We start from the raw sequence: 57,671 nt of genomic DNA, 5'->3' as shown, positions 1-57,671 counted from the left end.
GTTAACATTTTATCCCTCATTATTCACGATAAATGACTTCTAAACAAAAGGCACACGGTTCATCATTTGCTCTTCTTGAACCATATAAGTCATAACATACGTGAAAGCCTTCTTCATAGATATTTTCAAGATTTTTACGTGAAGTAGACAAAGCTTGCTTCATTTTTTTACTTGAATTTGGATTGGTTTGATTCATTTCTCGTAAATGCTCACGTAATTTTTGATTTTCCAATTCGAGCTCGGTATTTTTCTCCACTAACTCTTGGATGGATTGTTTCATTGTTTGTAATTTAGATAGCATCTGAGATAAATCAGACTCAAACGCATCCAAGCCATCATATAAATCACGTTTATCTAACTTCATCTTGTTCACCTACTTTACCACTTCTTCAATTTCATCTTGGGTATATTCCAAGGCAATTTCACGATTTGGGAATTTCACTTTGACAATGCGTGACAATAAGTTCAATTCCACCACTTTACCGATGCCTTCTGGTGTTTTGACTTGCGCACCAAAATCAGGCATCTCTTTTTTAGCTAATTCATATTCATAATTTTCATATTTTAAACAGCACATTAAGCGTCCACACAAACCAGAAATCTTGGTTGGATTTAAAGATAAACCTTGATCTTTAGCCATCTTAATCGAAACAGGCATAAAGTCTCCTAAAAAGGTCGAGCAACATAATGGACGACCACATGGACCAATACCGCCTAAAATCTTGGCTTCATCACGGACGCCAATTTGACGCAACTCAATCCGTGTTCTAAAGATACTAGCTAAATCCTTGACCAATTCGCGAAAATCCACGCGACCATCGGCAGTAAAATAAAAAATCATCTTAGAACGATCAAGGGTATATTCTACCTGTACTAACTTCATCACTAGTCCATGCTCATTAATTTTCTCTTTTGCAATGCCATACGCTTCTTTGGCATCTAACTCATTTTGACGTGCTTGATCTAAGTCAGATTCACTTGCCAAAGAAATAACTGGTTTGATTTCTTCGGGCAAGTCTTCTTCGGCCATTTCACGATTTGGCAAAACAACAGTAGCTAAACAAGTCGCTTGCTGAGACTCAACAAGTACTTGGTCTTTAAATTGATATTGTGTATGTCCTGGAGAAAAGTAATAAATATGGCCAGCTTTTTTATAACGAACACCTACTACTTGAACCATAATCCTCTTCCTTTACCTCAAAAATTTTATTGCTGTAGAAAATGCAAAACAAATTGCTCGATGACATTTTGAAAGGCAACGTTACTATTCAGCTTCGTTTTTGCCTGTAATAAATCGGCCAATGCCTGATTATAAACAGTCTGTAAATTTCCTTGATTTTCATCGCGCAACGTACGAAACGCATACATTAATAAATCAAAAAATAATTGTTGCTGCTCTTTTTCTTTCGTTATTGGTATGATTTTCCGCTGCACATATACAAAGGCTGCAAAATCCCGATTTGTCAAATATTGGACAAATTGTTTTAAAACATCCCTAGCATCATTAAACCATTCATCGCGTGAGATTTCAACCGCTTTATCATAACTATTCGTTAAGTATGCTAGAATTTTCGCGGTATTTAAAGATAGGCCAGCTTGCTGTAATTGCTCGATTAAATGCGTAGTCGACAAATGAAAATGAATAATCTGACAACGCGATTGAATCGTTGGTAAAATTTTGCCTATCGCACTTGTTTCTAACAAGAGCAACACTTGTCCAGAAGGCTCCTCCAAAAATTTCAACAAACTATTCGCCGCCTGGATATTCATCGTTTCAGCATCAGAAAGAATAAAGATTTGTCGACCTGCTTCAAAGCCACGTTTCGCAAATTCTGTTTGTAGTTGTCGAATTTGATCCACTTTAATCGTTTGGCCATCTGGTGTAACTTGATGTACATTGGGATGCTCATTATTTTCGATACGTAAACAATTGAGACACGCATTGCAAGGCTCGTTTTCTTTCACGTTAGTACAATATAAACGCTTAGCTAACCAAAGACTTTCTTGGTGTTTTCCTGTGCCTTTTTCCCCTTCAAAAAGATAAGCATGAGCCAAACGCCCATGCTCAATACTTTGTTTCATCAGAGAATGCACAGTAGGATTTAACAATTCACCCATTACGCCATCTCCTTCTTTTTAAAAATGATGGAATCCCTCAACTGGCAAGACAAATACCGTTGCACCGCCGACTTCTACTTCCAGTGGATAAGGCATTGGTGAGTCAATGGATAAATCTAAGGACATAGGAGAAGTGATAAATTGTTTTCTAGATTGACAAGTTTTCTTAATCAAAGCTAGGACTTCCTCTACTCGTTCATCTTCTAAACCAATCATGAAAGTGGTGTTGCCCGCTTTTAAAAATCCACCAGTAGTCGATAATTTTGTGGCGCGCACATCAGCCTCAATAAATTCATTGGCTAGTCGATTACTATCCTTATCTTGAACAATCGCAATTATCATTTTCATCGCTATTCACCTCGTTTAAAAAATGTTGGGTTACTTTCCACAATTGCTGAAAAACTTGATTCAACAACTTCTTGTAAACTCATTTTAGCATCAATTCGATGAATACGCACTGGGTTTTCTTCTGCTAATTTTAGATAAGCATGACGCACCCGTTGATGGAACTCTAATCCCTCCAAGTCTAAGCGGTCGATATCTTTTTTGCGATGATTTTGGATACGTCTTAATCCCGTATCTGAATCAACATCTAAGTATAAGGTAAAATCTGGTTCTAACCCTTCTGTGGCAAATTCATTGATTTGAGCAATTTCTTTCATCCCAATACGTCGACCTGCGCCTTGATACGTTAAGGAACTATCTACAAAACGATCACAGATAACGATTTTTCCCTCGTTTAAAGCAGGCATAATCACTTCTACCAAATGTTGACGACGCGCTGCAGCATAGAGTAAGGCTTCTGTACGTTCATCCATTTGACGGTGATCTGGATTTAAGATAATTTGACGGATTTTTTCCGCAATCAATACGCCGCCTGGTTCACGGGTTTTAATGATTTCTTTTTTCGCAATCATTTGTAAACGTGGAAATAATTCATTTAAGACGGTGGTTTTCCCTGCGCCGTCTGGTCCTTCAATTGTAATAAATAAGCCGTTAGCCATAATTTCCTCCAATATCTTTTATAGCTCGCGACGGCCTTCTACCGCTTTGAGCAAGGTTACTTCATCCGCATACTCAATATCGCTTCCTACAGACAAACCATGAGCAAGACGGGTTACTTTAATGCCTGCTGGTTTAATCAGCCTAGATAGATACATTGCGGTTGCTTCTCCTTCTGTCGTTGCATTGGTCGCAATAATCACTTCTTTGACTCTTTCATCATGAAGTCGTGTTAAGAGCGATGGAATTTGAATATCTTCCGGACCTGTGCCTTCCATCGGTGAAATGACCCCGTGTAAGACATGGTAAAGCCCCCGATATTCTTTCATTTTTTCTAACGCCATGACATCTTTGGGTTCTTCAACGACAAGAATCGTACTTTTATCGCGCGTTTCATCACTACAGATTTCACATGGATCTTCTTCCGTGATATTGCCGCACACACTACAAAAAATTAAATCACGTTTGACACTTAAGAGCGATTTGGCAAATTCATTCACCACTTCTTCTTTCATATCAATCGTATGGAAAGCTAATCTTGTCGCTGTTTTCTGACCAATCCCCGGCAGATTCATATAACTTGCAATTAATCTGGCAATTGGTTCTGGATATTGCATCGTCTCATCCCTTTAATTAAAATCCTGGTAAGCCTTTCGTATATTTACCTAATGTGTCTTCTTGGGCTTTTTTCGCTTTTTGTAAGGCATCATTCACGGCCATAATCACTAAATCCTGTAACATTTCTGGATCTTGATCATCAATAATAGCAGGATTAATTTCCAAATCTTTTAATTGTTGTTCACCTGTAACGGTAGCTTTGACATAATCATTGGTTGAAACACCGATAAAAGTCTGTTGATTTAAAGCTTCTTGAGCCGCCATCATTTCTTTTTGCATTTTCTTTACTTGTTTTAACATTCCTTGCATGTTGCCCATTCCGCGCATCATAATGCTATCACTCCAAATTCTTCATTATTCTTCTATTTTAACTAAATCACCAAACAACTCTTGGGCTGTTTGGACCATTTTTTCCGTTTCTTGTTCTGGTGAGTTTGCTAATTCCTCTGCCATAAATTCATGATTTGGCTGCTGAGGTGTATCACCATTTGTTTGTTCATGACCTGTTTTGTCAGTAGTTGCTGTTTTTTTAGCAAATTCATCTTTATGTAGGGTAATGAATTCACGTCTTAATTGTGGCCAGCTATCTGATGGAATAAAGACTAATTTCGGTGAATAATCTTTAATTAACAGACTGAGATAATTCTGCATATCATTCAGTAGCGTTTGATCATTAGCCGCTTTATTACATAAAATTTCATAACCAAAGGAGATTACTAGTCCATCTGGAGAAGCTGCTTGCACTTTTGAAGCATGTAATAAAGCCCGTTGCGTTACTTGCAAGTGTTGCATCAATTCTTCCCAAACTTGATTCACAGCCTGCAAATCTTCACGAGTGGCTTTCGATAAGACGTCAAACACTTGTACTTTCGGAATCCGATATTGCACCGTACTTTGTGAAGTTGTGCTACGTTTCGGTTTATTTTCCGTCGGTGTGCTTCCTTGATTTTGCTTCAATTGCGAAACTTCTTTTTGTAAAGCTTGAATTTGCTGTTTTAATTGCTGCACCTCTTGTGAATCCATCGCAGGACTTGCATTCGTTGCTTGTGAACCAACAGATAGACGAGGTGTTTGTGTAGGCTCACTTAATTTTACAATTGCCACTTCTAGGTAGATTGTCGGATTCGTGACAAAGCGTAATTCATTTTGTGCCTTGGAAAGTATCTCTATCCATTGAAAAATCGTTTCTGGTGCTAACTCTTTGGCCAACTGATGAAAACTCTCAGTATAATTGGTTGCTTGCTGTGCTAAATAATCTGGTGCTTTTTGCGCAATTAATAAATCCCGACAATAAACCAATAAATTTTCCAATAATCGTTTGGCTTCTTTTCCCGCTTGCAATAACTCTTTGACTGCAGTTAAGGCTTGTGCAGTTGCTTGTTTTTCACAATAGGTCAATAGTTGGGCCATCACTTCATCGGATAAACTACCGGTCACACTCATCGCCGTCTGCAAATCAATGTGTTCAGGATGATAGGCAATAGCTTGATCCAATATACTTAACGCATCCCGCATCCCACCTTCAGCGCATCTAGCAATAAGTTGAAGTGCCTCTTGATCATAGGCAACTTGCTCTTGGTCCAATATATAGGCCAAATGCTCGCTTATTTCTGGAATTCCAATACGCTTAAAATCAAAACGTTGGGTTCGCGAAATAATAGTAGCCGGAATCTTATGCACTTCGGTTGTTGCCAGAATAAAGATGACATTCTTTTTAGGTTCTTCTAACGTTTTTAATAAAGCATTGAAAGCCCCTGTTGAAAGCATGTGCACTTCATCGATGATATAGACTTTATACTTGGCTTGTGTCGGTGCATAATTCGCTCGATCCCGAATCAAGCGGACTTCATCGACTCCGTTATTACTAGCCGCGTCCATTTCAATGACATCATCCAGCGTCCCTTGCGTAATTGAACGACAAATCTCACATTCGTTGCAAGGCTCGCCGTCTTTTTGGTGAGGACAGTTTACCGCTTTTGCAAAAATCTTCGCCGCACTGGTTTTCCCTGTTCCTCGAGGGCCGGTGAATAAATAAGCATGCGAAATCTGATCTTGTTTAATTGCGTTTTTTAAGGTCTGCGTAATCGCCTGTTGTCCGACAATATCTGCAAATCTTTGCGAACGCCATACACGATACAACGCTTGATAACTCATTTTACCAGTCCCTTTCTGTGTCTATTTTTGAAATACGCTAATCTTTATTATACAAATTTTTGATTAAAATATCTAGGAAAAAAATCAGTAGGTGTGTGTCTGAATTTTAGTTATGATGTAGTCTGATGAATAAATTAAAGAGGATAAGAAAGTGCAAAAATTTGGAGATTGCCTCTTGCTTATCCTCAGAATCTTTTTTATAATTAGAATTGAGTTAAGCAAGTGGTATTTGCTTAATTTGTGAGGTAAGGAATGTGGAGTTCCTTGCCTTTTTCTTATGCCTTAATTATAACCTATTTTCTTTTAGAAAGCAATGAAAAACGTTGATTTTATCATGTTTTTTATATTTTAATCCACCCATTATAATCTATTTTATAAGCTGATTCTTTAATATTCTTTTTCCCTCTTGTGTATACATTTGATTTTGCAGCTGAAAATCCTTTGAGTTGCATTTTAATGTAACCGCCTCTCCACTCACCAAAAAACAAATCATCAAGTTTGTTCTGACCAATATCTATAATCATCCTTGCCATGGTTTCCGCACCTTTTATCGACCATTTCATTTTTCTATGTTTCATTCGATTAGAAATTTTACAATGTTGCGACTCCATTATGCCAATTCCTTCATGTGAGAAGCCACGTTTTCTTGCTGGTAAAGTATACTGAAAATTGGTGAGTATCCGTTTTGATATATCCCAAAATCTTTGTAATATTTTTTCGTCCGTTATCATAGATTCAAAAGTATCAAAAACAGTTTTTAAATTCTTGCGACTATGCGTCTTTATTGCTTCAATAGCTTTATTTTTTAAAGCTGGAACATTCTTAAAAATTCTTTTTATTGAGTCATTGACATGATATTCATCGTAAAAATGCTCGTGTTTACATCCAAATGATTTTACTAACTCATTAAATGTATACGCTGTATATCCTTTTCCCATATCCGAATTAGTAATTATCAAGCTATTTTCGTCAAATTCATATGTATTGTATAGATAATCCAAAACCAATTTCCTCGCTGCTTTATTACTGATAGATATAATTTCATGCTTATTTATCAATGTATTTCTATTATATTTCTTTTCAACACCCTCGTGAATAACAAAATGTGCTAGTTCAGTGCGATTTTTTTCATCTTTTAATGGTGTTTTAACTATAACGCCATCTCCTTCGATATACAATTTATCCACTTTTTTTCTTTTGATAATTTCTTCATCTTTCAACAATTCGAATTCATCTTTTGCAGCGTATAGTTCATCCACCATTTTTCTTACTTTTAACACGGTATCTTTTGTTATATGGATACCTTTTGTTTCTTCGATTGTACTAGCTACCGCACGATAAGTCATTTGAGTCGCCAATTTAGCTATCAAGTAGCATATTTCCTTACTATATCTAGCATAGGGAAGTAGTCCTAATACTTGATCCACAGGATAACAATATTCATTGTCCTTTTTATAGCATCGTCTACTAAAGGTCATTTCGCCAAAGGTAAATATTACTGTTCGAGTAGCCGTTTTTACATACTTCCAACCACTTGCTAACAACTCACTTGCTTTTTGATTTTCAATCTGCTGAATCTTCATTAAAAAGTCATTTTCGATTAATTGCTTCGTATTGATTAATGTTTCTTCCATTCAATTCAAACCCCTTATTATCAAATAACAAAGCAATTATATTAATGCCTTCTTCGTTATTCAAAAATCACTTTTCTACAGCAAAAAAATATTGATGTATCAACCATTCTATACTGTTTTATGGTGTAATTTAATCAGCAAGTGGGCGGTAGCAATCCCTTATGAAAGTGGTGGTGCCTATGAATGTTATCATGGAATCTACACGAAAGGAGGTTGCTTCGTGAGTGTAGCTGAAGGGCTCACATTAATGCTTAGTTTCGGCATGTTTATCATTGCCTTACTAACATTTGTTGTGGAGCTTATTAAGCACATGAACAATAAAAAATAGCCGTCCTAAGTAACAGTGGCATGTTGTAGGACGAGCTATTTAGCGAATTTTATAAAGCTACCGTTCGAGCTTGCTTTTTAGGGGAACTGTTTCCAGCAGTTCCTCTTTTCACATCTATTGTACCATACTTAGCTAAAAAATTCATTCTGTTTACACTCAAAAAAAGTAGAAAATTCTACTTTTCTACTTGTAGAATTTTCTACTTTCTTGTTGATTAATGAGTTAATAGTAATTTATCTATTAAAAAAATTATACTAAACGTAAAAACGGAGTAACATTATTATAGATTTTTTCTATTGTAATATTTAAAGACTTCTCAAGTTCATCGTTTGGGAGAGCAAGTTGATTTATTAACTCATTTTTCGTTAATAAATCATTTTCAATAATCATTTGAAACACTTCATGATAAAGTGTAGGTTTTTCTGAAATTATCACATTATCTAATGGTTCTTTACTTTTCCATTTATTTAAAGCAATTCTTTTGAAAAGGTATAACTTCTGATCCTCATTGATTAAACCAATTTGAAAAGTTCTCATTATCATTGCTTGCATAGATACCTTCCAATATTTCTTCAACTCAATATAATATTCTAAATTAATTGAGAGAAGAGAACGAATAAATGCTTCTTCCGGCAATAATAAACATGAAGCAAAATAATCAGCTTGCTTTTCTATAATTTTTAGTTCATTACTAGAATAATCATGTATACTTTCTACATCTCCGTGTAACAATAAGTGCCCCAGTTCATGCGCAATATTAAATCTTCTTCTCACAGCAGATTCTTGATTATCAGTTAACATGATAAAAGGTCTATCACCTATCCATTCAGAAACTGCATCCAATTTATCATGTTGCATATTGGATTCAACAACGATTACTCCGTTTGCTTCTGCATTTCCTATTAAATCGTGTAGCGGAGATTGCATATCTATTTTCCAACATTTTCTTAAGCATATTGCCATATTTTCTATATCTTCTTCAGTAATATCTTCTACATTTTTTAATAAAGGTTCAGGTAAATTAACCTCTGGAAAATTAACATATAACGAAAAAATATTATAGATTTCTTTTTGAAATTTTAATCGGATAGATTGCATATCACGTGCTCTTTTGGTTGCTGCAGCTTGACTTCTAAAAAACGTTGTTCCTCGGTATATATTTTCTGGATTGCTAGAGAAAAAATTCTTAGGAAAATCCAGTTCCTTAATTATAGCAAGTAAATTAGTTGCTCCTGGGGTTGTTTTTCCCAATTCATAATTGCTTATCATTTGCCTAGAAATTCCTGTTTTATCTGCTAATTCTTTTTTAGTCAATCCTCTTGCAATTCTAGCTTCTTTTAAACGAGTTGGATTAAATTTTGTTTTCTCCATTGATTTCCCTCCTCAACAAATCTTCAGAGTACGCAGTCAATGTTAAATCTAGCTTTTTACGAGTTTCTTCTTGCTTACCATCTGCAATTTGTAACCTTGGGACATTTGAAATTTCTAGTCGGTCAATCCATTTTTCGGTAGACACATCAGGCAATCCAAGTTGTACAAATTCTAATTGGTGATTTTTACCGCCATAAGTTAATAAAATGAACGGTGGCGTATCTTTGCTGTATTCTTCGTTTATATCTTCTTGAGAATAAAATAGATCAAATTGTCTATTCAAGACACTTGCCGTACTTCTATGAACTGCTTTACGAGGCATATATTTTCTATTTCTCACTTTAACTGGAGAAATAATTGCACCCTTAACTTCAATCATCGAATAAGTATATCCATTCGTATTATTCTTTGCTGGAATCATTTGCACATCACTTTTAATTGGTGAATCACTTAGAACAACATCTAACGCAACGTCTACTAGCCCTTGTCTAATATGACCTAAAGATTTGTTCATCTCTTTCCGTTTTAAAATAGGATTGGCATTAATTAACTCATGTAAGTACCGATATGCTTCTTGAACACTAAAATTTAGTTCTCCAGCAAGTTGACTTTCGCAGTTTTTTTCCAAATGTTTAGATAATAATCCCATAACAACTCTCCTTTACATACAATATCTATGTTAATAGATTACCTTTTTTTTGCAAAAATGTAAACACTTTATAACTAAATTATTCTACTTTTCTACTTGTAGAAGTTTCTACTTTTCCACTTTTCTACTTTTTGATTTTCTTTCCCTTGTAGTGCTGCATACTTCAATTCATGATACTTTTCTAAATCTTTTACTGTCTCATTAAAAGTATCATACAGAAATTGTCTTTGCTGCTTGGTTGCTTTAATCAGTGAATTAATTTTATCAATCGAAAGTAGCTGCATTCCCCTATCCTCAAGTTGATTTTGCAGTCGCTGCTTCTCTAATTCATTATCTGTCATTTCGATTTGATAAATGATTTTTCCTTGCTCCGTTTGTGTTTCAATCAACTGATCAATTTCTTTTAAGCGTAATTTAGCTTCGTTCAGTGCTTCTTCTAATTTTCTTTCCATGTTCCCAGTTTGAGTCGCCGTAATATCATGCTTGGCTAAAAAATTAATAGCGTCCACTAACTGATGGATGGTTTCAATCACAGGTTCCTTTTGAATTGGCACATTGCCATTATAAAGTGTTAGCTGCTTCATTAAGGTTTCCCCGTTCATATACCGCCTACGTTTTTCTTCATTTTCGCTGATGAAATAAAAAGCATCTTTGCGTTTAAAGTAAAATTGATAATCGCCATTTTCTAATCTGTCTACTTTATATCCGCCTATAAAAATTTGTCCCCTACTAGATAGACCATAGTCCACATTCAAATAAATGCCTTTATCTGTCACATGATGGATTTGCCAGGATTCAATCGTTAGCTGGTAGTCAAAATCATCTTTTGCAGCTACTTCTTTTTCTTCATAAGCCGAAAGGACTTCATCAACCGAAAAAGTAATATCGTTATTTGCTAGTCGCTTGATTATTTCTGTTTCGTTGTATTTTGCTGGATTTCCCTTATCTAAATTTCTCCCCCTTGTCCATTTGATTTGAGGCTCATCTAGCAATTTATATTTTGTCCATTTACCTGACGTATCAACTTCAAGATTAAGTGCTCTTGCCTTTTCCAAAAAATCAAACCAATTATGTGAGTGACCAATTAAAAAGTCTAATCGTGATTGTATTTTGGATTTAAAAATGGATTCTGCTTGCCACATTGTATATTTTTTGTGCGAATTTTTGGGAGACTTCTCGATAATTTTCGCACCATACCTACTCGCAATCTTATCAGAAATCTGCTCAAATAATTCTTTGGTGTAGTCTTTATTCTTTCCGCTTTTCTGTTTCGCAATTTTCCAGGGCATTTGTTTTCCAGTCACCGTGTTAGTCGAATTGACCACAATATGATTATGAATATGTTTCTTATCTACATGAGTTGCAATCACAAATTCATACTCTCCCCCAGTAAATTCTAACATAGTTTTTCGCCCGATTTCATGTATTTGTTCTGGGGTTAAATTATCATCTGGCGAAAAGGATTGGATTAAATGATGAGCTAATACACGTTGCCCACGACCATCTATATTTTCAATACTCTCTTGATTTAATTTCAACAGATTTTGTTTTTCATCAAATATAATGTAAGTGCCTTTTTTCTTATCGTGTAATTCTTTTGTGGCTAGAAATTCATCCATTGCATTGTAGACATCATTGATTAAATAGCCGCTTACCAACTGCTTATTGAGTGTCTTATTATCATTCATCACATATTGAAATAGATTGTCTAGGTCACTTCTTTCTTTGTTAGTGACTACCGTTTTGGCCGCGTCCTCTACATAATCATTCAGTCGATTTAAATGTTTCATCTTGTGTACTTGATAATGTTTTGTGTAGACCATTTTGCCAAATTCTCCTTTCCTCTCTCTTTTCTTCTTTTAATGCAGCTTCCACTAATGCTTTCATGTAATTGACGTTTTGTTTAATTTCTTGAATATCCTCATTTGAGATTTCATCAAAGTAATGTGCGAGTTTTACAATTTGATTGATATTATTTCCGAGTCTGTTAATTTGCCCATTCAGCTTTTTTAACTCAGAATAATCAACAATTTTTGCTTCACCCGTTATCAGCATGATCCGTGCAAAATTTTGAAAGTTGTTGAAGGGGCTTTTCTCTACTTTTTTATTGATAAAATTGTACTCCGCTTCTGTAAAATACACTTCTTTTCTGTACGAACGGTATCTTTTTCCTGTTGGCATAAATTTTACTCCTTTCAAATTTGCGTCGGGGACAAACGGACTTTTTCCCCGAACCCCTTTTGACGAAAATCAGGAAAAACAAATTTTTTCCTCGCTACGCTTCACCTTTTGCGAGCATAGTATTTGCCCGTGCAAATACGATTTTCCACGCTCATCACCAAAATAAAAAATGATGAGCGTAGAAGTTTTGGGGAGTCCCCCAATCCCCCAGTTTAAATTATTCATTTGCCTCTTTTAACATAAAATCCTCTAAAGTTTGAATATCTAATTTTGAATTTCTCGTCCGCATACGACTGACTGTTTTTGTTTTATTTTCGTTTACGGACGTTTGCCTTTTGGGGAGTTTTGCTTATTCATTTGTTGCGTATTCTTGTGTGTTTGCTTATTTTTGTTCGCTTTTGCTTTTGCCACTCTTTCTTCAAATTTCGATTCAAATTTTGTTTCCAAAGTTGGATGAAACATTTGCCTTTCAGCATTTTGAATGAAGGTCTTTCCTTCTTTAGAGATGAATTTCAACACATTATAGATTTCAGTTTCACTCAATTTCTTCTCTTCCAGCGATTCGAATATGACATCCGCTTCAGGTAAATCTAGTCGTCTAGCTAATACATATTCGTGTACATCCGCAAGAAATAATTGATTCTTATCTTTTGCATTTTGATGAGTAATCGCATGAATTAAAGTCAGCATTGTTGCTTCATAACCTAAATGCTCCTGTATCACAATTTGTTTTTTGTTGTCATCTATTTGATATTTTTGATTGATTTTGTCTATCTTAATCTCATAAGAAGTTAGATTTTTTAATTTCTTGAACACTTCAACATAATCATTGTTTGTCCATTCTTTATTTGTTTTTTTGCTTGTTTCTACTTCCACAATATCAATTAATTCAGTCGTTTTATACCTCACAGCTTTTCCTTCATCATCAATGATTGGTTGCCCTTTTTCATCTAACTTTGTCACATATTGCGTATCTAATAATTGATAGGTCTGAGATTGATTCTTTTCATCTGGATTCTCCATTTGCCAATCAGTTAGGCGTTCAAACTTTCGAATATCCGCCTTTTGTGCGACAAGCAGCTGCAAGTTTTCAACTGAGAGATAAGGCATTCTTGCAAAGATTTTCAAGTAATCCTTTAATTTATTTTTATCTTTTCCATAGTCAAGCAAATCTAATTTCAATGCTTTTTTCACTTCAACTGGATTTTGATTTTTTAGTGCTTGTCGCAAATCTATTTCTTTTTCTGAATCAATTTCTTTTACTTCAGTTTGTTTTAATGCTTTGATTTTTTCGATACCTTCTGGGAATAAAGGTACTGTTGAATATTTATAATTTTTTGCTTGATCAGGTTTTTCTGAATTTAATAAATATGTTTCAAATTTACTTTTTATATCTTCTGCATTCGTATCAATGAATGTTGCCTGATCTTTTGGCAAAGTGTTTTGAATTTGAATCACTGACTCATAAGGCACATACAATGCTTTCTCAAAATCTAATCCAGGACGTTTAAAATGTGGATTGTTCGTTTGAAAAGGTGTCTCATAAAAGCATTCTGATGGTTTACGTTTCCCTAAATTAGAGCGTAAGGGGATATACCAGTTTTCTGTTTGGTCATATAAACCAATATAGTTTCTTAAGGCTTTTTCTAATAATTCATCACTGCCTGTTCTAGCTATTGTTTCTGCAACAAATACTGAGTCAATCATTACTAGTATATAATTTGACATGATTTATTCTCTCCTATATAATATTTCTTGAGAGGTACAAGCAGGGCATGCTTCGAATGTCTCACTAGTGGAGGCCTCTCTTTTTTTATGCTCTTTTTTAGCGTACTTTACTTATCTTTTCATCTATATCTTGTATATCTTGAGTTTCTTGTTGCATTTGTGTGGCTTGATTTGCTTTCAACGCTTTATCGCCTTCCCTAGCTTTTTTCAAACGCATTTCCATAGCATTTTCTTTTCTATTAACCGTAACATTAAACGTGCGAATCGCTTCATTTTTTTTTGTATCAATAGCTTGTTCTTGCGTATGTGATACCTCTAATGCAAATTTTGTGTCAAGTTTATTTGCCGTATTTTTCATCAAATCAGATAATTTAAGCACTTGTTCATTCACGCTATTTTTAATAAAGACACGTTTGGCTTCTAAGTTGCTTTCAAGTTTGTCTAACTTGTTTGTTACCATAGTAGTCATTTTTTGTTTTGTACTCTGCAAGAGTGCTTTTAGCTCTTGAAGGAATTGTTGAATGATTTGTTTGGTCGTTACATGATTGGCTTCAGACGCTACATTTACCGTTGCTAATAGCTTTTCTACTTTTTGAAAATGTTCGTCTAAAAGCTGCGTAACTTCCTCTTTTGTTAGATATTCTGAATTCTGTTGTACCTCAGCAATTACATCTTGTTTATGAGCTTCCATCACTGTTTCTAGCGTTTGATTGGTTTCTAAATTCTTTTCTAGCTCATTTAAATAAGTCACATCACGTTCATCCATTGGAATATCTTTTATTCTATTTTCTTCTTCATCAATGTATTCATCTTTAAGATAATAAGAGTATGTATCATCTATATACACTAATTCTTGCGTATTTGCATGAAAGGTCTTTGTGGTAGAGTCAATATTCAATCCAAAATCATTGTCTATTGAATCATACGCAATATGGATATCGGAACTTCCACCTAACGCATGAAATAGCCCCTTTTGATTTTCAGAAGCTAAAATAAATGTACCTCCAGTTCTTTTTTTATTGAAAACAAAGAAGTTAGCATTTGGATCTTCAATTAACAATTCTTTATGACTTTCTGGTAAATTGTAACGAGTATAAATGGTTGGGTGATATCCAGTAGCAGCTTCAATCATATGACTTTTAATAGCCTGCCCCATTGTTACGAATTGCAATTCTCTTTCTGAATCAACTAGAGCAATTGGTGTGTGCATAATGACATCACAGATTTGGTTTGCTTCTGCTTCAGTGAACATTTTTGCTGTTTCCTGAGTTTCTTCCTGACGTGGTTGTGTATCTACATCTTCACTCTTATCTAATCTAGTATCATCTATAATTTCTTCATTCATTTTAGCTAACTCCTCTCTATCTGTTACCTCTGTAAATTCTGCGTCAATTTCTTCTGCTTTTTCTCGACTTTCTAAGAGCATATCATTCCAATCTTTTTTCTCCTCGTTTGCCTCTTTTGATGGTAAATCAAGCACCAGTGGGAAATTTTTAGGGCGAAATCTTTCAACAAATCTTTGTGCACCAGCGTCATTGTCGATAGCTAGCGTTATTTTAAAGCCTTTTTCTAAAGCGATTTGTGCATTCATTTTTGCGTCTAAGTCTTTAAAATATTCTTCTGCCGTACCTGGATAATTAGGATTAAACTGGTCTTTGAGTGTTTGATAAATGACTCCCTCTTTTAAGCCGTTCATCGAAACAAGTTGAACATTTTCATTAAATAATTCAGGGTGTAAATCAAGGTAACTCATTAAATCAATCGGACTTTCCGCAAAGATGAAATGCTTGGGTTGTTCCCCTAGCGTGACTTTAACTCCTTGATAACCATCACTATTCGGCAAAATAAGTTTCATGCGTCCTTTCTTAGGATAGCGTTCTACATTATAGACCACTCCTTGAAACGTAGCGCCAACTAATTTTCCTTCTGGATTATAGGATTTAAAAGATAATACAGGTTCGCTATAGCCATCCTTCGAGTGATTCGTACCTTCTGCAAGGGCTCCTTGAGATTTAAATAATTGAATAGTTGTATCGCTGATTCCACGTTCATCTTTCAAATACGTTGTTCCTTGTCCTGGTCGGTTAGTTTCTTTCAAGTAATATCTAAAAGGTTCCCTTGGTTTTTCTTGGAAGGTTTTAACTTGTGTAAACTCTTGTTCTTGTAGCCATTTGAGTGCTTGCTTAAAGGAAACATTTTGAATGGTTTGAACAAGTTTCACCGCATTCCCTCCAATGCCTTGTGCGTTCCAGTAGAAGTAATTCTTGCGTGTATCTATCACGAAAGAATCATGTGTTGCCCAGGTATAAGACTGTCCTTGTTTTACCAAATCCATTCCTAATCGTGCAGCAACCTCTACGATATCCAATTGATTGATTTGATTTAAGAAATCCTTTCTTTCTTCATGTGTACGAATCGAACCTTGCACTTGATTTTGTGGTTTTGCTATCTTGGTAGAATTTTCTACTTTTCCACTTGTAGAATTTTCCACTTTTCCACTTGTAGAACTTTCTACTTTTTCGTTTGTCTTATCTTCCACTTTTCTAATTGTAAAACTTTCTACATTTTCTCCTTTAGAGTCAGTAATAATGGGGTTTTCTGTTACAATTTGTTTTATCATCTCTTTAGAAACTTCAGCCATAGAAGTACGTTCTAACTTTTGAGACTGATAAGCTTCAATTTGCTTCCGATATTCTGGAAATTGCTGGTCGAAATACGCATACAGAACGGGACGAATCGATTCATCAAACAATTGATATTGTTCCAGTAATTCATAACTTTTAGAATTTCTCAGGAAACTAGATTGTAACCCTAGATGAGCCGTATAGACCTCAAAGGCTCTGGCGAATACCTCCGTAGGGGTACTGTAATAATCTGCTCTTGCTTTAACGAAACTATCCTTATCTAAACGATTGAGATTTTGTTGATAACGCTGCAAGATAGGTTGGAAGGCTTCTTGCATGGATAAGTTGCCGATTTCCACATCAACGGTAAAATCTAAAAAGTGTCCATATTCATGAATAAAAGAAGCAATCCCTGGTTCATTGGGTGCGTATGGATTATTCTTATCCTTGCCTCGATCTTTACCGCTGCGAAAGTCTAAAGCAATCGTTTGAGACATCGAATGATAAAGCCCTAGTGCTTGGTAATTCCCTAACTTTCGTAAACGTAAATCGGCTACTTCATTGGTTTTAGGCAACAAAGGGTAAATCGACTGCATTTCTTTTTCGAAAATCTGATAAAGTTCCAAATCTACATCATTGTCCAGTTCAACATAATGAAAAAAGTCTTTGAGAGAAGTATTTTCCATCAAAGACTTTGTTTCATCATTAATATTCTTTTTTGTTTGCCATGCACTTGCACGAGTCATTTTATCAATTTCTGCTTCATAATTTTGTTGCCGAACGATATTATACGTATGGTTAATATACTTCTGAATCTGTGCACGGATAAAATTAAACCGAAGCGCTTCCTCTGTCAATGGTTGTTCTCCCCCAAAAAGCTTTCTAGGTTTTCTTTCTTCAAAAAATTTGGTGTCCTTTTGCTGAATCCGATTACACATACTATCCACTTTACTTTTATATTCAGTGAAACTTACTTGGTGCGCTTCAAATAACTCTTGATTTTGTTCGTAATATCGCAGCAAATCTTTCTTCAGTTTAGCCATACCGATTAAATATTGCTCATAACCAGTGTAAAATCTCACAACAGGCACAGTATGGCGGATATAATAGCGTACATTATGATTTTTTTGCTTATTGGTTGCCGTATCAATTAAATAGTAAGTAGGACTATCCGTGAATTTCTTCTGAGTTGCCGTATCGGTAATCTCTATATGATAGCCTTTCGTATAACTCCGAAACACAGCTTGTTGGTTTATATCTTCCTCTGACATTGGCGATAGCTTTATCTCTAACGTTTGTTGTTGCGTCACAGAATATTTAGAGAGGACAGCTTGTCTTACCCCCTCTTGAATATCATATTCCGTCCAGTCGCCTGTTTTATAGATATAACTAGCAATCTTGCGTAATTGAATATTGACTGGATCATCCGCATTTAATTTTAAAGGTGCCACTTTAGTGATACCATATTTTTCTTTCATCAATGAAGTTAATTTTTTCATACAAACCACGCTCCTTTAGAAATCATCATCACGCACCCAATCAGGATGTTCTCGTTGCCATTCTAGCTCTTCTTTTTTCTCTTGTTCTAAATCATAAGCTTCCCACAATTCAAAAATCTTGTCTTGAATTTCTGCTAAAACATTCTTTTGGTAAACGTCATCTATCGCTGTTTCACGAAGAGACACCAAGTAACGGTCTAATTCCATACCGTTAATCATTCCATAATAATCGTTGTCCTCATCCGCTTCTGTTGGCAAAGTAGATTGTTCTTCAATAGCTCTTTCTACCAATGTTTCAAAAAAATCATAAACCTTTTGAAAGAGACCTAAACGTTGTTGCATATGCTCATCTTCTGTTAAAAGTATCTCTAATTTTGCTAATTCCATTTGATCCGTTAAATACTGATAGACTTGTTCATCTGGATAGTTAAACTTACTCTGACTCATAGTTATCCCTACTTTCTTTTATATTTATTCTACAAGTAGAAAGGTAGAAGCTTCTACTTTTCCACTTTTCTACTTTGAAGCCCAATCGCTATTTCTGTTTAGCTTTCTGGAAAGATTCACCAACTCCTTCTGCGACCTGAAAGGCTTGACGTGTCGAGGCTTCCTCTAGTCCAAAATGCTTATCTACTCCTGAAAAATCAAATGTTCTGCCTTCAATGCTCATGAAATAAGAGTCATCTTCTAACACTTCCACAATATCTACAGGATTACTACTCATACATAGTATATCTGATGCACATTGTGGGTCGAATAACACCATATTTTGAGGATTTGTTGGGTCTTTAATCCAATCCATTTCTCCTAAATCTTCATCTAGGTAAGGATATCGTTTTAGAAAATCTTCTAAAGAAAGTAAATCTAAATCTACACCCGTTAAGGCTTGCCCTATCGTATTTTCTTCTTTATTGTCGTAAATAGGTAAATTGAGGATTTCCTTAATAATTGAACGTGCATTGACAGTTGAAAGTTGTCTATCGGCTTGCTCAAGAAAGTCATTTACATTCACTTCTTCAAGGACTTCACCACTCATCTGAAGCTGCGTTAACTCATTACTAATCTCAAAGTCATTTGCCCAATTTTCTCCGTAGGCAAGTGTACCTTTATTTTCTCCAGATTGCGTGAGTGTAAGCAGCCAATAATTATAATCACTTTCTGCAAGATTGGCATATTTATTTGTAACCACCATCAACTCTACATAGCTTTCTGACTGCTTATCTAAAGGTACAGATTGATGATAGCTAACATAGCCAGGTGTTGCTTCTAATATCTCTAAACAACTTTCATCTGATAATTTTTCTTGTACATTTTCTACATCAAACAACATATTCTTCCCTTCTTTCTTCGTTAGTAGAAACTTCTACTTTTCTACTTGTGGAATTTTCTACTTTTCTACTTTTAAATTGTTTCTGGAATTTCTCCGTGATCCACCATCACCGCTTTGTCTAAAAATTCCTCTACATCATCTTTATAGCGTTTGTAGCGATACCAGTTCTCATCTGTTGGTTTATTGGCTAAATATTGGGCATTTGGATGGTCGAACACGGGGTATTTTTCATCTTTAAAGACAAATTCTTTGGTAATAAATACCAGACACTCGTCACCATTTAATCTACCAATCTCATCTGGAAAAAGTAGTTTTCGACCAGTATAATCCCTATTTTCTGAACCGCCACCTTGCCTACCTTTATTGTGAGAATATTTTCTAGTCCCAATCGTTTGCGAGCCAATACGTTCTGAAAGATATTTAACAGTTGCTTCCTCATCTCCGCCTAAAAATATGACTGTAGCGCATAAGTTAGCCATACTAGCCCAACCATATTTATACATTGTTTTTAGCTGATCTAACGCCTGAAGAAATATGGCAATTGACATATTCCGACTTCTAAATGAAGCTAATGCTTTATCAATATTAGGAATACGTCCAATGTTGGCAAACTCATCAATCCAAAATCTGAAGTGTAAAAGTTGACGATACGCTATTTCACCTGTCAAAACTTTATCTACTTTATCTCTCAATACTTCCATTGCTGTTGAGATAAAAATAGCTGCTAGGAAATTGTAAGAATCCGTTGTTTCAGGAATCGTAACAAAAATTGCCGTCTTTTCTTCATCCCAACTTTCAATATCCATGGTATCATTTCTGACTAACTCAACCACTTGCGAATGGTCAAAGACAGAATATCGAGCAGCCGCGATTCCTAATACACTAGCTCGTGTTTCTGCTTCATACAAATCATTAAACAGTGTCCATTGACGATAAGCATAATTGTTTGGATGACGCTCATTTTGTTCTTCAAACCATTCTTCTACTGGACTAGGTTTATTCTTTTCTCTGCGTTTAACAAACCGCAACATATCTGCCACCATACCAATATGTGGTAAATAATCGTTATCTTGACCATCTATCCACAAAAACGCTAAAAAACTACGAATGAGCAGTCCTTCTGCTTTAATCCAAAAATCTTCCCCCTGGTTATCCGTTTTCTTTGTACCCTCAGTAATCCATTCCAACACTTTATCAATATCTAATTCTGTTTTGATGTATTTGAATACGTTGAAATGGTCACTATTTAACAGTGTATTCAAATCAAAGACTTTAATCTTATAGCCCATTTTTTCTAAAAAAGCGCCACATTCTCTAATTAATAATCCTTTAGGATCGGTAATGAGAAAACTGGCATTGGTTTGTAAGATATTAGGTTTTAACACATTGAAAGTTTTTCCTGAACCAGGGTCACCAATAATCATAAGATTTTTATTTCGTTGAAAAGCTCTAGTAATACGATCATTAAACAAGCCCATCCTAGCAACCTTAGAAAGAATTGTATTATATTCTGGAATCTCATCTGCATATCTTGCCATCTCTTCTTTTTTCGCAAATCTCGCAGATCCATATTCTTCATTTGGTCGATAATACCTAGAATCATTGTTATACGTATAAAAAAGCAAGCCTATGCCTAAGCCAATAAACGACAAATATAAACCTAATAAACTAGGATAAAAAAGTGTCAGCCAATGATTATTTACTAGCATATAGTCCAACATTGATTCCGCAAAGAAAAAATTTACTTGTTCATAAAAAGAATCTCCTGGTAAATGTGACCAAAAATTTCCTGTAGCTGCAAATAGTAAGGCGATACATATAGATAAGACTAGATAAGGTTTAAATTCTTTTTTATAAATTTGCATAGTCATTTTCCCTTCGTTTTTTGAACGCCTTGAATCACGCCTTGATACGTCTTTTGTTGTGCGTATTTCACACGTTCTTCAAAGCTCATTTGTTCAGGACGCTTCAATATCGTCTTTGAAAATTCTTTTGCATTAGAAATAGCCGCTTGATAGAAACGATTCAATGCATTTTTGGCAAGTGCTTCATTTTGTACTTTAAAGAAAAGATTGACGCCAGTTTCAGTTTTTTGGAAAGAAAAAGGTAAACCCTGCTCTTTTAGATAGGCCTTTAATTTATTTAAATCCACTTCTCTTTTTAAATCTAAAGATACTGAGGTTGTTGCGTCTTTGCTATTTAGTAATTGATACAGTTGCGTTTCACCTGTTAAAGTTTGTCTTTTTGCCATCCAATCAGACATGGTTTCACCTGTCAGAATGGTTGCTGCATAAAGCAAGCGTTCTAGCGTTAGTACACCTGGATTAAAGATTTTGTGTACGATATCCTTTTGTTCCATACAAAGTCACCTACTTTCAAAAAAAGAGACCGAAACAAATCGATCTCTTACGCTTTTTTCCTTACTTTTTCGGGAAAGGAAAGGATATTCTTTTCTTTCTTCTGTGCTTCTACCAACTGAATGACGCTTTCATGCCCTTGATTAAAGGTTTGTAAAATCTTTTCAAAATCGGCTTTCAATCCCTTATTCATTTCTTTTTGTCTTAATTGCAATTCCTCCGCTTTTCCTTGTAAAATACGTTCCAGCTGAATAGTTTGTGTCTCATATTCTTTTTGAATCGTTTGAGTGATTTTATCTCTGTACGCTTCTTCAATTTCCACTTCTTTTGCAGCTTGTGTCTTTTTATGCGTCAATTCAAGTTGTTTCAACGCCTCTTGATGACGTCGATTTTCTTCTTCCATTTGTTTTTCAAAATCAGCAGCTAATTCTTTTTGCATAACTTTCAAGTCAATGTTCTTTTGCTTATTTAACTTTTCGCTTACTTGTGCTTCAATCTTATCACGCTGGTCTAGCTCTTTAATTTCCACTAAAATTTTCTGGCGTTCTTCTTCCAGATAATTTTGCACTTTTTCCTGGTAACTCGATTTCACTAAGTCCAAAACTTCTTCCACATCTGTATCCATCATCATTTCATTGGATAGGTCGATTGCAGTAGAAGGCTCTTTGCTACTTAAACTCACACTATCTTCTTTAGTAGCTTCATCTAATACTTTTTTTTGCGTTGTTTCACTTTCTTCTGCAACTTGCACTTCTACTTTTCTACTTGTAGAATCTTCTACCACCGTTTCAGATTGTTGCTTGAGTAGTAATTGTTTTAATTCCTCAATTTCTGCACGTTGACGCTCAATTTCTTTCTGCATAGCATCATGCGGAGAATAAACATTTTTCTCGATAACTTTTGATAGGTCAATAGAAGTAATTGCTTCTTTGCTGCTTAAACTTACACTATCTTCTTTAGTAGCTTCTAATATTTCTTTTTGTGTTGTTTCACTTTCTTCTGTTACTGGAGGTATAGTCAAAATAGACTCATCAAAGGCAATCGGCTTCATACTGTAGAAATTATTGAGAAATTCATCCATATCTACTTCTGATGCCACAGGTAAATGAATGCGTTGCGCATAAATCATTTTTTTCTTATTCCGTTTTTCAAGATATTTAATCGCAACCATGCTTCCCGTTTGTCCAAGCGATTCTAATCTTGCATTTTCACTATCTATAAAATTGATAAAATCCAATGTGCTACTAATTTCATCTAACATGATTCCCTTGACAAAAAGAAATTCAAATTTTTCTTCTGGCTTTTTAAAAAAGAACATCTAAACTCCCTCCTCTGCTAAAGACTGCTCCTGTACTTCTGAATAACTATTCGTATTTTGTGAAGTTGGTGTCAATAACTCCTTCACTCCATCCATTTGTAACAATTCTTTCAGCTGATCCAGATTTAAATCATTTTCTACCATCAAAGCAGCCGTAATTTCATATTCAGTTACTTCTAGTTTTTCCTTCAAGGCGGATAGCTTCTCACTTTCTTTTTCAATGATAGACTCCGAACGTTCGATATCACTCAGTAACTTTTTTCGTTTATTTTCTAGTTTTTCCATTTTATTCATCTGAACACCTCCTACTTACTGCTATCAATAATTGCTTGCATATCCTTATTCTTTGGTTCTTCTGATTTTTGATTTTCTTCATTAGTCGATTTTTCAGGAGTAGAAGTTTCTGTTTTATCAGATTCTGCTGATTTTGATTCTGTGACTTGATTCGATGATTCCTCTTGCTTTGTATCTGAACTTGAGGTTTCAGCGGCTTCTGACGCACTATTTTCCATTAATTGTGTAGGCAATTGGATTCTATCGCTAGGATAGCTATTTTTATCCAATTCTGTAATGTTCTCATCTATTACAATGGGCTTCATTTGATTCACTTTGTAACGACCATCGATTAATTGATACGTAAGCTTTATATTTTGCTGATTAGATTGATTTTTAATGGCTCTTTCATCAGAACCTTTCTTCACTCGCTGTGTATTTTTAAAACTAACCAAACAAACTGCAGTATGATTTTTCTGGTCAATATAAATGGTTGCTTTCTGAAAAACCTGATTGACCACATAGCCTTTGTACGCCTGTTGAATCGGTAATTGCTCTTCCTCCTTGGTTGATTGATAGAGAGAATCTGTCATAAATGGTTTATAACGATTTTGATTCTCTCCTAAATCTTCTTTTGTATAATAAGCAATTAAAAACTTTTGAACTTCAGATTGTGTCAATAAAACATCTTTTTCCTTTTTATTTGTCGTTTTAGTGTGAGTAGAGGTCATTTTCTTTACACCACGATAATATCCCGTACTACTTCCAATCAGAAAAGTAAAAACGAGACCAAAAAGTATTCCTACAATCAATAATATTTTCTTTATGCATTTAATTTTTCTTTCATCCTTCATTAAGCTTTAGCAAAAAGAAGTATTTTCTTCCTGCGTTTCCTCCTCTCTTATTTCAGACCTAAAACAGTTGCTGGATCAATTAATTCATTTTGTGCTAAACTGGTTGATTTTGAAATTTCTAAGTGTAAATGTGCACCTGTACTATTTCCAGTCGAACCGACTAAGCCTATCTTATCGCCCTGATGTACTTCTTGACCAGCATGAACTAAAATCTGTGATTGGTGAGCATACAAGCTAGAACGTCCATCTGGATGTTTAATTTGTACATAGTTGCCCCAACTATAATGATATTCAGCTTTCAATACTACACCATCAGAAATCGCATAAATTGGTGTCCCCATGCTAGCCGCAAAATCTAATCCTCTATGAAACTCAGAAACACCGCCAAAGTTACGCCAACCAAAAGGACTGCTTAGATTAATTACAGTCAAAGGTAAACGATAACTACTTTGGTTGACTGGATTAGAGAAGTAATTAAACCAATAATTAGCCGCTTGTATTCTGTCCGCTAACTTATTATTAGGATTTCCTTCCCACTTATCTAAAAAGTATTTTGTTAAGGCGACTACATCTTTAGCTACTTCACTTTTTCCCACTCGATTCAAATAAGTACGATAAGCAGGAGCGTCAGCATTTGCAATAAAATCCAATTGTAAGTCCATATCGTACCATTTCTTATTCTTTTCTTTGGCGTACATCCGAATCAATGTATTGCGATTGGAACCATCACTTGTATCTGTAAACTGTCCCAATCCAAGTCCACGGTGGATAATCACTGTATTGTTGCCATAGATATCTATGCCACTCATATTTAGCCAATTATCGTCATCCCATGAAGTGGCGGTGGCACCAACTGGAGGATTGAGAAAAGCCCCTTCTGCACTTTTTGGATTAATGCCTGATTCAATTTGCCAATTACCTAAAATAGCCGCAATTCCTTCTTTGGTAAAGCCTAATTTTGAAAAGTAGTTAAAGATATATTTGGCGCGACTGGCAATATCTGCTCCAGGTGTAGCTAAATCACTGCTTAATATGGTTTGTTGCACATAAGTTACTTTTGGAAAATAGAAAGCTGGATTCACATAAAACCATTCTTTCTTAATATTGTCATATTTTTCATAATATATCTGAATGGTATTCTCCTTTACTCTTCCTATTCTTTCTCCCACTTTTATTTTTGATTTTCTAAACAATTCTGTTAGACCCTTTATTTTCAGTCGATAAGTGTTCGTTTGTGTAATTTGTATGCCATCTTCAAATGTTTTCATCTCCCCATCAATAGGAGCTTCAAGATATTGTTTAGAGGGTGTAGACACTTCAACACCTTCAAATAATTCTTCTTTATTTGATACCTTCTCATACCCAAATCTTCTACTTATTGTTAGCTGATCGGTAGTATAGGGAAATTCTAATAAATCTTCTAAGCCTACATACCTAGATTCTTTAGATAATGCATACAACTCTTTTTCATCTTCAGAAAAAGCATACTCTTTCTTTTTGATTAAATCATCCATCGTATGCAAACGATAATCAGGATCACTGCCATTCAAATCAGACCATAATTTATCTAAATATTGACGATATGTTTGTAACGGTACTCTTGATTCAGATAATTCATAGTCATCAAATTTAATATTCATAAAAAACATGATTTCGTCAATATTCGTAAAGAATTGATTGTTTTCATCTGTATGTTTGGCATCGATTTCAGTCACATAACTCCAAGAATCAGTCAACGCACGTTCTTCTTGCACAATCACTGGACGAGAAGAACTCATAAGCAACCCAAAAAAGAATAGCAACACCAACATACAAACAAAGAGTATCCATGTAGCGGGTTGAGTGGCTAACGTAAAAACAACATCTACTAATTGCTTCTTACCTGAAAATAGGTCCTTGATCAAAGAAAAACCTTGTTGTGCTTTTTTTGCTTTTTTTGCTTGTGCATATCGATTGATAAATTGCTGATAATTTTTCAAACGTTGCTTTTGATGTAGCTTTCTCGCTTTCTTTATGCTTTCAGGCGTTCGTTCAAATCCTCTTCCTCTCATCATGTTGTACATTCGATTACTTAAACCATAAGAATGACTAGCTAGATTTCTTACTAATCTAATGCTTTGATGACCGACTCGATAGACCAGGTTCATTTCTCTTTTCAGACGTTTTACCTGATAATAGGTATGAACAGCTTCGTTTAACGTATCGTCTTGTGAAATTGAATCAAGCACTTTGTTTTTTGCTTGAAAAACAGCTATGTTCACCGGATGAATAGGATCTCTTAATTTAGCCGTTTTCAAACGTTTTTTCGATAACTTCACTTGATAAGCCGCCAACTGTTCTTTTGTTCGATAATAGGAAAGAACAGTTGGTGCTTGTTTTTTTGAACTTAAAACTTGATTTAACTGCTTTCTACGCAGATATAATCGTTGTTTGCTATCGAACAGCTCTTTTTTTGCAACCTGTTTAACCTTATAGCTTTTCTTAAATCGATCCATTTTTCTTTGCTTTTTCGCTGACTGTTTCATTTGAAGTTTTTGAAATTGTAAACTACTTGAAAAAGCATTTTCTGTTGAAGGAATACTTTGTTTTGCTTTGACCTCGTAGTCTTTACGATTTCCATGATTGAGTTGAAAGGAGGAACGCTGCAACGAATTTTTTTGGTGTAATCTATATTTCAGTGATTTTGATTCACTTTGCCGAACAAAAACCATTTTACGCATTAGTTGCTTAGTCATTCTCCACTCCTCCTTTATGCGTCGGTATTCATCATAATAAACAGCTGCGTGTTTTTAGGAATCGGATTTTCGAATGGTACAGTAATTCCACCTGCTGATATAAGTCCCGTACCTTGTGGTGCACGATCATTAATATATTTAATAAGTTTAGGCGTTAAATGAATGACCTCTTGCAAGCGTGTAATATCCCCAATTTTCTGTCTCAACAAGATTAAAAATTCGCTATTACTAATCATTTTTCTTCCAGCAGAGCTATCAAGTAAAGTAGAAACATTTTGCGTAATGCCTGTTGGAATCGCCCCATATTTTCGTACACGACTCCACAATGCCATAAACCACTGTGCATTGGATTCTGTATCAAAATTCAACTGTAACTCATCAAAATACAATCGAGTAGTGCGTTTTCCTTGTGATTCCACGATTTGTTTCCAAATGGTGTCTAAAATCACTTTCATAGCAAATGGCTTCAAACGTTCATCTAATTTCTTGATATTAAATACAACCAATCTTGAATTTAAATCTACATTCGTTGCATGTGCAAAAATGTCTTGCGAACCAATCGTATACGGTTCAACTTTCAAAGCTAAATGCTTAGCAGTTGATTCTGTTTCTTTCGATAATACTTGGTACCAATCGACCAAGGTTGGAATCTGCCCATGATACATTTGATATGTTTTTCTAGTAACTCTATCAATTATAGAAGCCTCTTCATCTGTATATTCTTTTAATAAAGATTCAAATAAATTAGAAAGTAGGTTTGCTTTTTCTTTAATCAAATCTACTCTTCTATCTTCTTGATCTAACAAAGATTCATCGGGTAAATCTAAAATGTTTAAGTGGTGTGTCGTCCCCGTAGAAATATCCAAAATTTGCGCTCCTAACTCTCTAGCTAAAACCAAATACTCTGACTCTGGATCGACCACAATCATTCGATCTTCAGGGTATCTTAAAAATGTGCTAAGCATTTCCCATTTCGTTGCCATAGACTTTCCAGAACCTGAAGTTCCCAAAATCAAACCAGACGGAGTAATTAAATCTTTTTTACGATTAATCGTAATCATATTATTGGTCATCTGGTTTCGACCATAAAATTGTCCAGCTTTAGATTGCAATTCCACATTTGAAAATGGAATCTGAGTCACTACGTTTGCCGTAGTCATGTCTCTCATGTAATTCATCTCGACATCTAAATAAGGTTTGCCAATAGGTAAAATCGTATTTAAAGCTTCTTCCTGCCTATCTTCAATGATTTCTGGTTCTACAGACCAGGTATGACAAACATCCTCTAAATCATGTACTGCCTCTAGCAAAGATTGTTCTGTATCAGCTATTACGATCATCGAAAAAATACCGGAAAAGAGTTTTTGTCCATTATCTTTAATTTCCTTCATTAATTCTTGCGCAGACCGTTTAATTTCAGCTGCAGCTCCTGAAATGTATTCTTCAGGAAGCCCTTCTTTGAAATTTTGTTTAATTTGTTTTTCCACTTCTAATCGATTCAACACTTGTTTCGTTTTAATCATTTTCTTTGCTTGTACCATATCATAAGGTCTTGCATGGATACTAATCATAATTTCATAACCAGCCTGACATAATTCTTTAATCAACCGATCTTCTAAATATTTAGGGTATTGACGAATATAAAGAATACTGGCAAATTTATCTCCCAAGTAAAAGTACGGTTTATTTCTTGGGAACCGAAGATGGCTAGGCGCAATAAAAGCTTTGCTAGTTAATCCTGAAAAAACAATATCTTGATAAGTCGTTGTAAAATATCGTTTAGGACGTAATATACTTGCCATTACCCGTAATCTTTGAATACCGTCACACGTTTCCATAGGTAAATCTACGCCATTATTGACGAATCTATTTTGAAAATTTTTAATGGTCGTATTCAATGAACGATTGGCTGTTGCCACATCCTTCGCCTTTGTCGAAAAGATAGCATACTTTTCCACTACAAAATTCTTTGCATCTTTTTCATACTGATTTTGAATAATCTGATTGATTTCCTCTCGATAGGTATCTAAGGAATCACCACGATAATCTAAGAACGTATCTTCAAAAAAATTATCCTCTAGTGGTTTGTTATGGATAAAAAGTTGATACCGACCGTTTTTATCTAGGGTATTTAATGCTTCTGCATAACTCATTACCGTCATTAATTGGTCTTCCTCTGTTGCAACTTCGTAATTAATTTCTCCTAACTTCACCATCCTAGAATATTCATCTTCAACAATGTGCATAACGCCATTTTCAAATTGACTCGTATATTTAAAATAAGCTTGTGTTGAAGGCTGTGTATTTTCTAAAATCCGTTCTTTTTTCTTCTTTGAAACAGTTTCTTTCTGTTTAGAAATCATCGGTTTCGCTAACATTTTTTTGTTGAACAAATTCATTTTTGGCATACCTCCTTATTTGTCCTGAATAATAATAAGCATTTTGATATAAAAATAGTGTTCTCAATTTTCGTTTGATTTCATCCGCTTTTCCAATCATTACAAGTACTGGATATAATCCAAAAATTAGCCAACAAATTAAAACAAGAATAATGAGTAAAGCTAAATCTTGTATGAAAAAAACGGATAGGCTAATCAACACAACTGACAAAATTAAAGAAAGCCCTGCCTTTAATTGACGATAAGTAATTCCCCAAACTTTCTTTTCTACTTTAGACATATCTTTATAGAATTCTGAATTTACCGCCATTTAATTCACCCCCAACAATCGCTTAGAGAGTCCTTGCGTACCAATCAAACAAAAAATGATAGCACCTTGTTTAATAATAAGCAGAATCAACTTTGTTAATGCCAATGAAATTACTAAGGTCCCTCCACCTAGATTTGCTCCAAAAAGTAGTGGAGAATAATTTTTCATCAATTGAATATCAGCTGCACCTAAAATTGCAACTAGACCTAATGTGATAATAATCAGTATTCCCTGCAAAACACAGGCAGCAATGCTTTTCATAAAATTAATGGCGATAGATTTCGTTTCGTCGTGCATATAACCAACCACTAATAAAGGACCTATTGCCTTGTATATATATAATTGGATAGCACGTAAATAAACGAGTAAATACGCAATTAAAGTGGTTAAAGCCATCATCACGTTAGTAATCAATATAAAGAAAAAGACGATTGGCTTCATCCAAAAGGAAATCTTTTCCGAGAGTAACGAAGAAAAATCAGACGCCTGCTTGACGTCAGCATAAGTAAAGGCATTAGCAGCCCATTTATTTGCTTCTCCACCAACCCAAAGTATGCCATCTAATATATAAGAAATACTCATCATCAAACACCAAGCGATTAAATATTTTATCGCTATATTGATAAGAACTTCTACATTCATCCCTCCTTCTTCTCGTTGAAAATGCTTATTCACTTCTGCCAACTGAAGCAAAAACATTGTAAATAAGATAAAACTCCCAATCACTTGAAAGGAAATCGTAATCGTATCCATCACATGATAGGCTAAGGGACTATATTTTTCTAAAGATTGGGAGAGTTGTTTCACAATTTCATTTGAAGGATTCATGATTTCCCCTCCTACTTTAGAATTGAATGTTAGATAGTAAGCCACTTACATAAGCAATCATGCCTGCACAGACACCAATAATTACGCCATTGACAACAACAGCTGAAATCGCTTTGTTTAAATCACGTGGATCTTCTGTTTCTAGTGCATTCTTTAGCTTATAGATACTATAAACTAGACCTACTCCACAAGAAATAGTAATGATTGCTCCAATAATGATTAATACTTTTTGTAATGGTTCCATAAAACCATACCCCCTTATAAATATTGATTAAAAACGGACATCTATAACAATAAATGCCCGTTTTAAGTTCAAGTAGTGCTTATTAATTTTTCTACTTTTTATTTATGATTTTTTTAAAAGTTTTGTATAGCTTCTTCCGATACAATAAAGCGAGTGCAGCCACTAAAATACCGCCACCTAAATAAGGCAACGAAGCAAGGACTTGCGTACCAGCCTTAGGTAAAAAGCTTTCTGTTTCTTTCTTAGGTGTTTCTTTTGTTTTTTCTGGTGCAGCTGGTTCTTCAGTGATCTCCACCGTCACTGGATTGGTTGGATATTCGTTATCATCAATTAGTAATATCCCTTGATTTTTAAGCAATAATTGGTGTTTATTACCTAATTCTAAATCTGGCTTCACTTGTACATTCATACGCCAAATAAGCTTTTGGTTATACCATTCATTAACTTTTTCTGGTTGTTCTTCTGTCGCTTTGATTGTCCAGGTCACTGTATGTGTTGCTTGGTCATAAACCAATTCGCCCGATTTTGTCACATCTGCTTCCTTACCATCTTTATCAACTAAAAAGATAGAGGATTTTTGATAGATAAATCCTGGTTCTAACGGATCCTTTAAAGTTAATGTTTTGGGTGTTTTGTTCCATGTTCCTGTTTCAAAATCCAATTCGAACTGCACATTATCGCCTTTTTGTCGGTTTAGTTTCTTCAAAAATTTTTCTTCATCTTTTTTCGATTTTCGCTCTTTGTCCTGTTTTTTAGAGCTATCTTCTTCAACTGTCATATCACTTGTACTTTCCGTGGATTCCGTACTTGTGGTCGTAGTTTCTGTACTTGTACTTGATTTTGTCTCAGAAGTAGTAGAGAAAGTAGTAGATGAAGTAGTAATGGTTTCAGTACTAGTAGAAGGCGAAGCAGCCGTCTCCGCAAACACATAGGTTGAAGCTAACAAAATACTACTAATAATTGTTGCAGAAAACGCAAATTGTTTAAAATTCACGGTATCGTCACCTCCTTTTTTCTAAATACCCTTTATTTAGACTGATCTGGTTTCACAATAAATTTACTTGCTTGTGGGTTTGATTCTGGTGGTGTCACCGTTACTGGTGGGGTTGGATTGTTGCCATCATTAATCTTCAAATTAGCAGAGTTTGGAATTACCACTACCCCTTTGTCATTCGCAAAGTCTTTTACTTTGTAAGTGTTCTTAATATAGGCTTTTAATTCAACAGTCAATTTATGACCTTTCCATTCTGTCGGAACCTTTGGTACCCACTTCATGGTTGATGTAGCCTTATCAATGGTTAAAGTACCTTTACTAGTCACATCAGATTTGCCTTCTTTAACTACAGCTTTCACTGGTTCAAGCACATCTGGCATATCATCCACAATTTCTAATTTATCCACTTTACGGTTTGTAGGGATTGTTACATCAATTTCATACGTGAATTGTTTTTCGTAATCAATATTAAGTGTTTTCTTTCCTTCAACTGTCTTGTTGATATTTGGTGTTACTGTCTTAGGTAATTCTTCGATTACAGGAGGTGTGTTTGTGGTTTTGTCATCTTGAATCATTTGACCTACGTTAGGAATACGAGGAATCCCTTCTTTATCTTCGTATTTAGAAAAGTCAACATTTTCTCGAACTAACGCAGTAATTTCAAGATACAAACGACGATTATAGAAATCATTTGCCGTACCAGGAGACCAGGTAATTAATCCCGTCTTTTCATTGAGTGATAACGTTCCTTTTCCAGTAACGTCATTACCATCTTTATCGTAAATAGTAGCTGATTTAGCTTGTAGTACAGATTCTAATTGGTCACGTAACACCAATTTATTCATTGGCACCGTACCAGTATCAAATTGAAGTCGATAAGTAATTGTCTTACCTTCTTTTGTCGTGTCTGATTTAACTAATTGAACATCTGTACTCATCTTTTTTGCTTCTTGAGTAGCTGCTTGAGCCGTCATCAATTGACTTCCAGCAAAACTTCCAATAAATGCTAAGGAAATTAGCCCTGAAACAATTTTCTTTTTATTCATGTAAAATCATCCTTTCTGAAATAAAAGAAGCACCCACAGTCTTGTAAGTGCCTCTTTTTTATTTTTTCACAATAAATTTATCAGCAGTAGGTTGTTTCACTTCAGGTACAACGACTACTTTATCTGATGGTAAATCTTTTCCATCAATCACAATGTGTGCTTGGTTTGGAATACGATAAGTGTTACTTGCCTTATCTAAATAAGGAATCACTTTTTTATTCATGCTAAACTTCGCTTTAAGTCCAATCACTAAAGTTTTTGATCGCCAATCATTAGGATTCTTTGCAGTCCATGTAAATGTATTATTTGCTAGACTTAATGTGCCTTGACTCGTAACATCTTTACCGTTATTTGCCACTACAGCTTCTTGCAAGGCAAGCGGAGCTTCAAGTTTATCCTTTAAGACTAAACTTGTCATTGGTTTGTTACCGACATTAGCCGTGATTCGATAAACTACATTCTGTCCATCTGCAATACTTGATTCTTTTACTTCAGTAGTACCTTTCAAAATAGACTTAGTAATTCCTGTTGTAATTGTTCTAGGTGTAACGTATACTTCATTGGATTTTACCGTATCAAAATTCGTAATTAAAGTAGAATGATTTGGAATACGTGTTTTTTGATAATCATCACGAACACGAACTGTCACATCTGTATACCAAGTTTTCCCTAAGTATTCCTTGATATTCGCAGCATTTACTTGATAGCTTAGTTGCTGCTTGTTTGAAGTAGAGAGTCGTTTCCATTGATCCGTGACTTCCCGATTATCCTTCATGAACCGTACACTTTGTAATTCAAAATCAGGTTCTAACAAATCATCAATCTGTACTTTGGTAGTGTTAGGATTTTGGTTTAAAGTATGATACAAGCGGAAGGTCACGGTATTTTCATTGGTTCCTAGTGTTTTTTCTGTCACTTCTTGATTACCTGAATGAATGACCTTCTTCTCTTTATTCTTTTCATACCCAGGCGTTTCAACGGTATTCCCTTCAAACGGTTGATTGTTGATAATCACTTTTGAAGGATTGACAATCACTTTACCATCTCCAATATTATCTTTCACACGAGTTTTGAACACAACTTTATATTTTTCGCCTAACTCATACTTAAAGCCATTCTCTAGATAATCCGCACTAAATTTAAATGTAGCCGTATGTTTGGCACTATCATAGCTAAAAGTCCCTGCTTTGGATGTAATATCTTCACCACTCATGGTGGTCACCTTCCCACCAAGGTATTCAAGCTCTTTAGGAAGCTTATCAATTACTTCATAACGAGAGTATTTTTGTACCATCTGCGTACCTAATTCAGAAACACCAATTGTGAATGGATAATTGACCTTTTGCCCTGGGGAAAATACAGTAACTTTATTTCCACTCAAATCTACAGCTTGTTTTTGTGGTGGAGTTGGCGGCGTGCTTAACAAACCACTAGAATAAGTATTCCAAATTGGCCATCCTTCTTCACCGATGATTCTAAATTCTTGTTCTGTGCCTGATAACTGGAACGAAACGCTGTTACGACTAAAATCCAAGGCACCTAGACGGTCTGTAAAATCATTAGAATTCCCTGCCCACGCATGGAATGTTTCACCACCGCGAACCGCTTTATAAGTTACATTCGTGTCTTTAGTTAGATATGTTTTAAGAGAGGGGTCTGGATTGGTGTATTTAACTCCTTCACTTAATGGTAGTTTTTTATGATAGTTCAAAGAGTTAAAAGTCAAATATGAGTTTTTATCCATGGTTATTGGTCGTTTGGTTTCAGAATCATAAAAAGTCAATGTTGTACTAAATTCTTTTAAATTTGCGAAAACATAGCCCTCAAAAAGATTCCCACTGATTTGAAGTACACTATAATTTGAACCTCCCCAAGATTGATTAAATGATTCATAAGGTGGATAAGCGCCCCCTTCAGGAGCAAGTGCAGCATCTCTAAAATAGAAATTAGAATACGTAACTTCTACATCTACTGGTTTTCCCTTAAATAAGCCGACATGACCATGATAGGTTTTAATCCAATCTGAGGGTTTTGGGGCTTTAATTAGATAAGAATACGCTGGTTTTTCCCCCGACATATTATGCCACTTGGTTTGACTTAAATTGTTAGGCTTATTCAAGTTAATAAAATCCCAGCCATATCCAGTATGTCCTGTAACTTTCCAAGTTCTTAATCTACTACTATCAATATTAGTCTTAAAATCAAAACGTGTTAGTTCAGGATTTTTTTGAATCAGAATTGAATTTGCTTCGCTAAAGACACTTGTGTTAGGATCCACTTTAATCACATCTGCTTGTGCTTTATGCCCGAAAGGGGATATCATTGCCAACGTTGTAATTAAAGTTGTAGCCAGAATCAACGTCTTTGAGAAGATTTTCTTCATTATGTTTTGCCTCCTTTTCTCTATAATTTTTCATGTGAAACTATTCTGTAGGACTTCGTACACGCTTCATCTCTATCAACTCCTCTAAATTTTTATGTACAAAAAAAGCCTATCTTTTCAGATACGCCGCTCCAGCTTTTTTAATTTTTTATTATCTATCAATATTCCCTTTCTCAAACAAAATAATATCCATGAATATTGTCTATACTTCTCTCTAATACCAGCTTTGAAAGCTCTATACTGACCTTCTGTGGTTCGTTCTCCGAGAAACTCTATTTTTCTTCTAAAAACAAAACTATCACTCAAAGCTTCTTCTGCAGCTTGTTCAGAAAAATACACTTCTAAGTCAATAAATCTCCCATTATCATTTTCACAAATAACGTATACATCCATTTTCATCAACCTCTCTAATTATGTTTAGAATCAATAGAAAATACTAACAATTCCAATAAAATTTGGAAAATTAAAAATTCTACCAATATGTATATTAAACTAGCCACAATTCCATAATGAGCAAATACATGCCAAATCATGTTCTTCCGCCTCCTTGAAGGTCATTTCTCTTATCATAATTTTCAGGATAAAACATTTTCGGTGTCAACGCCTCCCCAACAACCAAAATATTTTTTCTGAAATTATTAAAATTCATGCCTTGATTCATTAAAGGATTTCTTCACTTTTTTACTTTTAATATCATATTTTCCTCCAATCTTATACAAAACAAAAAGCACATCATTTTTCCTGAAATCCAGGGCTTTGATGTGCTTTGTTTCTATTTTATTCGATTTTCACTAGTTCCTATCCTAGGTAGAATTAATGAACAACCTATGATAATGTAAAATACATTTATTTGCTATTCAGCTAGTTCAGGATGTACATATTCACCTCCAGAAGCAATTGACTCATCTCGATCATTTACAAAGATTTGTACTCCGTAATACGTATATCCATAATACCCTTTATTTTTATCATTCTCTTTTCTTGATATTCCTACAGAAACCCATTTAACATCTGAATCATCACTTAATATAGCCGCTTTATGTGATGGACTTCCCATCCAACTCTTGACTAAATCATCAGCAATTTGTGTTTCGTTTTTATACTCACCAAAATTAATCTGATCTTGAGTTCCTGCCAAAATCTCTTGTATATAAGAATGTTCATCAATAATAAAATCAGGATATTTTTCTCTAATAGCCGTATCAAATGTAGTTCCATTCGGACGTGTATGAGAGTAACTTATTAATAATTCTCGTGCAAGTAAATCTGTAACTACATCAAATTTTTTGTCATATATTCTTGACTTCAATCCACGTTTCGCTCTCTCTAAATTAGTTAATCTAAATACCTCTGATTTAATTTTTTCAACATCTAGTTCTCTAACTTGTGGTTCCTCTGTTTTACCAGGTTGTTCTGTTGGCTTAGTAGGTTCTGCCGTAGTTCCAGTATTTGTATTACCTTGTTGGTTATTATCAGACTTCCCTGGTTGTTCAGTAGGTTTTGGTTGCTCTTGAATTGGCTTAGTTAAGTCCGTTTCTCCTAAACTGATTGCGGTATTGCTACCATCTGGATGCCATAAATAAACATGACTCGTATAGTTTCCACGATTATTCTTATGATTTTTAATATTCACATGAACAATATAGCTACCATCTGATTGTTTAGTTGCTTTATACCATACTAAATCGCTTTGGTTTGCTGTAGACCAAGTTGGCACTTCTACTCTAGCAAAGCCTTGTTGAGAGGCAGCTTGAATCACAACATCATAACTACCAGCTTCCTTATTGACATTCTTAATTTGGGCTTTTAGTGTATCTGGAATGGCAGGTAAATTTGTATTGTTTAATGCAATAGCTGTTTGTTGTCCTCGATTATTATACATATATACATGTGTCATATAAGTACCACGGCGGTTTTTGTGATTCTTGATATTCATGTGAACCACATAGCTACCATCCGCTTGTTTTTGCGCTTTGTACCACACTAAATCACTTTGATTTGGTGTTGACCAAATTGGGACTTTAACTTCACGAACACCAAATTGAGAACTTGAATTAACTACAATATCATACGTACCGTTTTGTTGATTTACGTTTTTAATTGCTGCACTCAATTGGTCTTTAATACCTTGAATATTAGTTTGTCCTAAATTAATCGCCATTTCTGTACCATTATTTTTCCATGCATAAACATGAGTCGTGTAATTACCTGTATGGTACTTGTGATTTTTAATATTCATATGAACCACATAGGTACCGTCTGCTTGTTTTTTCGCAGGATACCATACTAGGTCACTCTGATTTGCTTTAGACCAAATTGGCACACTAACTTGTTTGATACCTGCGCCTGATTTTGCTTGGACAACGACATCATAAGTACCTGCTTTGGCATTCACATTTTTGATTCCAGCTTTTAGTTGTTCAGATTCGCTTTGAACGTTGGTTTGACCAAGACTAATCGCATGTACTCCTTGATTTTTGGTATACATATAAACGTGTGTCGTATAGTTACCCACATTGTACTTGTGATTTTTAATATTCATATGCACAATATAAGTGCCATCTGCTTGTTTCTTCGCAGGGTACCATACTAAATCACTTTGATCCTTCGACCAAATCGGCACACTCACGCTATCGACTGCCCCGCCAATATGGTCTTTAACAATGACATCATAAGTACCTGTTTTACTATTAACGTTTTTAATTTCTGCGCTTAATACATTATTTAGTTTGGTTTCCCCTGCACTAATTGCTTTAACTGTGCCTCGATTACTATAGGCATAAACGTGAGAAATATAAGTACCACGGTGGTTTTTGTGATTTCTGACATTCATTCGCAATTTATAACTACCATTCGCTTGTTTTTGGGCTTTATACCAAACGATATCACTTTGGTCTTGTGCTGACCAAGTTGGAACATATACTTCACGAATCCCACCTTGAGCATTGGCTTGAATCGAAACATCATAGGTTCCTTCTTGTTGATTCACATTAGTTATATTCGCCTTTAATTCATCAGGACTACCAGGAATATTGGTTTGTCCTAAATTAATCGCCATTTCTGTACCATTATTTTTCCATGCATAAACATGAGTCGTGTAATTACCTGTATGGTACTTGTGATTTTTAATATTCATATGAACCACATAGGTACCGTCTGCTTGTTTTTTCGCAGGATACCATACTAGGTCACTCTGATTTGCTTTAGACCAAATTGGCACACTAACTTGTTTGATACCTGCACCTGATTTTGCTTGGACAACGACATCATAAGTACCTGCTTTGGCATTCACATTTTTGATTCCAGCTTTTAATTGTTCAGATTCGCTTTGAACGTTGGTTTGACCAAGACTAATCGCATGTACTCCTTGATTTTTGGTATACATATAAACGTGTGTCGTATAGTTACCCACATTGTACTTGTGATTTTTAATATTCATATGCACAATATAGGTGCCATCTGCTTGTTTCTTCGCAGGGTACCATACTAAATCACTTTGATCCTTCGACCAAATCGGCACACTCACGCTATCGACTGCCCCGCCAATATGGTCTTTAACAACCACATCATAAGTACCTACTTTAGTATTCACGTTTTTGATTTCTGCACTTAATACATTGTTAAGTTTGGTTTGTCCGGCATTCAGTCCTTCTACTTGCCCATTTTTGCTATAAATATAAATATGTGTGGTATAATTGCCACGATGATTTTTATGATTCTTTGTATTCATTCGTACCTTCCAAACACCTTTTCCCTGATGTTTAGCTTTATACCAAACAATATCGCTTTGGTTTTTTGTAGACCAAATGGGTACACTTACTTCACGAATACCGTCAATTCCCATTTCATCTGTTGTAGCACGAATCGTCACATTATACGTGCCTTCCTGTTGATTGACATTATCAATGATTCCATACGAATGAATTGCTGCTTCTACTTCTTGGTTAGCTGCAAATCCCAATAATACAGACGTACAGACTAACGCAACCCCAACTTTCCACTTTTTCATAATCATTCAATCTCCTTTCGTATTATTTATTTCAATGATTCTGAAAGTGTTTACTATTACAGTATTTATTTTAGCAAATTTTCCTTTAAAAAACCACTATTCAAAAAATTAAAACATTCCTTCTTTTCGTAATGCTACATAGCTTTCAAGCGTTTCTTCTAGATTTTCTGGTGCAATTTGAAACTCTTGGAAGTACTTTCCAACTTCAGTGATTGTCACTGTATTTTTTTGACTAAAAAATGCCATAGGTATTAATAAAACATATGGATTTTTTAATTCTGCTTCTTTTTCACTCTCTAAAAAAGCACAAATGAAATCTTGTTTTCCTTTCACTCGAATAGTCCATTGTTTACTTTTAGAACGATACATTAACGAACTGTACTTTACATCAACCGTCACATTTTTAAAGTAAAAATCATAGATTGGATTGTTCTTTTGAAAATTTGTATTTGCGTCTATTGCTCCTGGTACGTATTTTTGAAACAATTCTTCTGCCATGCCACCTAATCTCGCTGCACGACTACCGTAATTTATCTTATCTTGTATCTTCAGTACCCCGCTTTTTAGTAATCTGACATGCGCAATATATACTGGCAACCCACTTTCTTGTACTGCTTGATGAAAGTCCCCACATTCTAAGTAAATTTCCACAATATCTTGTTTAGTCATTGTTTCAACATCCATCTATTTTCCTCCTCGTATTTAAAGATAAATCATTTCTAAAAAAATATCTTCATTAATGATTTTTAGGTCCGAACCTTGCGCAAGTAGCTGATCTGCCATTTTGCGTTTACGTGTTACTTTTTCTGGCTCAAATAAACTTAGTTGATAATTTCCAGTAACTAAATAATCTGTATTGCCATTGACAAAATGTTGCACAATCCCATGTAAGTTCATTACTTTATCTTCTGCTTCATTCCGCTTCATCGATATCAAGGTACCTGTAAATGCAAATCGTTTGCCTTTTACTGTATTTTTCATTTCCACTTACCTCCTCATCAAAAGGTTAAAAGGGTAAATCATCCATAGTATAATTTTCATCAGTCATATAGGATGGTACTGTTTCTTCCAAATTTTGATTGTCTAAAAAGGATTGTTGTTTTGTTGCTTTTCTAGACTGCATTTGTTCCTTTGTTTCTAAAAATTGTACTTCATTAACGACTATTTCAGTCACATACACACGCTGACCTTGTTGATTTTCATAATTACGTGTCTGAATACGTCCTTCGCAGGCAATCAAGCTCCCTTTTACAAGGTGATTAGCGATTGTTTCGGCTAATTTCCGCCAAACAATACACTGAATAAAATCAGTTTGTCTCTCGCCGTTACCATCACTAAAATTACGTTGAACAGCCAAAGTAAAACTTGCAACTGCTATTCCTTGTGACGTATATCTTAACTCAGGATCTTTTGTTAACCGACCAATAAGTTGAACATGATTCAGCATGATTATCATTCCTTTCTTTTCTATTTCTTCCTATCATTACTTTGAATGACTATATCTTTTAAATCTTGAAGGCATTTCTTTTGAATCGTGCTAGGAGCACTTAATTTTGTTATATAGCTAAATATATCCTTTAATCTAACTTTCCAATTTGCTGGACGATTATAGTCTAATTGTTCTAACACGTTAATATATCCCTCTAAATTCAAATCCACAACATTCATTTGATTGAGTGCAACTATTTTTTTTGCAATTATTTTCATTGCGTGGTTATAAGAAATATTGCCTGTCATTAATATAATGCAATCAAGAAGTGTTTCATAATCTGGAAAGTCTTGAAATAATAAATTAGAATAAGCAGCTACTCTATCTCCATAAATCACGCTAATTTCCTTAGATTTTTCGGGAATTTGAGAAAAATCCTGTCCAACCATCATACTTACGATTCGATAAGGAATTTTTCCATAAGGAACTTTAGTTAAATACGTGACTAAATGTGTCTCTTTTTCATTCATCTGGTTAGCTTCCTTTCAAAATTTTTTAATGATATAATTATTCAGAGGTGATTTACTTGAATAATAGTGAAAAAATTTTATCCAAATTTATATTGCCGTTTGCAAAACAAGAATTAGCTGTTACTAATTTTCTTATATTCGCTATACTATGGTTACGTTTATTTCCTAATTCAAATTATTTTCTCCAGTCTATAGAAAATAAATATAAATTATTTCATCAATTGGATAGCTGGCTGCATATTCAATTCATCTATGATAACGGCATATTTATTTTATTTTCACTAATTGGATTCTATATCCTACATGTATTGATTAAATCACTAGTGCTCTTTTCTATCAATCCAATATATGCTTCACAGGGAACAATTACCCACATAAGCCCTTATATTAAGTATTTTAGTCTATTGCTTGTTCTTATTTCGAATTATAAGCAAACATCTTTTTTAAAATACTTTCTTTCCCATTTAGCGATTACTGAAAGATTTTATCCAGGATACCTTCTATCGTTTATCCTTATTTATTTCTATTATCCTGAGTTTTTAAATTTAAAATCTGCTATTCAAGGTATAGAAAATTTGAAGCATAAAACAGGAGTCATATTTTTTAGTTATTTAGTTCTATGTTTATTAAGTTTTATTATATTTGCCCTAAAGTAAAATAATAATATTTCAAATAAAATCCATAAATCTTTTAAGTGTTTCTTCAAGGCATGTTAGTACTTCATCCCTATACAGTGCTAATATGCCTTCATCTCTTGTTAAAATATCATTGTCTATCTGTTCATAATGAGCTTCCTCAATTAATATAATCAGAGGAAATCTATCCATCTCTATATGAAATTCATTTTCTTTTTCTATAAAATTACATACTTCTTTCAAAGAATTTGCTTTAATTAATAGTTTTTCCTTTGCCGTCATTACTAAGTAAATTTGCTCAACAAAATAGTGTCGGGGAAGTGTCAATAAATCATCTAACTTATATTGACTTATATCTATATATTTCACTTCCATATCCACCTTATCTTCATTCATCATGATTATCATTCCTTTCTCAATTCCAAAAATCTTCTGTATAATTTACGGTCTCGTAATATCCATCTAACTTGTTCAATTGTTTCAACTTGTTGTATGCATATAAAGTTGCCTTCACATCTTCTAAAGCCAAATGCGGACAGTAATTATATCCAAAATATGCTGCACAAGTGGTTAGTTTTTGCCATTTATAATCACCAAAGTATTCACTCCATTCACCATATACAGGAGCAAAAGCTTTCATGATATCTATCGTTTTCTTTCCTTCAAAATTTATCCCTATATTTTCCAAAAACGTAATATCAAAATTGATATTATAGCCAACTAACAATTCGGATTGATTGACAATTTTTTGTATTTGCTTTTTGTAATCAGAAATATTCGGGCAATTTTTAACCATCTCAGGACTAATTTTATGAATTTCTTGTGCTTCAAACCAACTCTTTTTGTGAGTTGGTTTGAACAGCTGATCTAGCAATAATTTGCCATTGCCATCAATAATGGACAATTGCAAAATTTCATCACCATACGTTAATCCCGTTGTTTCTGTATCAAAAACTATCAAATTCATTTTTAAGCTCCTTTTACGCTTGTCGATAAATTAAACTAAAGCAAGTCATTCAAAGTATTTAATTTTTCATCCGTTTGTAACAACAATTCAAAATACTCGTCAATTGCTTGATCTAAGTGTGATATATAGCTTTCTCCAGTTGCCATCTTCATCAATTCTAGCTTTCGATAGCTAGATTCTTTGATTTTAATACTTTTATATTTGACATATGCAACCTTTTCCGTTGGCTGAACTGCTGATTGTTGCTGCCTTAATTGCCTGGTGGATTGATAATTGTCTTTTAAAAATTGGTCATATCGGCTACTCATCTAAGCTACCTCCCTTTCAATTTCTTGTATCTTAACTACTAAATTTTGAAAGAAAGCGTCAATTGTTTCAAAACCTGCTCTATTCTTTTTGGCAGCGTCCGAACAATAGACGGATTGCTTTTCATACAATAAATCTAACTGGGGCAAGTAGCCTACATAATTATCAAATCTTTCCAACGTTTGAATAAGCTCTTTTGAACGATTGGCACGTTTATCAATTCGATTTGCCATCAAGAGCACTTGAGTGTGTGTATCAAAATCAATGTTTAATTCATTGACAAACGTACTCAAATTAAGGGCGGCAGAAAAATCATCCACACCTGGCATAGCAATCGATAAAACAATATCACTTGCAATTAATGCGTTTTGAGTGAGTATTCCTTCATCATTTTCTGTATCGATTAAGATATAATCATAGTTTTCTGATAGATACGCATAATTTCTAGCAATCCATCTAGCTAAAATAATTTCTCTTTGTCTCCTGGAAATAAGTCTTTCTTTTAGGGCAGAGACAAGCTTATGACCAGGTATTAAATCGAGATTTTCTTTTATGCTAAATGGATGAACATTTCCTTTTTCAAATAAATCAATGACTGTATTTTCAGTGGATTCAAATTCACCAAATCCAGTCGTCAAATTACCAGAATCATCTAAATCTATCATGAGTACTTTAGAAAATAGTCTTAATTTTTCTGCTAAATTTTTAACGGTGGTAGTTTTTCCTACGCCACCCTTATCTGAATTCGCACTAATAATCAACATATTACTTCGCTCCCTTTCTGTTTTTGGTTTTTGCAGCAATTTTAACTAGTTTCGTAAATTTCTCTGTTTTCATCAATCGTCCATTTAGTGTTTCAGCAACCAACAAATTGCCGACTTTAATCGTGACAATATGTTTAATGATTGCATAAAATGGTTCGTTAATTTTCACATCAGCTTTTCGTCCATCAATAATTGCTTTACCTTGTGGGACGTATAAACCATCCTTTCTGATATCCGCAATTCTATGCTTGTAAGCTGCGTCTAATTTTGCCGTTGCGTTGCCAAAAGTAGCAAGGTAGCGTAAGTCACGCTGAAAAATAGTGTTTTTATTGTTTTCCATACTTCTTTTCCTCCTTAGGAATATTCTTGAAGTCCCGAATTTACGGGGTGCTGAAGTCAAACGTATTGACTTTCGGTATTTTTTACGCAGAATTTTTAGTCTAGAAATTCCAACTCTTGTGCTATTTCTAATATAGCTACGTTAGTGACTGGGGGTAGTTCTGTCTCTACCTACTGTCTCCCTCATTTCTCTTTTTCATCCCATAGTCACGCTGATCAGGGCGACAGGTTGTTATTCAGTTATCAAAGACCAAGCAGTTTAACGACTTGCTAAGGTCAAAGATTTAGTGTTTAGTGCATTGTTTTTACTTTTTCCTGATTTGCTAAGGTTTGATTGAGAGCTTGCTGCAATGAATCATATAATTTTTCTCCATGATTCAATTGATGAAACTCGCCGCCATTATCTATCTTTTTGAAAAAATCAGGATAAAGATAATAACCTTCAGCTTGTCTTTCAAAGCGGAAGTAAATATTTTCTAATCCTTCCAGCTGAAAAGAACCAAAACGACCATCTTCTGGCATTGTGAGTGATGAAATTTTGTATGCTAACATTTTCAACACCTTCTTTATGCGAATTTATGTGCAGACGTTCGTAAAATGGAATCAATATCTGCATTTGATAAAGTAGCGTCAAGATAATCATTAAATCTAACAGTTTCAGTTTCATAAATGACACCTGGATTATCATTTACTGTCAATAAGCATTTCTTCCAAAAGTTCATCATCATCTTATAAAAGTAGCCAAACATGTCTTTAATTCCTTGTTCCTTCCAATTGCCTAATCGATATGTTTTAATGAATTTATTTACTTCAGCGTCTAACTCTTCAGAAAAAATATCGCCATAGATTTTCACACCAGCATTCAAATCTTTTTCAACTTTTCGTTTAGATTCATAAATTTTAGAAATAAGTTTTAATCCGTCTTTACCAAATTTAGATAATAATTCAGTCGATTGTTCAGACAGTAAAGGATATTTCTGAGTAGCAACTAAATTTTCATCTGCTATCAATTCAGAATGATTTTCTTGTTTCGATACTGGTTTCGATTGAGTATCTTCTATTTTTGTATTCAATTTATTTATAGTTAATTTATTACCTGCTGATTTTGAGCAGTTCATTTTGGACTGTTCAAAATCAACATCCCAAATATTTCCCTCATTTTTGGAGTGTTGATTTTCAACATCCCAAATCTCATCATCAGATAAATCTTGATTTTTCAATGTTTCTGATTTTGTTTTTGCTTTTCTACTCTTTCTTTCAATCAAAGGGACTCTTTCAAATCCTGAAGAAAGCAAATCAGATTCAATCGCCTGAATATCTTCTTCATCAAATTTTTCTTGAGTGAAATAATATTGATAGATATACTTCTTGCCATCTCGTTTACGAAAAGCAATGAGATAGTTCTGACTCATCAGCTCATTCCAGATTCGATCGATACAAGTACGCTTATTATGCTTAAAAGCCTTTTGTAGTTGCGTTTTATGAAACACGTAACTTTCTGGCATACTTTCCATGTAGGCAAGTAATCCTCTAGCCTCTAAGCTCAAATCATCATTTTGTAGCATTTCTCGTTTTATGCTCTCATAGCCTTTGTTTTTAACATATTTTTGCGTTGCGCCTGCCATATTTATTCCTCCATTCATTTCCTCCGCCAAAGGAAAAGCTCTTTATAAAGCAGGTCGTGGGAATCGAACCCACCTTAACCATTACCTGCGATTGTTTAACCTATAAATTGGCGGATAGGTTAAACATAGGGGGAATGAATATGCCTCAGAGGGCAATGAGTTAGTTATAACTAAACTCAATACAAATATTTGGACTTGCACCAAAAGTACTACTGTCTAGCTATTTGTCTCCCGTAAAAAAGTTTTCCGCCTAAACCAAAAAAGAGGATAGATTTCTCTATCCTCAAATATTGATTTATTCACTTTTTTACATCTAACTAAATTCTAGACACTTACAATCAGTAGTGTGTAGTCTCTGAGCACACTCTTTTCTTACTCAAAAAAAGCAGCCATAAGTACGCCTAAATATCAGTATTTATACAGCTACTTTGTAATATAATGTAATTATCCTTTTATTTCGTCTAATTCCAACAACTCAATACTTATTTCTTTTAATTGCTCTTTAGATATTTTACCACTCGCTACATCATCAACTACATTTTCCATTCTTTCACTAAAAATATCAGTATAGTATGAATAGTGATTAATATTCATAAAATATGTTCCAAGTAATAATGCCAATCTCTTATTACCGTATAAAAACATGTGAAGTTGTACTACTGAATACATCAAGTGTGTTAATTTATCAGCAAATGTAGGATAGTATAAATCATTTTGAATATTTGCAAGTACAATTTCCAATTGACCGTAATCTTTTATACCTTTTAATCCTCCTATCTCATCTATTATTAGATCATGAACCTTAATTGTATATTCCAAATCTATATATTCATATTACCTACCTTATTTATCCTTTAATTTCATATAAATTTCTTTATGTTGTTCGAGTTGTTTTTTCAATAGCTTAAAATTTAGTTCCAGGATACGCTTTGTATTCTTTTTCTGTATCCGTTGATTTGTTATTACGCATACTTTTTCGCTTCCATTATTTATCTATAATTACAATTTAGCATATATTCTAATATAAATCTTTTAGTTTTGTACTGTGTATACATAAAAATAGAGAAGCCCTTCTGATACGATAAGGCTTCTCTTAATTATTATTCTTCTTAGTAGTTTATCCCACACTACCTTCCAATAAGTCTTTTGGGACTCAATAATAAGAAATAAGTAGTATAGAGCTAATTCATTCAGCAAATTACTATAGAATGATGGTATGTATCGTCATATACCATCATCAGAAACGTAGCCAATATCGTAGCCAAAAAAACTAGGTAGAGAAGTTATTTGAAGAATCAAATTCTACATCTATATATTTATATTCTTCAATTTATTTATCCTTTAATCTCATGTAAATATCTTTATGTTTCTCAAGTTGTTTTTTCAGCAGTTTAAAATTTAGTTCCAGAATACGTTTAGTATCTTCCTTCTTTTTTTCAGCATCAGTAATTTGCTTTTCACTCACTTTATTCACCACCATTTATCAAATATATATTATCGTATATCTTGAACGTGTAGTTTTCAAACTAGTTAAGCCATCCTACAAGCTAATATCATAACATACACATACAACTAATGTTACATGCCTTATCATTGGTATTTGTGTTTTTTTTATGACAAATAAGAGTACCACAAAATAGTCTTAATAAAATATATAAATTGTTATTGGAGTAACTCGTCATAAGATACTTGTAGAATGTCTCTAATCGCTCTCAATTGTACCAATTTAATATGTTGCCGACCCCCCTCAATCTTCACCAACGTTTCCCTAGTGATAGAAATTTTTCTTAGTTGTAATTCTCTAACCAACTCAGTTTGTCCTATCTTTTTTTCTAACCGAATTCGCCTAATATTGCTACCAATTACATTCTTATTATCAATAATTTTTTCTACTTTCAAATAATAGCACACCTTTTGGACCAAAATTAATCCTTTTTTATATTAATCCTAAAGATTTTATGTGCTATAATGGGACCAGTATTAGTCCATATTCATTTTTACAAGGAGGAATATTTTTGAAAAAATTCGCAATCTTTCTAAGATGTGCAATACTCGTATCAACTATAAGTGGTTGTACCCTCTCTGAAACAAAAACTAAAAGTAACGAAACTAGTACAATATCTTCAGAAAAAAATTATCCTGTATATTTTTTCCCTGTTCCAAAGGATTTTAAAGCTTACTACCACTCAAAAGAACTTGAGGTACCATTATCTGAAACAAAATCTACTAAGACGATTCTACCGATTAAAATCCAAAAAAACCAAGAGGATATAAAACTAAAGGCTGTCCTTCCCTTGCTAAATGAAACCACAATTGACGCACAGCAAAATATCAAGTCAAATATAGAAAAAGGAACATTAGCACAATTTTATACTGAAAAAGTTGAACAATTTTTTGATGCCGGTGCTAATAGAGACTTTTCTAAAATAAGTAATTATTCTGATAACTTTTATCAAGAAACACAAGACGAAATCTCCAATTCAACGCTTTGGGGTGAAGATATGTATAATATGACTTTAAAGAAAATAAAAGCTTATGACTATCCTTTTCGTTTAAGCTTAAATGATGGCGTAATTTCTTTTGTATTAGCTGGTTACGTTGATTATGAATATACAGCAAATTATTTAGATAAGCCCCTTCAGAATAATAATTACGATATTAACTTTAAATTTGTCTACGATTCAAAGAATAAAACTTGGTTAGTTGATCAGTTTAGTACCGTTAATACAGGATTACAAGAATTACCCAAATCTGAAAATGAAGATGATTTAGTAATAAAAACATTCTAAAAAAATAAAAGAGTTGAAAGATGATTATTTTCTTTCAACCCTTTTTTAATAGTCTATGTCAATAGTAATTACTAGCAAAACTATTCTTCATTTAACCACGCTTCTATTTCTTCTTTGGTGTTTAATGGTTCTGGTGCAAAATTACTCATAACTTTATCAAAGCGACTATTTATTTCTTCTTCAGTTAATTGAACCTCTTTTGGAAATTCGCCTTTTGCAACAATTTTCTTGTATAAAGTTTGAACAGCTTCTTGAGGTGTCATTCCTTGTGAAAGTAAAATACTTTCTGCTTCTTTTTTTAACAAATCACTAATCTCTATTCTAATTAATGCCATTTATATTTTCCTTTCAAAGCTTAATTATTAGTTACCAAAAACACGTTAGAATTTGAAATCAAAGTCATATTTTCTTTTATCACTTGTTTTATTATCACTAACTTTGATTAAATCAGATTCAAATATTATAGCAACCATTTTTTCTATTCTATCTAGTTGATCGGTAACATTTTCTGGTAATTCTGCTTTAAGTTCTTTTTGTTTACCTAGCTTTAATTCATATTCCATGATTTTTTCTTTTGCTTCTCTTAACTCTTTTTCTAATTTCTTTTTCTCTGGATTAACGATTTTTGAATTAAATTTTGTAAGTATATCTAAATTATACACCATAAACCTAAACATACTAGCTTTCGTGCCAAAATACTCTTTATTCTTTTCAAAGTACTCATTAAAGATTCTTCTCGTTTCTTTTGTAGTAGAAATTTGTAAATATTTTTGTGTCATTGTATATTTCCCCTTTATATTTTTATCATCATTTCATTCAATATTTTTAAATAGATAATACTAAAATTATTAAACTTATAGATAAACTTACTTAAATACATCATTTTTACAGATATTTTTTAAAAAGAGCATAAGGAAAAACTTATAGCACCTTGCAAGCAAGGTTATAGCTAAGTTGGCGGTGCCAACTGGTTTTTCTAAATACTAGTGATATCATAAAAACAAAGAAAAATATTGTAATTTATAGTGTATAAAAAAGATACATTAGTATGTAATTTGATGTAATTTACATTGTATTTTCGCAAGGAAAATAAAATTTTTAACAACCTATTTTCCTTGCAAAAAACTTTACTTTTGCACTTCCCTAAACAAAAAAATTACGATTGCTTGCATACACCTTTAACGAAAAATACAAGCACATTTAAACAAAAAAACAAGGTCATCAATTGTTTTAAAATTTGCTAAACTTGTTCAGGTTATCAAAAAAATTTTTTCTAATTGTTTCTTAAATTTTGTTTTCTATTTTGAAAATCAGATTTTCGTATATATTTTGTAAATCTATTTCTTGCTGAATAAGTAAATTAATATAATTTTCAATCGATATTTTTTCAGGTAACAAAAAATTCATCAAATAAACAATTTTAGAAAGCGAATTGTATTCTTCAACGCTAACATCAACCTCTAATTTCATTTTTTAGATCTCCTTTTTCGAAAAATCAAAAAGCGGATTATAATCATTTGAACGATCTCTAAACAAATCATTATCTTCATAAGTAAATCTTTTTCGTTTTACTTCTTTCACTTCTTTGTTAACAATGACCGTTTCTTTATCTACTTTTTTAGCTTCTTGACGGTTCTCAACAATATTTATTTTTTGTGTTTTATCTTCTATGTTTGCTTGATTATGTTGCGCATGAATATTTTCTCTTACATCAATGGTACGGTTTGTTGTTCCAGTCGCTCCTTGTACGTTCTCTCTAACATCAATCGTTCTTGGTTGACTAATTGTTGAACCTTGAAGATTTTCCCTTACATCTACAGTACGGTTAGTCATTCCAGTTGCTCCCTGTACGTTCTCTCTCACATCGATCGTTCTTGATTGACTGCTTGTTGAACCTTGAAGATTTTCTCTTACATCAACGGTACGGTTTGTTGTTCCAGTCGCTCCTTGTACGTTCTCTCTAACATCGATCGTTCTTGGTTGACTGCTTGTTGAACCTTGAAGATTTTCCCTTACATCTACAGTACGGTTAGTCATTCCAGTTGCTCCCTGTACATTCTCTCTGACTTCAACTGTTCTTGGTTGACTGCTTGTAGAACCTTGAAGATCTGCTCTTACATCAACGGTACGGTTTGTTGTTCCAGTTGCTCCCTGTACATTCTCTCTGACTTCAACCGTTCTTGGTTGACTAATTGTTGAACCTTGAAGATTTTCCCTTACATCTACAGTACGGTTAGTCATTCCAGTTGCTCCTTGTACGTTCTCTCTAACATCAATCGTTCTTGATTGACTGCTTGTTGAACCTTGAAGATCTGCTCTTACATCAACGGTACGGTTTGTTGTTCCAGTCGCTCCTTGTACGTTCTCTCTAACAGATACCTCTCTATTGCTTGTATTTGCCCCTGTGAACCCTTGTGTACGTTGTCTAACCATTTCGTCACGAGTCATAGCTTCCGGCGTGTATTTCGCTTCATTTCGCTTCTGATTGATAATTTCTTCAGTAGATGAAGTTCCTGTATTATGAAGTGCATTTCTTCTTTGCTCAACATCTTGTTGAACTTTTTGCTGAACAGCACTCATATTGCCACCATTTTCCAAAGCTCTCATACGTTCTGAACTTGAAATAACTCTATCAGCACTTTCTATTTTTGCACCATCTTGACGATTAGAAAGTCGTGTAGGCATGGAAGTGTCGTATCTACCGTTATCTTGTGCTTTTGAAACTTTTGATCTACTATTCTTTTCTATTGCTGTTGCTGTACCATCTGTTAAGCCATCTTTAAATCCATCTAAACCACCTATAGCTACATTTCGCATATCCTTAAATGGTTTTGTTGCCTTTTCACCGACTTTTGATAATCCATCGGAAGCAAGTCCAGATAATCCACGTTCACGAGCATAACCAAACTTATTCCCAGTATACTTCGCTTTAGTTGCCAATGATTCACCAAAATTCTTTTCAGCTTGTCGATTATCTTGATTATCTGAAACTTGAGTGTCAGAACGCTTCGCCATTTTTGTTCTACCAAAACTAGTTCCTTTTCTAGCTACTAGAGTTCCTAAACCAAAGGCAGAAGCAAGCTGACCGTATCCTTCTTTCAAGCCAATATCTACGCCAAAGTAACGCATAATCGTGCTTGAACCTTTAATTAATACAACAACCGAAGCGATAAATGCAACTGTTTTTACGATTGGATTAATCGAAATTGTATTCATGTATGAAATAAATAGCCCAAACATCCCTAAACCGAACCCTTGAAATCCTATCGTTAAATAGCATTGTAAAATATCTGACAAGACCATTTTAGAACGTTGTCCTGTTTCTAGGTCAGTCGCAAAAACTACAACCCCAACTATACGTTTAAATGCCAATTCAATAACAGATGTAACAATAATGAAAAAGCTAAATGAATATGCAACCGCTAAAGATATCATTGCAATCAATAATCCCCACATATTAGTAGGATAACGATAATATCCTGTTTTTAGACTGTCAGAAAAGATAGAGAAGAAGCCATCATCAAATTTTGTTGCAACTAAATTCCCATTTGGATCTGGCACTAAATCGTATCTAAAATTACTTGCTTCGGGATTTTGTTTTTGCATTGCGTCTATGTAATCAGACGTCAGAACTTGCCCTAAATTAGTTAACATCAGATTATCCTTACTCAAATTATTACGTTGATTCAAAGAAGCTATTTTATTATATGCCCCTTTAGTTTGGTTCACGTAAGCCAAATCGGTAATATTATTTTTCATCAATGACCATGCTATATCACCATTACCACCAGAAATACTAACCGAATCTTTAATAGAATATTTCGGCAAATTTAATCCCACTAGTAATCATTGTTGGCATTAGTAAAATTAGGCATACAGAAATTACAACATTCATGCCAACAGATTTTAAATCAACTGTTCCTTTTCCTATAACCATTTTGTATCCAATAAAAATTAAAGATAATATCATCAATCCAACAACAATCGTGTCCAAAACTGATTGATAGACCTGATTCATACCTGTACTTTTAACAAAATTGAATAGAGTTAAAAAATCAGAAGTTAAACCTTGTATAGCAGTAGTTAAAAAATAAGCACCTTTAATAAGCAACCAACCCAATTGAATAAAAATCAACTGAACAATTCCGCCATCGAACTTTTTGAGATACGGTCTTAAGTTAGGATTCGTTAAAAATTCAGTCTGTTTTTGAGTATCCTCTTTAAAAAAAGAGGCAAAAACATCTTTTTCATGGAAAAACATTATAAATATTATCGCAACTAAAATAAACAAACATAAATAAATGTATTTATTTGCCCCTTTTTTCCCTTCTATAGCCTTTTTAAACATAATCAATCTAATTCACCCTCCCCCAATTAAAAAGTGTCAGAGCTAATTCTAGAGCCTTATTTTTTGATAATAGAATATGAGTGATTAATTCATCACCATTAGTCGCACGAACATCAAGCAATTTTGTGTTAAATGTAATGACCTCTTTGATTATTAGGGTATCATTATTATCATCTTCGCATGATGTAAAAAAAAAGCGTTTTATTGTCAATCATTATTTATATCCTCCTAAGCTCTTTAGTATTTCGTTCCTATTTTTTTGCACATTCTCGGCAATCTCACTCCAGTGATTTTTGACTGATTTTGTAAAATAGGCTATATCATTAACCTCAGCACCTGAATTTATTTTTTGATTCAAATTGTAGAATATTCGAGATAACATTTGATTAGTTTTTTTGTGGTAATTTTCAGGATTAATTTCTATCGCAAATTCTTTTTCTGTTTCTTTTTTTGTCTTAAATAAAATTTGCAAAAAATTTAGCCGTTGCGATTCGGTGTATCTGTTGCCATCACGATTCAGGATTAACAGACCTTCATTATCAAGAATTCCAACGTCAACTGGACTAACCTTATCTATACTTACCTTATCTAATCTTATCTTATCTGACCTAATCTGATCTAATCTTAACTGAGGATCCGTTTGGTATACCAGTGGTTGTTCTTCGGCATACCATTTATTCATTAATTCTTCTCTAAGATTCTCTGTTTGTTTGCTTTCAAGAATTTTTGATAATTTAATAGGTTTTAGGTTGTTGAAATAATTAGGATATAAATTAAGCAATCTGAACCTATGCATAGAAGGACGATATCTATCTATCCTCAGACTTTGATTTTGCAACCAATCAGGCAAAAATACCAAATAATCATCGATGGGGACAATGTATCCCTTTGCTTGCAGAATTTTTAAATCATCTTCCTTTGAACCTAGCATTTTAATAATTGAATACGAATCAATAATTCCATCATCATCAGCATTCACATTTAGATATACATACAAAACCTGTGCTGAATCTGGCATTGTCATGAATTTCGAATCAAGTAAAAAACTTTTTGATAACATTCTTTTTTCAGCCATTTTATTTCTCCATACAATTTTTTATGTTAAAATAAACTCATATAAAGTTTTGTCAGAACTTTATATGAGTGTTCCCCCAGTCTCCAAACTTTTGGGAACACTCTTTTTTTATTTTCCTCAAAGCATTTTTTATCCCTTTTTCAGCATATTCTTTTTGCATTGAATCAAAAGATAAATATATTTCGATTTCCGACATTATTAACCGTACTATTTCCTCATCTTTCAATATTTTCACCACTTTTCATGCGTGCCAACATAAATTCATTAACTAACTTTTTCGAATAAAACTTTCTTGCACCTAATACTGTTACAGGTAACCCTTCATTTCTAACAACATTTTTTAAAAAGTTTTCGCTCACATTTAAGTATTCTGCCATTTCTTTTTGATTGAGATATTCCCTTGTCATACCCGCATTTTCTTGAGCCTTTTCAATAGCTTTTGTAGCAATTTGATAAAATTGCTTTAGAAACATTTCCTCTTGCTCTGGTGAAATCATTAATTTTATTGCTTCCATAATACTCTCTCCTTTTTATTGATTATTCTATAACTTCTCCACCCTGAAAATTATTACTTTTTGTTACAAAATATCGCAAAGTAACAAAAAGTAACAATCCACATTGTTAATATACTATCACCTCCTATTAATGTCAATTGTTTTTTTGTCTTTTTTTGTTACTTGATATATAATGAAACCAAATTACGTAAAAGAGGTGATTGTATGAAACCAAATCCTGTTGAAACAGGTAAAAGAATTAAATCAATTCGTTCTAATTTTGGAATGACTATGGAACAATTTGCAGATTTAATTGGAAATGCTCAAAAAGGAAATATTAACAATTGGGAACGAGGATTCTCCCTTCCCAACAAAGAAAGATTAATTAAAATTGCTGAATTAAGTAACAAAACTATCGACTGGATTAAATGGGGAACATTAGAAGAATATATAACTTCGTACCTCATAGACAAAGGATATGAATTATATATCAAAGATTTTCCAGATACATCTCACATTATTTTTGAAGATATTCAGGAAAAATATAGCGAAACTTTTTCATTAGACAAAGACTATGAATTGCTGAATCCTATAATAAAAAATATATTTACAAAGTATTACTCAAAATATTTAAGTAATTATTTAGATAATATATTTGTTACTGACATCACCCCTCTTATCAAAGAATATGCTGATAAAAAACACTCTATTTCTACGGAACTATTCTTTAAAAGGGCTTCTAGTAAAATTCAAGATTCAATAAATAAGAGTGATTGTAAATATGGTGAAAAAGAAAAAATTATTGATTATTCAAGACAAGTCTTAGATGAAATGGACTTAGCATATAAGGATATCTCAAGATACTCATCCATTGAAGATTTCTTCTATCAAAATACTAAAAACCAATTTGAAACAGAAAAATTAATTTATGAACTTAGCAAAAAGTATAACTTCCCATACGAGAAAAATAGTACAACTGCAAAATTCTTAACTAATAATCACGACAAATTCAAACATAATTGATTCTTCAAATAACTTCTCTACCTAATAATTCACGAAGTAAGGAGAGAATCATATGGCAACATTTTTTAGTTATAGATTAAAAAGCGGAGAAAAATACTGGGGATTTGAAACATATTTAGGAAAAGATCCTAAAACCGGAAAAGATATACGTACAAAGCGAAGAAGATTTAAAACAAAAGCTGAAGCTCAAATTGCACTCAATAAGCTATTAGTAGAATATAAAGAAGAACAAGAATATAAAATCAATATTACAACTTTTCAAGAGTTATATGAATTATGGATTGATAACTATAGAAGCAGAGTAAAACCATCCTCTGTCGCTGTAGCTCAACGTTTTTGTAAAAATCATATATTGCCTGTTTTTGGCAAATTGCGGTTAGATAAGATAAGTGTTAGTTACTGTCAAAAACAAGTTAATGAGTGGCATAAAAAGTTAAAACAATATAACTATTTAAGAAAAACCACCGCACAAATCTTTAAATTTGGAATAGCAATGGAAGTCTGTAAAGATAATCCAATGTCTAAAACGCTACTCCCAAGAAAAATAGAAGTAGAGCAATCCTTGAAGTTCTATACAAAAGAACAGCTACAAACTTTTCTACAAAATACGAAAGAGAATCACTCAACTAAGATATATACTTTCTTTCGCTTATTAGCTTATACTGGGATACGCAAAAGTGAAGCATTAGCACTACAGTGGGAAGATGTAGATTTTTTCAACAAAACGTTAACTATTGGTAAAACAATTGCACAAAATGAATTTAATCAAGTAGTCTTACAAGTTCCCAAAACCAAATCATCAACAAGAACAATTCAACTGGATGAGACTACAATTAAACAGCTACTTATCTGGCAAAAAGAGCAATTAAAAATAATGATTTTTCATGGATATAACACTAACTCACCAAAGCAATTTATTTTTACAACAAATGAAAATAAACTCTATTATCCACAAGTAGCAAATGATTGGCTTGACTGGATTTACAAAAAAACACCTATGGAGACTCAAATTACTCCACATGGATTTAGACACACTCACTGTAGCCTGTTATTCGAGAGTGGTGCTTCAATAAAAGAAGTACAAGAGCGACTAGGGCATAAAGATATTAAAACTACAATGAATATCTATGCTCACGTTTCACCACAAACTACTAAAAAAACTGGAGATAGATTTGCGAAGTTTATGGAGCAATAAATCAGAACGTAGCCAATATCGTAGCCAATATGTTAAAGAAAAGAATAAATAAAGCTCGAAACGCTTATTTTAAAGCATTTCGAGCTTCTCATTAGTAATTACCCTACACTACCTTCCATTTCGTAGCTGATTAAGCGATTAAGCTCAACGGCATATTCCATTGGTAGCTCTTTGGTAAATGGTTCCACAAATCCCATCACAATCATTTCTGTGGCTTCAGCTTCTGATAAACCGCGGCTCATCAAGTAGTAAAGCTGCTCTTCAGAAATTTTTGAGACTTTGGCTTCGTGCTCTAGAGATACTTGACTATTATGAATTTCATTAAATGGAATGGTATCTGACTTCGATAATTCATCCATAATAATCGTATCACACTCGATATGTGAAATAGAGCCTTGAGAATTCTTGGCAAATTTCACTTGACCACGATAGTTTACTTCCCCACCGTCTTTTGAAATGGATTTAGAAACGATAGAACTTGAAGTATTTGGCGCATTGTGAATCATCTTCGCACCAGTATCTTGAATTTGGTTCGCACCAGCAAAAGCAATTGATAACATCGTTCCGCGTGCACCTTGACCTTCAAGATAGACACTTGGATATTTCATTGTGGTTTTGGCACCAAGGTTACCATCAATCCATTCAACTGTTGCATTTTCTTCTGCACGGGCACGCTTGGTTACTAAGTTGTAAACATTATCAGACCAGTTTTGAATCGTTGTGTAACGGCAATAAGCATCTTTTAACGTAAAGATTTCAACAATCGCCGCATGCAAACTATTACTTGAATAAGTCGGCGCAGTACATCCTTCTACATAATGCACACTCGCCCCTTCATCTACAATAATCAAAGTACGTTCGAATTGACCAGTATTTTCGGCATTAATTCTAAAGTAAGTTTGTAGCGGAATCTCACATTTGACTCCTTTTGGTACATAGATGAACGTACCACCTGACCACACAGCTGAGTTTAAAGCCGCTAATTTATTATCGGTTGGAGGGACTAATTTTGCAAAATATTGCTTAAATAATTCCGGATATTCTTTCAAAGCAGAATCCGTATCCGTGAAAACAATGCCTAATTTAGCAAATTCATCCTTCATATTGTGATAAACAACTTCTGATTCGTATTGCGCAGAGGCTCCGGCTAAGTAGGCACGTTCAGC

61 protein-coding genes (2 of these 61 only partly in view) are annotated in these 57,671 nt (G+C 33.9%); 5 read left to right on the top strand and 56 right to left on the bottom strand.

The window, feature by feature from the left end; genetic code table 11:
• The 10 genes from rsmI to I567_RS04840 form a co-directional block, all read right to left on the bottom strand.
• Positions 1 to 8 carry the 5' end (the start) of a 16S rRNA (cytidine(1402)-2'-O)-methyltransferase gene (gene rsmI / locus I567_RS04885; protein ID WP_016251140.1) on the bottom strand. 874 nt of this gene lie to the left of the window's left edge, so the window shows 8 of its 882 coding nt (coding positions 1-8); the start codon lies at positions 6 to 8; its stop codon lies beyond the left edge, outside the window.
• An 11-nt stretch (positions 9 to 19) separates the two neighbouring features.
• Positions 20 to 364 carry a DNA replication initiation control protein YabA gene (locus I567_RS04880; RefSeq protein WP_016251139.1) on the bottom strand — a complete coding sequence of 115 codons (345 nt, stop codon included), beginning with the start codon at positions 362 to 364 and terminating at the stop codon, positions 20 to 22.
• A 9-nt stretch (positions 365 to 373) separates the two neighbouring features.
• A complete protein-coding gene (locus I567_RS04875; protein WP_016251138.1) occupies positions 374 to 1,180 on the bottom strand; it encodes a PSP1 domain-containing protein in 807 nt (268 codons plus the stop codon).
• Between the two features lie 26 nt (positions 1,181 to 1,206).
• On the bottom strand, positions 1,207 to 2,118 hold the full coding sequence (holB, locus tag I567_RS04870) for a DNA polymerase III subunit delta' (RefSeq protein ID WP_016251137.1): 912 nt from the start codon (positions 2,116 to 2,118) through the stop codon (positions 1,207 to 1,209).
• An 18-nt stretch (positions 2,119 to 2,136) separates the two neighbouring features.
• Positions 2,137 to 2,466 carry a cyclic-di-AMP receptor gene (locus tag I567_RS04865; RefSeq protein WP_016251136.1) on the bottom strand — a complete coding sequence of 110 codons (330 nt, stop codon included), beginning with the start codon at positions 2,464 to 2,466 and terminating at the stop codon, positions 2,137 to 2,139.
• Positions 2,467 to 2,468: 2 nt separating this feature from the next.
• Positions 2,469 to 3,122, bottom strand: coding sequence for a dTMP kinase (tmk, locus tag I567_RS04860; RefSeq protein ID WP_016251135.1), 654 nt, complete (start codon positions 3,120 to 3,122; stop codon positions 2,469 to 2,471).
• Between the two features lie 18 nt (positions 3,123 to 3,140).
• The gene (gene recR, locus I567_RS04855; protein ID WP_016251134.1) at positions 3,141 to 3,737 is read right to left on the bottom strand and encodes a recombination mediator RecR; all 597 of its coding nucleotides are present in this window, start codon (positions 3,735 to 3,737) and stop codon (positions 3,141 to 3,143) included.
• A gap of 16 nt (positions 3,738 to 3,753) precedes the next feature.
• Positions 3,754 to 4,068, bottom strand: coding sequence for a YbaB/EbfC family nucleoid-associated protein (locus I567_RS04850; RefSeq protein ID WP_016251133.1), 315 nt, complete (start codon positions 4,066 to 4,068; stop codon positions 3,754 to 3,756).
• Positions 4,069 to 4,092: 24 nt separating this feature from the next.
• Positions 4,093 to 5,892 carry a DNA polymerase III subunit gamma/tau gene (gene dnaX / locus I567_RS04845; protein WP_016251132.1) on the bottom strand — a complete coding sequence of 600 codons (1,800 nt, stop codon included), beginning with the start codon at positions 5,890 to 5,892 and terminating at the stop codon, positions 4,093 to 4,095.
• Between the two features lie 341 nt (positions 5,893 to 6,233).
• Positions 6,234 to 7,526 (bottom strand): ISLre2 family transposase, encoded by a 1,293-nt coding sequence (locus I567_RS04840; protein WP_016251131.1) that lies wholly within the window; start codon positions 7,524 to 7,526, stop codon positions 6,234 to 6,236.
• Between the two features lie 94 nt (positions 7,527 to 7,620).
• Between I567_RS04840 and I567_RS13120 the strand changes: the two genes are divergently transcribed.
• Positions 7,621 to 7,854, top strand: coding sequence for a putative holin-like toxin (locus I567_RS13120; RefSeq protein ID WP_071858872.1), 234 nt, complete (start codon positions 7,621 to 7,623; stop codon positions 7,852 to 7,854).
• Positions 7,855 to 8,103: 249 nt separating this feature from the next.
• Here I567_RS13120 and I567_RS04835 read toward each other — a convergent pair whose 3' ends face one another.
• The 27 genes from I567_RS04835 to I567_RS04705 form a co-directional block, all read right to left on the bottom strand.
• On the bottom strand, positions 8,104 to 9,225 hold the full coding sequence (locus I567_RS04835; protein WP_016251130.1) for a helix-turn-helix domain-containing protein: 1,122 nt from the start codon (positions 9,223 to 9,225) through the stop codon (positions 8,104 to 8,106).
• Complete coding sequence (locus I567_RS04830) at positions 9,206 to 9,874, bottom strand: hypothetical protein (RefSeq protein ID WP_016251129.1); 669 nt, start codon at positions 9,872 to 9,874, stop codon at positions 9,206 to 9,208. Before I567_RS04830 ends, I567_RS04835 begins: the two co-directional genes overlap by 20 nt.
• 92 nt (positions 9,875 to 9,966) lie before the next feature.
• Positions 9,967 to 11,697 carry a helical hairpin domain-containing protein gene (locus I567_RS04825; RefSeq protein WP_016251128.1) on the bottom strand — a complete coding sequence of 577 codons (1,731 nt, stop codon included), beginning with the start codon at positions 11,695 to 11,697 and terminating at the stop codon, positions 9,967 to 9,969.
• Positions 11,639 to 12,055: a plasmid mobilization protein gene (locus I567_RS04820; RefSeq protein ID WP_016251127.1), complete on the bottom strand. Its 417-nt coding sequence runs from the start codon at positions 12,053 to 12,055 to the stop codon at positions 11,639 to 11,641. The genes I567_RS04825 and I567_RS04820 overlap by 59 nt, the downstream gene beginning before the upstream one ends.
• Before the next feature lie 318 nt (positions 12,056 to 12,373).
• Complete coding sequence (locus I567_RS04815) at positions 12,374 to 13,783, bottom strand: hypothetical protein (RefSeq protein ID WP_016251126.1); 1,410 nt, start codon at positions 13,781 to 13,783, stop codon at positions 12,374 to 12,376.
• Positions 13,784 to 13,880: 97 nt separating this feature from the next.
• Positions 13,881 to 17,906, bottom strand: a complete 4,026-nt coding sequence (locus I567_RS04810; protein WP_016251125.1) for an LPD1 domain-containing protein — start codon at positions 17,904 to 17,906, stop codon at positions 13,881 to 13,883.
• A 15-nt stretch (positions 17,907 to 17,921) separates the two neighbouring features.
• Positions 17,922 to 18,353 (bottom strand): hypothetical protein, encoded by a 432-nt coding sequence (locus I567_RS04805; protein ID WP_016251124.1) that lies wholly within the window; start codon positions 18,351 to 18,353, stop codon positions 17,922 to 17,924.
• Positions 18,354 to 18,441: 88 nt separating this feature from the next.
• Complete coding sequence (locus tag I567_RS04800) at positions 18,442 to 19,236, bottom strand: hypothetical protein (protein WP_016251123.1); 795 nt, start codon at positions 19,234 to 19,236, stop codon at positions 18,442 to 18,444.
• Positions 19,237 to 19,307: 71 nt separating this feature from the next.
• Positions 19,308 to 21,101, bottom strand: a complete 1,794-nt coding sequence (locus I567_RS04795; RefSeq protein ID WP_018345200.1) for a VirD4-like conjugal transfer protein, CD1115 family — start codon at positions 21,099 to 21,101, stop codon at positions 19,308 to 19,310.
• A 2-nt stretch (positions 21,102 to 21,103) separates the two neighbouring features.
• Positions 21,104 to 21,595: a DUF3801 domain-containing protein gene (locus I567_RS04790; RefSeq protein WP_016251121.1), complete on the bottom strand. Its 492-nt coding sequence runs from the start codon at positions 21,593 to 21,595 to the stop codon at positions 21,104 to 21,106.
• A 47-nt stretch (positions 21,596 to 21,642) separates the two neighbouring features.
• Positions 21,643 to 22,911 (bottom strand): hypothetical protein, encoded by a 1,269-nt coding sequence (locus I567_RS04785; protein ID WP_016251120.1) that lies wholly within the window; start codon positions 22,909 to 22,911, stop codon positions 21,643 to 21,645.
• Complete coding sequence (locus tag I567_RS04780) at positions 22,912 to 23,205, bottom strand: hypothetical protein (protein ID WP_016251119.1); 294 nt, start codon at positions 23,203 to 23,205, stop codon at positions 22,912 to 22,914.
• Positions 23,206 to 23,216: 11 nt separating this feature from the next.
• A complete protein-coding gene (locus I567_RS04775; protein WP_016251118.1) occupies positions 23,217 to 24,038 on the bottom strand; it encodes a hypothetical protein in 822 nt (273 codons plus the stop codon).
• A 47-nt stretch (positions 24,039 to 24,085) separates the two neighbouring features.
• Complete coding sequence (locus I567_RS04770) at positions 24,086 to 26,773, bottom strand: phage tail tip lysozyme (RefSeq protein ID WP_016251117.1); 2,688 nt, start codon at positions 26,771 to 26,773, stop codon at positions 24,086 to 24,088.
• Positions 26,774 to 26,787: 14 nt separating this feature from the next.
• Positions 26,788 to 29,172, bottom strand: a complete 2,385-nt coding sequence (locus I567_RS04765) for a VirB4-like conjugal transfer ATPase, CD1110 family (protein ID WP_016251116.1) — start codon at positions 29,170 to 29,172, stop codon at positions 26,788 to 26,790.
• A complete protein-coding gene (locus tag I567_RS04760; protein ID WP_016251115.1) occupies positions 29,126 to 29,482 on the bottom strand; it encodes a PrgI family protein in 357 nt (118 codons plus the stop codon). Before I567_RS04760 ends, I567_RS04765 begins: the two co-directional genes overlap by 47 nt.
• Positions 29,483 to 30,310, bottom strand: a complete 828-nt coding sequence (locus I567_RS04755) for a hypothetical protein (protein WP_016251114.1) — start codon at positions 30,308 to 30,310, stop codon at positions 29,483 to 29,485.
• A 16-nt stretch (positions 30,311 to 30,326) separates the two neighbouring features.
• Positions 30,327 to 30,554 carry a hypothetical protein gene (locus tag I567_RS04750; RefSeq protein WP_016251113.1) on the bottom strand — a complete coding sequence of 76 codons (228 nt, stop codon included), beginning with the start codon at positions 30,552 to 30,554 and terminating at the stop codon, positions 30,327 to 30,329.
• 91 nt (positions 30,555 to 30,645) lie between these two features.
• Positions 30,646 to 31,548, bottom strand: a complete 903-nt coding sequence (locus tag I567_RS04745; RefSeq protein WP_016251112.1) for a hypothetical protein — start codon at positions 31,546 to 31,548, stop codon at positions 30,646 to 30,648.
• Between the two features lie 32 nt (positions 31,549 to 31,580).
• The gene (locus tag I567_RS04740; protein WP_016251111.1) at positions 31,581 to 32,594 is read right to left on the bottom strand and encodes an isopeptide-forming domain-containing fimbrial protein; all 1,014 of its coding nucleotides are present in this window, start codon (positions 32,592 to 32,594) and stop codon (positions 31,581 to 31,583) included.
• 58 nt (positions 32,595 to 32,652) lie between these two features.
• Entirely contained in the window at positions 32,653 to 34,977 is a 2,325-nt protein-coding gene (locus I567_RS04735; protein WP_016251110.1) for an isopeptide-forming domain-containing fimbrial protein, read from the bottom strand.
• Positions 34,978 to 35,094: 117 nt separating this feature from the next.
• Complete coding sequence (locus I567_RS04730) at positions 35,095 to 35,370, bottom strand: hypothetical protein (protein WP_016251109.1); 276 nt, start codon at positions 35,368 to 35,370, stop codon at positions 35,095 to 35,097.
• Positions 35,371 to 35,830: 460 nt separating this feature from the next.
• On the bottom strand, positions 35,831 to 38,986 hold the full coding sequence (locus I567_RS04725) for a GBS Bsp-like repeat-containing protein (RefSeq protein WP_051113130.1): 3,156 nt from the start codon (positions 38,984 to 38,986) through the stop codon (positions 35,831 to 35,833).
• 108 nt (positions 38,987 to 39,094) lie between these two features.
• Positions 39,095 to 39,670: a hypothetical protein gene (locus I567_RS04720; protein WP_016251106.1), complete on the bottom strand. Its 576-nt coding sequence runs from the start codon at positions 39,668 to 39,670 to the stop codon at positions 39,095 to 39,097.
• Between the two features lie 18 nt (positions 39,671 to 39,688).
• Positions 39,689 to 39,967, bottom strand: coding sequence for a BRCT domain-containing protein (locus I567_RS04715; RefSeq protein WP_016251105.1), 279 nt, complete (start codon positions 39,965 to 39,967; stop codon positions 39,689 to 39,691).
• A gap of 25 nt (positions 39,968 to 39,992) precedes the next feature.
• Complete coding sequence (gene ssb / locus I567_RS04710; RefSeq protein WP_016251104.1) at positions 39,993 to 40,433, bottom strand: single-stranded DNA-binding protein; 441 nt, start codon at positions 40,431 to 40,433, stop codon at positions 39,993 to 39,995.
• 20 nt (positions 40,434 to 40,453) lie between these two features.
• A complete protein-coding gene (locus tag I567_RS04705; protein WP_016251103.1) occupies positions 40,454 to 40,945 on the bottom strand; it encodes a hypothetical protein in 492 nt (163 codons plus the stop codon).
• A gap of 56 nt (positions 40,946 to 41,001) precedes the next feature.
• Between I567_RS04705 and I567_RS04700 the strand changes: the two genes are divergently transcribed.
• Positions 41,002 to 41,601: a hypothetical protein gene (locus I567_RS04700; RefSeq protein ID WP_016251102.1), complete on the top strand. Its 600-nt coding sequence runs from the start codon at positions 41,002 to 41,004 to the stop codon at positions 41,599 to 41,601.
• Between the two features lie 12 nt (positions 41,602 to 41,613).
• On the opposite strand, the gene I567_RS04695 is transcribed toward I567_RS04700, so the two are convergent.
• The 10 genes from I567_RS04695 to I567_RS12910 all read right to left on the bottom strand — a co-directional run bounded on the left by I567_RS04695 (position 41,614) and on the right by I567_RS12910 (position 47,480).
• Positions 41,614 to 41,979: a hypothetical protein gene (locus tag I567_RS04695; protein WP_016251101.1), complete on the bottom strand. Its 366-nt coding sequence runs from the start codon at positions 41,977 to 41,979 to the stop codon at positions 41,614 to 41,616.
• A gap of 16 nt (positions 41,980 to 41,995) precedes the next feature.
• Complete coding sequence (locus I567_RS04690) at positions 41,996 to 42,547, bottom strand: 3'-5' exonuclease (protein ID WP_016251100.1); 552 nt, start codon at positions 42,545 to 42,547, stop codon at positions 41,996 to 41,998.
• A 35-nt stretch (positions 42,548 to 42,582) separates the two neighbouring features.
• On the bottom strand, positions 42,583 to 42,855 hold the full coding sequence (locus I567_RS04685) for a hypothetical protein (RefSeq protein ID WP_016251099.1): 273 nt from the start codon (positions 42,853 to 42,855) through the stop codon (positions 42,583 to 42,585).
• The gene (locus tag I567_RS04680; protein WP_016251098.1) at positions 42,856 to 43,617 is read right to left on the bottom strand and encodes a ParA family protein; all 762 of its coding nucleotides are present in this window, start codon (positions 43,615 to 43,617) and stop codon (positions 42,856 to 42,858) included.
• Position 43,618: 1 nt separating this feature from the next.
• Positions 43,619 to 43,957 (bottom strand): hypothetical protein, encoded by a 339-nt coding sequence (locus I567_RS04675; protein ID WP_016251097.1) that lies wholly within the window; start codon positions 43,955 to 43,957, stop codon positions 43,619 to 43,621.
• A gap of 290 nt (positions 43,958 to 44,247) precedes the next feature.
• Positions 44,248 to 44,508, bottom strand: a complete 261-nt coding sequence (locus tag I567_RS04670; RefSeq protein ID WP_016251096.1) for a hypothetical protein — start codon at positions 44,506 to 44,508, stop codon at positions 44,248 to 44,250.
• 14 nt (positions 44,509 to 44,522) lie between these two features.
• Complete coding sequence (locus I567_RS04665; protein ID WP_016251095.1) at positions 44,523 to 45,581, bottom strand: hypothetical protein; 1,059 nt, start codon at positions 45,579 to 45,581, stop codon at positions 44,523 to 44,525.
• A 444-nt stretch (positions 45,582 to 46,025) separates the two neighbouring features.
• The gene (locus I567_RS04660; protein WP_016251094.1) at positions 46,026 to 46,400 is read right to left on the bottom strand and encodes a type II toxin-antitoxin system death-on-curing family toxin; all 375 of its coding nucleotides are present in this window, start codon (positions 46,398 to 46,400) and stop codon (positions 46,026 to 46,028) included.
• A 511-nt stretch (positions 46,401 to 46,911) separates the two neighbouring features.
• Positions 46,912 to 47,046 (bottom strand): hypothetical protein, encoded by a 135-nt coding sequence (locus I567_RS13025; protein ID WP_018345197.1) that lies wholly within the window; start codon positions 47,044 to 47,046, stop codon positions 46,912 to 46,914.
• 197 nt (positions 47,047 to 47,243) lie between these two features.
• Complete coding sequence (locus I567_RS12910) at positions 47,244 to 47,480, bottom strand: helix-turn-helix domain-containing protein (RefSeq protein WP_018345196.1); 237 nt, start codon at positions 47,478 to 47,480, stop codon at positions 47,244 to 47,246.
• Between the two features lie 116 nt (positions 47,481 to 47,596).
• Here I567_RS12910 and I567_RS04650 point away from each other — a divergent pair, with 116 nt between their 5' ends.
• Positions 47,597 to 48,370 carry a hypothetical protein gene (locus tag I567_RS04650; RefSeq protein ID WP_016251092.1) on the top strand — a complete coding sequence of 258 codons (774 nt, stop codon included), beginning with the start codon at positions 47,597 to 47,599 and terminating at the stop codon, positions 48,368 to 48,370.
• Between the two features lie 80 nt (positions 48,371 to 48,450).
• Here I567_RS04650 and I567_RS04645 read toward each other — a convergent pair whose 3' ends face one another.
• The 8 genes from I567_RS04645 to I567_RS04610 form a co-directional block, all read right to left on the bottom strand.
• Entirely contained in the window at positions 48,451 to 48,705 is a 255-nt protein-coding gene (locus I567_RS04645; RefSeq protein ID WP_016251091.1) for a type II toxin-antitoxin system RelB/DinJ family antitoxin, read from the bottom strand.
• A gap of 45 nt (positions 48,706 to 48,750) precedes the next feature.
• Positions 48,751 to 49,149: a hypothetical protein gene (locus I567_RS04640; protein ID WP_016251090.1), complete on the bottom strand. Its 399-nt coding sequence runs from the start codon at positions 49,147 to 49,149 to the stop codon at positions 48,751 to 48,753.
• A 505-nt stretch (positions 49,150 to 49,654) separates the two neighbouring features.
• A complete protein-coding gene (locus I567_RS04635) occupies positions 49,655 to 49,840 on the bottom strand; it encodes a hypothetical protein (RefSeq protein WP_016251089.1) in 186 nt (61 codons plus the stop codon).
• Between the two features lie 3 nt (positions 49,841 to 49,843).
• On the bottom strand, positions 49,844 to 52,210 hold the full coding sequence (locus I567_RS04630) for a pLS20_p028 family conjugation system transmembrane protein (protein WP_457911901.1): 2,367 nt from the start codon (positions 52,208 to 52,210) through the stop codon (positions 49,844 to 49,846).
• Positions 52,179 to 52,724: a hypothetical protein gene (locus I567_RS12375; protein WP_016251087.1), complete on the bottom strand. Its 546-nt coding sequence runs from the start codon at positions 52,722 to 52,724 to the stop codon at positions 52,179 to 52,181. The genes I567_RS04630 and I567_RS12375 overlap by 32 nt, the downstream gene beginning before the upstream one ends.
• A 1-nt stretch (position 52,725) precedes the next feature.
• Positions 52,726 to 52,929 carry a hypothetical protein gene (locus tag I567_RS04625; protein WP_016251086.1) on the bottom strand — a complete coding sequence of 68 codons (204 nt, stop codon included), beginning with the start codon at positions 52,927 to 52,929 and terminating at the stop codon, positions 52,726 to 52,728.
• A 3-nt stretch (positions 52,930 to 52,932) separates the two neighbouring features.
• Positions 52,933 to 53,793 (bottom strand): hypothetical protein, encoded by an 861-nt coding sequence (locus I567_RS04620; protein ID WP_016251085.1) that lies wholly within the window; start codon positions 53,791 to 53,793, stop codon positions 52,933 to 52,935.
• A gap of 215 nt (positions 53,794 to 54,008) precedes the next feature.
• Positions 54,009 to 54,308, bottom strand: a complete 300-nt coding sequence (locus I567_RS04610; protein WP_016251084.1) for a helix-turn-helix domain-containing protein — start codon at positions 54,306 to 54,308, stop codon at positions 54,009 to 54,011.
• Between the two features lie 204 nt (positions 54,309 to 54,512).
• Between I567_RS04610 and I567_RS04605 the strand changes: the two genes are divergently transcribed.
• Both I567_RS04605 and I567_RS04600 read left to right on the top strand, forming a co-directional pair.
• On the top strand, positions 54,513 to 55,310 hold the full coding sequence (locus I567_RS04605; protein ID WP_016251083.1) for a helix-turn-helix domain-containing protein: 798 nt from the start codon (positions 54,513 to 54,515) through the stop codon (positions 55,308 to 55,310).
• A gap of 52 nt (positions 55,311 to 55,362) precedes the next feature.
• On the top strand, positions 55,363 to 56,505 hold the full coding sequence (locus tag I567_RS04600) for a site-specific integrase (protein WP_016251082.1): 1,143 nt from the start codon (positions 55,363 to 55,365) through the stop codon (positions 56,503 to 56,505).
• A 98-nt stretch (positions 56,506 to 56,603) separates the two neighbouring features.
• Here the strand turns inward: I567_RS04600 and sufB are convergent, their stop codons facing one another.
• On the bottom strand, positions 56,604 to 57,671 hold the 3' portion of the coding sequence (sufB, locus tag I567_RS04595) for a Fe-S cluster assembly protein SufB (protein ID WP_016251081.1). Its footprint extends 324 nt past the window's final position; only the last 1,068 of its 1,392 coding nucleotides appear in the window; the start codon falls outside the window, past its right edge; the stop codon is at positions 56,604 to 56,606.

It is taken from the genome of Enterococcus cecorum DSM 20682 = ATCC 43198, from assembly GCF_000407565.1.
Classification (GTDB): Bacteria; Bacillota; Bacilli; order Lactobacillales; family Enterococcaceae; genus Enterococcus_E; species Enterococcus_E cecorum.
This window is presented reverse-complemented; position numbering and strand designations above follow the sequence as displayed.

What these genes read in the sequence shown, in the direction of transcription:
- I567_RS04880 (WP_016251139.1), bottom strand. Translation starts at nt 364, where the DNA reads ATGAAGTTAGATAAACGTGATTTATATGATGGCTTGGATGCGTTTGAG.
- I567_RS04875 (WP_016251138.1), bottom strand. Translation starts at nt 1,180, where the DNA reads ATGGTTCAAGTAGTAGGTGTTCGTTATAAAAAAGCTGGCCATATTTAT.
- holB (WP_016251137.1), bottom strand. Translation starts at nt 2,118, where the DNA reads ATGGGTGAATTGTTAAATCCTACTGTGCATTCTCTGATGAAACAAAGT.
- I567_RS04865 (WP_016251136.1), bottom strand. Translation starts at nt 2,466, where the DNA reads ATGAAAATGATAATTGCGATTGTTCAAGATAAGGATAGTAATCGACTA.
- tmk (WP_016251135.1), bottom strand. Translation starts at nt 3,122, where the DNA reads ATGGCTAACGGCTTATTTATTACAATTGAAGGACCAGACGGCGCAGGG.
- recR (WP_016251134.1), bottom strand. Translation starts at nt 3,737, where the DNA reads ATGCAATATCCAGAACCAATTGCCAGATTAATTGCAAGTTATATGAAT.
- I567_RS04850 (WP_016251133.1), bottom strand. Translation starts at nt 4,068, where the DNA reads ATGATGCGCGGAATGGGCAACATGCAAGGAATGTTAAAACAAGTAAAG.
- dnaX (WP_016251132.1), bottom strand. Translation starts at nt 5,892, where the DNA reads ATGAGTTATCAAGCGTTGTATCGTGTATGGCGTTCGCAAAGATTTGCA.
- I567_RS04840 (WP_016251131.1), bottom strand. Translation starts at nt 7,526, where the DNA reads ATGGAAGAAACATTAATCAATACGAAGCAATTAATCGAAAATGACTTT.
- I567_RS13120 (WP_071858872.1), top strand. Translation starts at nt 7,621, where the DNA reads ATGTATCAACCATTCTATACTGTTTTATGGTGTAATTTAATCAGCAAG.
- I567_RS04835 (WP_016251130.1), bottom strand. Translation starts at nt 9,225, where the DNA reads ATGGAGAAAACAAAATTTAATCCAACTCGTTTAAAAGAAGCTAGAATT.
- I567_RS04830 (WP_016251129.1), bottom strand. Translation starts at nt 9,874, where the DNA reads ATGGGATTATTATCTAAACATTTGGAAAAAAACTGCGAAAGTCAACTT.
- I567_RS04825 (WP_016251128.1), bottom strand. Translation starts at nt 11,697, where the DNA reads ATGGTCTACACAAAACATTATCAAGTACACAAGATGAAACATTTAAAT.
- I567_RS04820 (WP_016251127.1), bottom strand. Translation starts at nt 12,055, where the DNA reads ATGCCAACAGGAAAAAGATACCGTTCGTACAGAAAAGAAGTGTATTTT.
- I567_RS04815 (WP_016251126.1), bottom strand. Translation starts at nt 13,783, where the DNA reads ATGTCAAATTATATACTAGTAATGATTGACTCAGTATTTGTTGCAGAA.
- I567_RS04810 (WP_016251125.1), bottom strand. Translation starts at nt 17,906, where the DNA reads ATGAAAAAATTAACTTCATTGATGAAAGAAAAATATGGTATCACTAAA.
- I567_RS04805 (WP_016251124.1), bottom strand. Translation starts at nt 18,353, where the DNA reads ATGAGTCAGAGTAAGTTTAACTATCCAGATGAACAAGTCTATCAGTAT.
- I567_RS04800 (WP_016251123.1), bottom strand. Translation starts at nt 19,236, where the DNA reads ATGTTGTTTGATGTAGAAAATGTACAAGAAAAATTATCAGATGAAAGT.
- I567_RS04795 (WP_018345200.1), bottom strand. Translation starts at nt 21,101, where the DNA reads ATGCAAATTTATAAAAAAGAATTTAAACCTTATCTAGTCTTATCTATA.
- I567_RS04790 (WP_016251121.1), bottom strand. Translation starts at nt 21,595, where the DNA reads ATGGAACAAAAGGATATCGTACACAAAATCTTTAATCCAGGTGTACTA.
- I567_RS04785 (WP_016251120.1), bottom strand. Translation starts at nt 22,911, where the DNA reads ATGTTCTTTTTTAAAAAGCCAGAAGAAAAATTTGAATTTCTTTTTGTC.
- I567_RS04780 (WP_016251119.1), bottom strand. Translation starts at nt 23,205, where the DNA reads ATGAATAAAATGGAAAAACTAGAAAATAAACGAAAAAAGTTACTGAGT.
- I567_RS04775 (WP_016251118.1), bottom strand. Translation starts at nt 24,038, where the DNA reads ATGAAGGATGAAAGAAAAATTAAATGCATAAAGAAAATATTATTGATT.
- I567_RS04770 (WP_016251117.1), bottom strand. Translation starts at nt 26,773, where the DNA reads ATGACTAAGCAACTAATGCGTAAAATGGTTTTTGTTCGGCAAAGTGAA.
- I567_RS04765 (WP_016251116.1), bottom strand. Translation starts at nt 29,172, where the DNA reads ATGAATTTGTTCAACAAAAAAATGTTAGCGAAACCGATGATTTCTAAA.
- I567_RS04760 (WP_016251115.1), bottom strand. Translation starts at nt 29,482, where the DNA reads ATGGCGGTAAATTCAGAATTCTATAAAGATATGTCTAAAGTAGAAAAG.
- I567_RS04755 (WP_016251114.1), bottom strand. Translation starts at nt 30,310, where the DNA reads ATGAATCCTTCAAATGAAATTGTGAAACAACTCTCCCAATCTTTAGAA.
- I567_RS04750 (WP_016251113.1), bottom strand. Translation starts at nt 30,554, where the DNA reads ATGGAACCATTACAAAAAGTATTAATCATTATTGGAGCAATCATTACT.
- I567_RS04740 (WP_016251111.1), bottom strand. Translation starts at nt 32,594, where the DNA reads ATGAATAAAAAGAAAATTGTTTCAGGGCTAATTTCCTTAGCATTTATT.
- I567_RS04735 (WP_016251110.1), bottom strand. Translation starts at nt 34,977, where the DNA reads ATGAAGAAAATCTTCTCAAAGACGTTGATTCTGGCTACAACTTTAATT.
- I567_RS04730 (WP_016251109.1), bottom strand. Translation starts at nt 35,370, where the DNA reads ATGGATGTATACGTTATTTGTGAAAATGATAATGGGAGATTTATTGAC.
- I567_RS04725 (WP_051113130.1), bottom strand. Translation starts at nt 38,986, where the DNA reads ATGAAAAAGTGGAAAGTTGGGGTTGCGTTAGTCTGTACGTCTGTATTA.
- I567_RS04720 (WP_016251106.1), bottom strand. Translation starts at nt 39,670, where the DNA reads ATGGATGTTGAAACAATGACTAAACAAGATATTGTGGAAATTTACTTA.
- I567_RS04715 (WP_016251105.1), bottom strand. Translation starts at nt 39,967, where the DNA reads ATGAAAAATACAGTAAAAGGCAAACGATTTGCATTTACAGGTACCTTG.
- ssb (WP_016251104.1), bottom strand. Translation starts at nt 40,433, where the DNA reads ATGCTGAATCATGTTCAACTTATTGGTCGGTTAACAAAAGATCCTGAG.
- I567_RS04705 (WP_016251103.1), bottom strand. Translation starts at nt 40,945, where the DNA reads ATGAATGAAAAAGAGACACATTTAGTCACGTATTTAACTAAAGTTCCT.
- I567_RS04695 (WP_016251101.1), bottom strand. Translation starts at nt 41,979, where the DNA reads ATGATGAATGAAGATAAGGTGGATATGGAAGTGAAATATATAGATATA.
- I567_RS04690 (WP_016251100.1), bottom strand. Translation starts at nt 42,547, where the DNA reads ATGAATTTGATAGTTTTTGATACAGAAACAACGGGATTAACGTATGGT.
- I567_RS04685 (WP_016251099.1), bottom strand. Translation starts at nt 42,855, where the DNA reads ATGAGTAGCCGATATGACCAATTTTTAAAAGACAATTATCAATCCACC.
- I567_RS04680 (WP_016251098.1), bottom strand. Translation starts at nt 43,617, where the DNA reads ATGTTGATTATTAGTGCGAATTCAGATAAGGGTGGCGTAGGAAAAACT.
- I567_RS04675 (WP_016251097.1), bottom strand. Translation starts at nt 43,957, where the DNA reads ATGGAAAACAATAAAAACACTATTTTTCAGCGTGACTTACGCTACCTT.
- I567_RS04670 (WP_016251096.1), bottom strand. Translation starts at nt 44,508, where the DNA reads ATGTTAGCATACAAAATTTCATCACTCACAATGCCAGAAGATGGTCGT.
- I567_RS04665 (WP_016251095.1), bottom strand. Translation starts at nt 45,581, where the DNA reads ATGGCAGGCGCAACGCAAAAATATGTTAAAAACAAAGGCTATGAGAGC.
- I567_RS04645 (WP_016251091.1), bottom strand. Translation starts at nt 48,705, where the DNA reads ATGGCATTAATTAGAATAGAGATTAGTGATTTGTTAAAAAAAGAAGCA.
- I567_RS04640 (WP_016251090.1), bottom strand. Translation starts at nt 49,149, where the DNA reads ATGACACAAAAATATTTACAAATTTCTACTACAAAAGAAACGAGAAGA.
- I567_RS04635 (WP_016251089.1), bottom strand. Translation starts at nt 49,840, where the DNA reads ATGAAATTAGAGGTTGATGTTAGCGTTGAAGAATACAATTCGCTTTCT.
- I567_RS04620 (WP_016251085.1), bottom strand. Translation starts at nt 53,793, where the DNA reads ATGGCTGAAAAAAGAATGTTATCAAAAAGTTTTTTACTTGATTCGAAA.
- I567_RS04610 (WP_016251084.1), bottom strand. Translation starts at nt 54,308, where the DNA reads ATGGAAGCAATAAAATTAATGATTTCACCAGAGCAAGAGGAAATGTTT.
- I567_RS04605 (WP_016251083.1), top strand. Translation starts at nt 54,513, where the DNA reads ATGAAACCAAATCCTGTTGAAACAGGTAAAAGAATTAAATCAATTCGT.
- I567_RS04600 (WP_016251082.1), top strand. Translation starts at nt 55,363, where the DNA reads ATGGCAACATTTTTTAGTTATAGATTAAAAAGCGGAGAAAAATACTGG.